Genomic DNA, 56,660 nt, shown 5'->3' on the forward strand with positions numbered 1-56,660 from the left:
CGCGTGTCGGGCGATCTGGTCCGCGAGCGCCGCCGCGTACTCCTCGTCCACCGGCGCGTCGAAGCCGGCCGGCGGCACCGGCGCGAACACCTGCCGGGGCAGCACGTCACGCCAGAGGTGGTGCATCCCGCCCTCGGGGTCGCAGACGCTCATCGGCTGGAACGTGTCACCGTGGTAGCCGCCCCGCCAGGTGGCGAGCCGGTGCCGCTCCGGTCGGCCCCGGCCGAGCTGGTACTGGAGGCACATCTTCACCGCGACCTCGACGCTCACCGACCCGGAGTCGCAGAGGAAGACGTGCTCCAGTCCGGGCGGGCTCAGCTCCACCAGGTTGCGGGTCAGTTCGATCGCGGGCTCGTGGGTCAGCCCGCCGAACATCACGTGGCTCATCCGGCCGAGCTGCCCGACCACCGCGGCGTCCAGCGTCGGATGCCGGTAACCGTGGATGGCCGCCCACCACGACGACATGCCGTCGACCAGTTCGCGCCCGTCGGCCAGGCGCAGACGTACGCCCTCGGCCTCGGCGACCAGGTAGGGCTCGGTGGTGGCCGGCATCGGCGCGTACGGGTGCCAGACGTGGGCCCGGTCGGCGGCGAGCAGTTCGGCGGGGTTCACGGCCGGGCCGCCCGCGCGATCGCTCGGGCCAGACCCGGCCCCCGATAGATGAATCCGGTGTAGAGCTGCACCAGGCTCGCTCCCGCGTCGAAGAGTCGGTTCGCGTCGTCGGGGCACATGATCCCGCCGACCCCGATCACCGGCAGCCGCCCGCCGGTCTCCCGGTGGACGAAGGAGACGACCTCCCGCGCCCGTGCGGTCAGCGGCCCACCGGAGAGCCCACCGGCCTCCGCCGATCGGGGTACGTCGGCGGCGGCCAGGCCGCCCCGACCAAGCGTGGTGTTGGTGGCGATGACGCCCGCCGCGCCCCGGTCGAGACAGACCGCCAGCAGTTCGGCGATGGCCGGTTCGGTGAGATCAGGGGCGATCTTCACCAGCACCGGCTTCTCCCCCACCAGCGCCTCCAGCAGGGCGTCAAGATGCTCCCGGTCCTGCAACGCGCGCAGGCCCGGGGTGTTGGGCGAGGAGACGTTGACCGCGAAGTAGTCACCGTGATCGCGCAGCGCCCGGTAGGAGGCGAGGTAGTCCGCCACCGCCTCGTCCAGCGGGGTGACCTTCGACTTGCCGAGCGAGATCCCGAGCGGTACGCCGAGCGGCCGGCTGCCGGCCAGCCGATCGGCGAGCGCCCGCGCCCCGGCGTTGTTGAAGCCCATCCGGTTGATCACCGCGCTGCTCTGCGGCAGCCGGAACAGCCGGGGCCGGGGATTGCCCGGCTGTGCGTGCGCGGTCACCGTGCCGACCTCGACGAAGCCGAAACCCAACGCCGGCCAGGCCGGCAGCGCCACCCCGTTCTTGTCCATGCCGGCGGCGAGCCCGACCGGGTTGGGGAAGTCGAGGCCGAAGACCCGACGTGGTGCCGCGACCGCGTACGCCGACCGGAGCGCGGCCAGCGCGGCCGGCCGCCTCGAAAGGCCGGCCAGCCGCCGCAGGGTCCACTCGTGCGCGGTCTCCGCGTCCCCGCCCCCGAGCCGGAACAGCCCGGGGCGGACCACCCGTTCGAAGATCACTCGCCAGCCCGCAGGGCGGCGTGCAACTGCTGCAACGGCCGGACGCTCATGTCGCCCCGGATCAGCGCCTCGATGCCCATCACCGCCGCCGCCGCGCCCGGCACCGTGGTGATGCACGGGATGTCCGCGTTCACCGCAGCGCTACGGATCTCGTATCCATCCGAGCGGGCACTCGCCCCGGAGCCCTGCGGGGTGTTGATCACCAGGGCCACCTCGCCCGCCGCGATCAGCGAGACCGCGTCCGGACGCGCACCGGCCTCCTCGTAGTGCTTGCCGATGAACGTGCAGGAGATGCCGTGTCGGCGCAGCACCTCGCCGGTGCCGACGGTGGCGACGATCTCGAACCCGAGGTCGGCCAGGCGCTTCACCGGGAAGATCATGGCGCGCTTGTCCCGGTTGGCGACCGAGACGAAGACCTTGCCGGTGGTGGGGAGGCTGCCGTACGCGGCGGCCTGGGACTTGGCGAAGGCGTGCCCGAAGGCGACGTCGATGCCCATCACCTCACCGGTGGACTTCATCTCCGGGCCGAGCAGTGAGTCGACGCCCTTGCCGGCCGGGGTACGGAACCGCTTGAACGGCAGCACCGCCTCCTTGACCGCGATCGGGGCGTCGACCGGCATCGCGCCCCCGTCCCCGGTCGGCGGGAGCAGCCGCTCCGCGCGCAGGTCGGCGATGGTGGCGCCGAGCATGATCCGGGCCGCCGCCTTGGCCAACGGCACCGCGGTCGCCTTGGAGACGAACGGCACCGTACGGGAGGCACGCGGGTTGGCCTCCAGCACGTACAGGACGTCGTCCTTGAGCGCGTACTGCACGTTGAGCAGTCCCCGTACGCCGACCCCTCGGGCGATCTCCTCGGTGTAGCGGCGTACCTCGGCCAGGTGCGAGCTGGCCAGGGTGATCGGCGGCAGCGCGCAGGAGGAGTCGCCGGAGTGGATGCCGGCCTCCTCGATGTGCTCCATCACGCCACCGATGTAGACCTCGCCGTCGGCGTCGCAGAGCGCGTCCACGTCGATCTCGATCGCGTCGTCGAGGAAGCGGTCGACCAGCACCGGGTGGTCCGGCGAGATGTCGGTGGCCCGGCCGATGTAGTCGCGCAGCGTCGGGTCGTCGTAGACGATCTCCATGCCCCGCCCACCGAGCACGTACGACGGGCGGACCAGCACCGGGTAACCGATCTCGTCGGCGATCGCCTTGGCCTCGTCGTACGAGGTGGCGGTGCCGTGCGCGGGGGCGCGCAGGCCGGCCCGGGCGAGGACGGCGCCGAACGCGCCCCGGTCCTCGGCCAGGTTGATCGACTCAGGCGAGGTGCCGACGATCGGCACACCGGCATCCTTGAGCCGCTGGGCCAACCCGAGCGGGGTCTGCCCGCCGAGCTGGACGACCACACCGACCACTCCGGGACCGCCGGCCGCCTTGCCCGAGCTGTCCTCGGCGTGCCAGACCTCGATCACGTCCTCGAAGGTGAGCGGTTCGAAGTAGAGCCGGTCGGCGGTGTCGTAGTCGGTGGAGACGGTCTCCGGGTTGCAGTTGACCATCACGGTCTCGTACCCGGTCCCCACCCCGACGGCGCCCGGCTCGCCCTGCAACGCCAGTACGGCGTGCACGCAGGAGTAGTCGAACTCGATCCCCTGTCCGATCCGGTTCGGTCCGGAGCCGAGGATCAGCACCTTGGGCCGGTTCGAGCCGGCGACCTCGGTCTCCTCGTCGTAGGACGAGTAGTGGTACGGCGTGCTGGCGGCGAACTCGGCCGCGCAGGTGTCCACCGTCTTGTAGACGGGGCGCAACCCCAGCCGGTGCCGGAGTACGCGTACCCCGTCCTCGGCGGAGAGTTCCGGGCGCAGCGCGGCGATCTGCCGGTCGGAGAGTCCGGCCCGCTTCGCCCGGCGCAGCAGCGCGTCGTCCAGGACCGGCGCGTCGATGATCTCCTCGCGCAGGTCGACCAGCCCGGCGATCTGGTCCAGGAACCACGGGTCGATGCCGCCGGAGGCGGCGGAGACCTGGGACACCGAGGCACCCAACCGGAGCGCTCGCTCCACTGTGTACAGTCGGCCGTCGTGCGGGGTAGCCAGTGCGGTCAGGGTGGACTCGACGGTAGCCCCGTCGGGGTCCGGTATGGTCCAGAAACCGGCCGCCTTCGTCTCCATCGAGCGCATCGCCTTGTTCAGCGCCTCGGTGAAATTGCGGCCCAGGCTCATCGCCTCGCCCACCGACTTCATCGTCGTGGTCAGCTCCGGGTCGGCGCCCGGGAACTTCTCGAACGCGAACCGGGGGATCTTCACCACCACGTAGTCCAACGTCGGCTCGAACGCGGCCGGCGTCTGGAGGGTGATGTCGTTGGGGATCTCGTCCAGGGTGTAACCGATGGCGAGCTTCGCCGCGATCTTGGCGATCGGGAAGCCGGTGGCCTTGGAGGCCAGCGCCGAGGAGCGGGAGACCCGCGGGTTCATCTCGATCACGACGATCCGACCGTCGACCGGGTTGACCGCGAACTGGATGTTGCAGCCGCCGGTGTCCACCCCGACCTCACGCAGCACCGCGATGCCGAGGTCACGGAGCTGCTGGTACTCCCGGTCGGTGAGCGTCATCGCCGGCGCCACGGTCACGCTGTCGCCGGTGTGCACACCCATCGGGTCGATGTTCTCGATCGAGCAGACCACCACGACGTTGTCGTGCTTGTCGCGCATCAGCTCAAGTTCGTACTCCTTCCAACCGAGCACGCTCTCCTCGATCAGGACCTCGTGCACCGGGCTGGCGGCGAGCCCCGCCCCGGCGATCCGGGACAGGTCCTCGTCGGTGTGCGCCATGCCGGAACCGAGGCCGCCCATGGTGAACGACGGCCGGATCACCACCGGCAGGCCCAGCTCGCCGACGGTCTGCCGGACCTCGTCCATCGAGTGGCAGACCCGGGAACGCGGCACCAGCGCGCTCGGGTCGGGCAGCCCGATCCGGGCCCCGGCCTTCGCCACGACCTCCTTGAAGAGCTGCCGGTCCTCACCGCGCCGGATCGCGTCGATGTCGGCGCCGATCAGCTCCACACCGTATTTCTCCAGTACGCCCGACTCGTGCAGCGCCACCGCCGTGTTCAGCGCGGTCTGGCCGCCGAGGGTGGGCAGCAGCGCGTCCGGCCGCTCCTTGGCGATGACCAGCTCGACGAAGTCCGGGGTGATCGGCTCGACGTAGGTGGCGTCGGCGTACTCCGGGTCGGTCATGATCGTCGCAGGGTTGGAGTTGACGAGGCTGACCCGCAGCCCCTCGCTGCGCAGCACCCGGCACGCCTGGGTGCCGGAGTAGTCGAACTCGCACGCCTGGCCGATCACGATCGGGCCGGAACCGATCACCAGAACATGCTGCAAATCGGTCCGCTTAGGCATGCTTTCCGCTCTCGTTCTTGTCGCCCTGGCTCTGTCCGCCCTGCCGTTCGCCCTCGATCAGCTCCGCGAACCGGTCGAAGAGATAGTCGGCGTCATGTGGGCCGGCGGCGGCCTCCGGGTGGTACTGCACGGTGAACGCGGGCACATCCTTGGCCCGCAGGCCCTCGACCACATTGTCGTTGAGGCAGACGTGACTGACCTCGACCGCGCCGAAGTCCGTCTCGATGTACTGGCCCGCCGGCACATCCTGACCGGGTTCACGACCCGGCCAGTCGACCGCGAAGCCATGGTTGTGGGAGGTGACCTCCACCCGACCGGTGACCCGGTCCAGCACCGGCTGGTTGATGCCTCGGTGGCCGTACCCCAGCTTGTAGGTGCCGAAGCCGAGCGCCCGGCCGAGGATCTGGCTGCCGAAGCAGATGCCGAAGAGCGGAATCCGCCGGTTCAGCACCTCCCGGGCCAGCGCGACCGGGTGGTCGGCGGTGGCCGGGTCACCCGGGCCGGGCGAGAAGAAGACCGCGTCCGCGCCGGTCGCGAGGAGATCCTCGATGCTCGACGAGGCGGGCAGGATGTGCGTGGTCACACCCCGTGCGGCGAGCCGGCGCGGCACGTTCCGCTTGATCCCCAGATCCAGCGCGGCCACCGTGAACCGGTGCGTGCCCTCCGCCGCCACGGTGTACGGCTGCGCCGTGGTCACCTCCGCCGACAGGTCGGCGCCGGTCATCTCCGGGGTGGCGCGGACCCGGGCCAGCAACGCCTTCGGGTCGTCGTCGAGGCTGGAGATGCCGACCCGCATGGCGCCGGAGTCGCGCAGGTGGCGGGTGAGCGCCCGGGTGTCGACACCCGAGATGCCGACCACGCCCTCGGCGGCCAGCCGGTCCTCCAGACCGCCGGTGGCACGCCAGTTGGAACCGATCCGGGCCGGGTCGCGGACCACGTAACCGGCCACCCAGATCCGGCCGGACTCGTCGTCGTCGTGGTTGACCCCGGTGTTGCCGATGTGCGGCGCGGTCTGCACCACCACCTGCCGGTGGTAGGACGGGTCGGTGAGCGTCTCCTGGTAGCCGGTCATGCCGGTGTTGAAGACCGCCTCACCGAAGGTCTCCCCCACACTGCCGTACGCCTCACCGTGGAACGTCCGACCATCCTCCAGTACGAGGATCGCGGGCCTGCGTCGCATTATTTAACGGCCTTTCCGTCGAGTACTGTCGGCTCGCCCCGCAGGAACGTGGCCATGATTCGGCCGGGCAGCACGGTGCCGGCGTACGGGGTGTTGCGGCTGCGGCTGGCCAGCTCAGCGGGGTCGACGGTACGGCGAGCGGCCGGGTCGACCAGGGTGAGGTTGGCCACCGCTCCGGGCACCGGATCGTGCCCGTGCTCGGTCAGCCCGGCGATCCGGGCCGGAACCCGGGACATCCGCTCGGCGATCAGGTCCCAGCGCTCGCCGAGCACCGAGAGCAGCACCGGCAGGGCGGTCTCCAGCCCGAGCATGCCCGGCCGGGCGTACGCCCACTCGCACTCCTTGTCCTCCAGGGCGTGCGGGGCGTGGTCGGTGGCGACCACGTCGATGATCCCCTCGACCAGCGCGGCGCGCAGGGCGGCCACGTCCGTGGCCGTACGCAGCGGCGGGTTGACCTTGAAGACCGGGTCGTAGCTGGCCGCCAGTTCGTCGGTGAGGAGCAGGTGGTGCGGGGTGACCTCGGCGGTTACCCGGACGCCGCGCGCCTTGGCCTGGCGGAGCACCTCCACGCTGCCGGCGGTGGAGACGTGGCAGACGTGCAACCGGCTGCCGACGTGCTCGGCCAGGAGCACGTCCCGGGCGATGATCGCCTCCTCGGCGACGGCCGGCCAACCGGTCAGCCCGAGCCGGGTGGAGACCTCGCCCTCGTGCAGTTGGGCGCCCTCGGTCAGCCGGGGCTCCTCGGCGTGCTGCGCGATCACCCCGTCGAACGCCTTGACGTATTCCAACGCCCGGCGCATCAACCGTGGGTCGGCGACGCAGTGGCCGTCGTCGGAGAAGATCCGGACCCGAGCGGCCGAGTCGGCCATCGCGCCGAGTTCGGCCAGCCGCTCCCCGCCGAGCCCGACGGTGACCGCGCCGATCGGCTGCACGTCGACCAGTCCGGCCTCCCGACCGAGCCGCCAGACCTGCTCGACCACACCCGCGGTGTCCGCGACCGGCGAGGTGTTCGCCATGGCGCAGACGGCGGTGTAGCCGCCGAGCGCGGCGGCCCGGGAGCCGGACTCGACCGTCTCGGCGTCCTCCCGGCCCGGCTCGCGCAGGTGGGTGTGGAGGTCGACCAGACCGGGCAGGGCCACCAGCCCGTCCGCGTCCACCACGCGGGCGCCGCGCGGGTCGAGGCCACGGCCGGACTCCACCACCACGCCGTCGCGCAGCAGCAGGTCGGTCGGCTCGGCGCCGACCACCCGGGCTCCCTTGATCAGGTACGTGCTCATTGCGGATCTCCCCCCGGAAGTGGACAGTTCACTGGTTCTTTCCCCCCAGGAGCAGGTACAGGACGGCCATCCGGACGGAGACGCCGTTGGCGACCTGTTCGACGATGGTGGAACGGGGTGAGTCGGCGACCTCCGGGGCGATCTCCATGCCCCGGTTCATCGGGCCGGGGTGCATGACGATCGCGTGCTCGGGCAGCCGGCGCATGCGCGGCCCGTCCAGGCCGTAGCGGCGGGCGTACTCGCGCGCGGAGGGGAAGTAGGAGTCAGCCATCCGCTCCCGCTGCACCCGGAGCATCATCACCACGTCGGCGCTGGGCAGGACGCTGTCCAGGTCGTACGAGACGTCGGTGCCGGGGGCGAGCGCGGCGGCGATGTCCACCGGGATCAGCGTCGGCGGACCGACCAGGGTGATCTTGGCCCCGAGGGTGGAGAGCAGCAGCACGTTGGAGCGGGCCACCCGGCTGTGCAGCACGTCGCCGACGACGGCGACCTGGAGGCCGGCGAGTCGGCCGAGCCGGGAGCGCATCGTGTACGCGTCCAGCAGCGCCTGGGTCGGGTGCTCGTGGGTGCCGTCGCCGGCGTTCACCACCACCCCGTCGACCCAGTTCGCCAGCCGGTGCGGGGCACCGGAGGCGGGGTGCCGGACCACCACGGCGTCGGCGCCCATCGCCTGGAGGGTCAGCGCGGTGTCCTTCAGGCTCTCGCCCTTGGAAACGCTCGAACCCTTGGCGGAGAAGTTGATCACGTCGGCGGAGAGCCGCTTCGCCGCCGCCTCGAACGAGATCCGGGTCCGGGTGGAGTCCTCGTAGAAGAGGTTGACCACGGTCCGGCCGCGCAGCGCGGGGAGCTTCTTCACCTCACGCCCGGCCACCGTCGCCATCTCGGCCGCGGTGTCCAGGATCCGGGTGGCGGTGGTGGCGTCCAGGTCGGCCCCGGAGAGCAGGTGCCTGATCACAGCGTGGGCCTCCCGAACAGTTTGACCTCGTCGGCACCGTCGACCTCGGCGAGCGTGACCTTGACGCTCTCCGACAGCGCGGTGGGGATGTTCTTGCCGACGTAGTCGGCCCGAATGGGTAGTTCGCGGTGGCCTCGGTCGACCAGCACCGCGAGCTGTACCGAACTGGGACGGCCCAGGTCGCTCAGCGCGTCCAGCGCGGCCCGGACCGAGCGGCCAGAGAAGAGGACGTCGTCGACCAGGATCACCCGCTTGCCGTCGATGCCGCCCGGCGGTACGTCGGTCGGGCCGATGGCCCGGGTCGCGTGCCGGCGAAGATCGTCCCGATAGAGCGTGATGTCGAGCACACCCACGGGTACGTCAATTCCCTCGAAGGTGCTGATCCGGGCAGCAAGCCGGCGGGCGAGCGGAACCCCTCGGGTGGGGATGCCGAGCAGCACGGTGTCGGCGGCACCCTGGGTCTTCTCCAGGATCTGGTGGGCGATCCGGTCGACCACGCGCTGCAGATCGGCGCTGGTCAGGATGACCTTCACAGACGGTGGCGATGCCACCGGAGGTTGGGCGGCCTGCGGGAAGGCCACGGCGGACCTCCTTCCCCGCCTCACGGGACGGGTCGTTAAAGGATGTCGGATCCGACCCGGACCGCATGCGGTCAGGCCGGGGGCTGATCACCACGTTACCAGCGGCCGGGCGACGAACCCGGGCGGGGCGCTGACCACCCGGTCAGCGAGGAGATTTCAGCTTCGTGACCACGATCTTGCCAACGGGAAGGTAACGAGCACTTGACCACCCGTCTCAATCCCCGTACCGTCACGCTCCGTAGCGACCGCTGGGGAGATCCCCGAGCCAGCACTGGGAGTGTCCGAATGCCCTCTGAATACGCCAAGTCGTTGGGCGCCCGCCTGCGCTCTATCCGTCAGCAGCAGGGGCTGTCCCTGCAGGGGGTGGAGGAGAAGTCGAACGGGCGTTGGAAGGCCGTCGTCGTCGGGTCGTACGAGCGTGGTGACCGTGCGGTCACCGTCTCGCGCCTCGCCGAGCTGGCGGACTTCTACCGGGTGCCCGTGGCGGAACTGCTGCCGGACGGCAGCGGGGTCCGGCACGAGCCCACGAACAAGATCGTCCTGGACCTGGAGCGCCTCTACGACGAGGCCTCCGAGGAACTCGCGTACGTCGCCCGCTATGCCCGCGCGATCCAGCAGCAGCGTGGCGACTACAACGGTCGGGTGTTGTCGATCCGCGCGGACGACCTGCGCGCGCTCGCCATCGTCTACGACTCGTCCCCCTCCGGGCTGATCGAGCGGCTCACCGAGCACGGCGTCCTTGTCGCCGATCCTCGGGCGCTCTTCGCCTCCTGAGCACGACCGCAGGAACGCACCACCGCACCACCGCACCACCGCACCACCGCACTGTGAACGACGAGAAGGGGCGCCCGTTGGGCGCCCCTTCCTCGTACGACGGTGACTGGCCCGCTCAGCGGGTGGCGTACTCGGCGATCCGGCCGAGGACCCCGTTGAGGAACCGAGGCGAGTCGTCGGTCGACATCTGCTTGGCCAACTCGACCGCCTCGCTGATCGCCACCGCGTCGTCGATCTCGTCGACGTAGAGCAACTCGTAGACCGCGATCCGGGCCAGGTTCCGGTCGACCACCGGCATCCGGTCCAGCGTCCAACCCTCGGTGTAGCTGGCGATCAGCTCGTCGATCCGGTCGAGCCGACCGGCCACCCCCTCGACCAGACCGATCGCATACTCCAGGTGGTCCGGCGGCGGCGGCGTCAGCCGCCGGAGGTACCCGGCAAGCACCTCGACCGGCGGCAGATCCCGCTGATCCGCCTCGTAAAGCACGTCCAGAGCCCGTTTGCGTGCCTTGCGGCGCGCGGGCATTGGTGACTTGGGGCCCTCGGCCATCAGCCGCGGCCGAGGTAACGGCCGTCGCGGGTGTCGACCTTGATCTTCTCACCGGTGGTGATGAAGAGCGGCACCTGCACCGTCGCACCGGTCTCCACCGTCGCCGGCTTGTTGCCGCCGGTGGAACGGTCGCCCTGCAGACCCGGCTCGGTGTACGTGACCTCAAGGATCACGCTGGTCGGCAGCTCGATGTAGAGCGGCACGGACTCGTGGGTGGCCACGATCGCCTCGGCCTCGGGCAGCAGGTAGTTCGCCGCCTCGCCCACGGTGCCGCCGGGCACCTGGATCTGGTCGAAGGTCTCCAGGTCCATGAAGACGTAGTCTTCGCCGTCGGCGTAGAGGTACTGCATGGTCCGCTTGTCGACGGTGGCCGTCTCGACCTTGGTGCCCGCGTTGAAGGTCTTGTCGACGACCTTGCCGGACAGCACGTTCTTCAATGTGGTGCGGACGAAAGCACCGCCCTTGCCGGGCTTGACGTGCTGGAACTCCACGACAGCCCAGAGTTCGCCGTCGAGGTTGAGAACCAGACCGTTCTTGAGGTCGTTGGTGGTGGCCATTTCCTGCCTTGATCTTCAATTGGCGGACAGACCCGCCAAGTCTACTTGCCGGGGACCGTTCCGCGCTGGCACGGGTACGGGCGGTTGATCGAGAGCGGACGCGCGGCGGTCACACCCCGGACAACTGACGGTCGAATCCACGACATCCTTCACTGACAACGTGCACGGGTGCCGCACCCGGTCACCCGCCTCTCCGCGCTCGCCCGTTGCCGTGCTCTGGGGGTGGCTGGGGTGCTCCTGCTGGCTCTCGGCGCCGCCGGAACCGGCGCGCTGCCCTCCCGGAACCCCATCCCCGCACTGGCCGCCCTGGACGAGCTACGCCGCCACCCCGGCCCCGCCCTGGTCTGCGCCTCCTTCGGCCTCGCGTTGCTGGTCGCGGCCTGGTGGCGGCTGGGCGGCCTGGTCCGGGGCGCCCAGCCACCGACCCCCGGCGCGCTCCTCGTCACGCTCGCCCTGTGGGCGGCGCCACTGCTGGTCGCACCGCCGATGTTCAGCCGCGACGTCTACAGCTACCTGGCCCAGGGGGCCATGGTCGGCGCCGGACTGGACGTGTACGAACAGGGCCCAGCCACGCTCGGCGGCCCGCTGGCGGCGGAGGTCCCGGCGATCTGGCAACACACCACCACCCCGTACGGCCCGGTCTTCCTGCTCCTCGCCACCATGGTCGCCGCGGTCACCGGAACCCAGCTCGCCCTCGGCGTGATCGGCCTGCGACTGGTCGCGGCGGCCGGGGTGCTCCTGCTCGCCGCCGTCCTGCCGAGCCTGGCCCGGCGCTGTGGCGTCGACCCAGCCGCCGCGCTCTGGCTCGGGGTGCTCAACCCGCTGGTGCTGATCCACCTGGTCGGAGGGGCACACAATGACGCGCTGATGGTCGGGCTGCTCGGCGCCGGACTGGCCGCGACGATGGCCCGCTACCCCGCGCTCGGCACCGCGCTGCTGACACTGGCCGCGCTGGTCAAGGCACCGGCCGTGGTCGCCCTGGTCTTCGTGGCACCGCTCTGGGCCGGGCAGCTCGCCGGACGCTGGCGAACACCGCGTGCGCTCGCCGGCACCGCCGTGGTGGCGATCGGGACCACCGTCGTGGTGACCGCCGTGGCCGGCACCGGGTACGGCTGGATCGCCGCCCTGGACACCCCGGTCTCCGCCGCGAACTGGTCCCTCAGCAGTGCGCTGGGGCGGGCCACCCGGGCGCTGCTGGAGCTGATCGGCGCGGACGTCGCCCCACACGCGGTCTCCTTCTGGCGCTGGGCCGGCCTGGCCGTGGCGCTCGCCGCCGGGCTGCTCCTCTGGTTGCGCCGCGACGAACTCGGACCGGTGTACGCCCTCGGCCTCGGCCTCGGCGCGCTGGTGCTCTTCGGCCCGGCGATCCGACCCTGGTACCTGCTCTGGGGACTGGTTCCGGTCGCCGCCGCCGCGGCCGAGGGCCGGCTGCGCCGCTGGGCGGCACTCGCCTGCGCCGGGCTGGCCGTGATCATCCTGCCGGACGGGTTCGCCCCCGGCGTCGCGGAGCTCGGTCAGGCACTCCTCGGCGGCGGGCTCGCCGCGCTGCTGGTACTCGCGGTACGGCACCGGTCCATGCTCCTGCGCCACCTGACCGACACGTACCTGCTGCTGCACCGGTTCGCCGCGGGCACCCTGCTCCCGCCAGTTCCCGGTGCCACCGACCACCGCCGCCCCGCCGAGCCGCTGCCCGTCGAGCACGACGTGGTCCACCGACCGCGACCGGCAGCCACACCGTCACCGTCGAGAGGAACCCGATGAGCCGACCGTGGACGCCCCGCCGGACCCGGGACCGGGTCCTGCTCGTCGCCGTACTGGTCGCGCTCTGCGCGCTCTTCCTGGCCACCGTCCCAGCGCACCGAGGCTTCTTCGACGTCGGGGTGTACCGGGGGGCGGTGACGTACTGGCTGCGTGACGGCGGTCAGCTCTACGACTACCTGCGCCCCGGCACCCGGTACGGTTTCACCTACCCGCCCTTCGCCGCGCTGGTGATGAGCCCGTTGTCGCTGCTGAGCTGGCCGGCGGCGATCGCGGCCAGCATCGCGGTCAACGTGGCCGCCGCCACACTCGTCATCTACTGGCTGCTCGACCCGATCGCCCGCCGCCGGGGCTGGCCCCGCTGGTACGCCTTCGCGCTCACCGGCTGCGCCGTGGCGATCTTCGAACCGGTCCGGGACACCGTCAGCTTCGGTCAGGTCAACCTGCTCCTGCTGGTGCTCGTCCTGGCCGACGTGATGGCCTCCCGCACCGGCCGGGGGCGGCTCTGCGGCATCGGCATCGGCATCGCCTCGGCCATCAAACTCACCCCCGTGGTCTTCATCGGCTACCTGGTGCTCAGCGGACGGTGGCGCGCCGCCGCGGTCGCCACCGGCACCGCCGCCACCGCCACCGGTGTCGCCGCCCTGCTCGCGCCCCACTCGTCCTACGTCTTCTGGACCGAGGCGCTGTGGCACACCGACCGGGTGGGGGACCTCGGCTACGTGTCGAACCAGTCGCTACAGGGGGTGCTGACGCGCTGGGACCCGCACCTGGGGCGGGGCGCCTGGCTCGCCGCGGTGCTCGTCGTCGTGGTGCTCTGGGCGGTCCGGGTACGCCAGGCCGCCCGTGCCGGCGACCCGCTCGCCGGTGCGGCCCTCACCGGAATCGTCGGCTGCCTGGTCAGCCCGATCACCTGGGTCCACCACCTGGTCTGGCTGCTGCCCGCGCTGGCGGTGCTCGGCGGCGCGGCGGTCGAGGCCGGACCGGGCCAGCGGCGACGACGGCTCGGCACCGCCACCGCCGTGGCGTACGTCCTGCTCTGTAGCAGCGTGGTCTGGCTCTGGTGGGCCGACGCGAGCGGGGTGGACGGGCTGATCGGCGCCAACGCCTACGTCTGGATCGGGCTGGCCCTGCTCGTCGGACTGCCGATCGGCGGTCACCCGGTCGCCGGCCTACCCCTCGCCAGCCTGCCGATCGGCCGCCAGACGGTCGGCGAGGTGGAGCAGCGCCAACCGGTAGCCGTCGACACCCAACCCGGCGATCACACCGGTGGCGACCGCGGAGACGACCGAGTGGTGCCGGAACTCCTCCCGGGTGTGGATGTTGGAGATGTGCACCTCGACCAACGGGGCGCGGAGCAGGGCGCAGGCGTCCCGGACCGCGTACGAGTAATGTGACCAGGCGGCCGGGTTGAGCACCACCGGCGCCCCCTCGTCCGCCGCCTCGTGCAGCCAGGCGATCAACTCGTGTTCCGCGTCGGTCTGCCGTACCTCGACGTCAAGACCGACCTCCCGCCCGGTCCGTTCACAGAGTTCGACCAGTCCGGCGTAACTGGTCAGGCCGTACACGTCCACCTGGCGGGTGCCGAGCCGGCCGAGGTTCGGGCCGTTGAGGACGTACACCTTCGTCACCGGGCCACCGCCTCGTCGTACGCGGCGCGGAGCAGGGCCTCATCCGGCCCTTCCAGGATGGCGGGTCGGGCCAGCCCGTCCAGGACCACGAAACGCAGCCGCGCCCCCCGGGCCTTCTTGTCCACCCGCATCGTGGCCAGCAGATCCGGCCAGGCGTCGGCCCGGTAGCCGGTCGGCAGGTCGAGCAGTTCGAGCACGCTGCGGTGCCGGTCGGCGGTGAGCGGGTCGAGCCGGCCGGTGAGCCGGGCCAGGGTGGCGGCGTAGACAAGCCCGACGGAGACCGCGTGCCCGTGCCGCCAGCGGTAGCCCTCGGCCTTCTCGATCGCGTGCGCGAGCGTGTGGCCGTAGTTGAGGATCTCGCGTACCCCGGACTCGCGCAGGTCACCGGAGACGACGTCCGCCTTCACCTGGATCGCCCGCTCGATCAGCTCCCGGACCACGGGGGCGCTGGCGCTCCTCGCCGCGACCGGGTCGGCCTCGACCAGGTCGAGAATGACCGGGTCGGCGATGAAGCCGCACTTGACCACCTCGGCCAGCCCCGCGACCAGATCGACCTGCGGCAGGGTGTCGAGCGTGGCCAGGTCGCAGAGCACCCCGGCCGGTGGGTGAAAGGCGCCGACCAGGTTCTTCCCGGCCCCGGTGTTGATCCCGGTCTTGCCGCCGACCGCCGCGTCGACCATGCCGAGCAGCGAGGTCGGCACCGCCACCCAGCGCACCCCACGCAGCCAGCAGGCGGCGACGAAGCCGGCCAGGTCGGTGACGGCGCCGCCGCCCACCCCGACCACCGCGTCGGTACGGGTGAAGCCCGCCTCCCCCAGCCGGTCCCAGCAGCGGGTGGCGACGTCGATGTTCTTGCCCGCCTCCGCGTCCGGCACCTCGACCAGCAGCGGAGTACGGCCGTCGGCGCGCACCCGTTCGGCGAGCGCGTCGGCCAACGCCTTCAGTGGTGCCGCGTAGAGCACGGCGACCCGGTCCGCGCCGGGCAGCAGGCCCGGCAACGCGTGCAGCAGGTCCCGGCCGACGAGCACGTCGTACGCCCGCTCGCCGCCGATCGATATCTTCCTCAGCTCGTCCATCGCGCCCGAGCCTAATCCGCTGCTCCGGTAACCCCTCGCAACCGCCCCGCCGGCTGTCCGCATGCCGGACGAAGGAAGGGCCTCACGGCTTGAGCAGTTGCAGGATCTCCTCGGCCACCTGTTCCGGCGTACGCCCGTCGGTGACCACGGTGAGCGTGGCGACCTCCTGATAGAGCGGTCGCCGCTGGTCGAGCAGGTACTTGAGGGTGGCACGCGGGTTGATCGCGAGCAGTGGTCGGCCCGCGCCGAGCCCGACCCGGCGGATCGCGTCGGTCAGCTCCACGGAGAGGTAGACCACGGTGTGACCGGCGAGCGCGGCCCGGTTCGACTCGGCCAGGATCGCGCCGCCACCGAGGGCAAGCACCCCGTCGAACTCACCCAACGCGGTCGCCACGGCGTCCCGTTCGAGGGTACGGAAGTGTTCCTCCCCCTCGTCCACGAAGATCTCCGGGATCGGCTTACCGGCGGCCGTCTCGATGTCGGCGTCGGTGTCCCGGAACGCGACACCGAGCGCGGCGGCGAGCGCCTGACCGGTGCTGGTCTTACCGGATCCGGGGGCGCCGACCAGAACGCAGACGGGGGCCATCAGCGGATCACCAGGTTCTCCAGGTAGCCGGCGAGGTTACGCCGGATCTCGGCGATCGAGTCGCCGCCGAACTTCTCGGTCGCCGCCTCGGCCAGCACCAGCGCCACCATCGCCTCGGCCACCACCGCCGCGGCCGGGACGGCGCAGACGTCGGAACGCTGGTTGATCGCGGTGGCGGGTTCGCCGGTGGTGACGTCGACGGTGGCGAGGGCCCGGTTCAGTGACGAGATCGGCTTCATCGCGGCGCGTACCCGAAGGGGTTCTCCGGTGGTCATGCCACCCTCCAGGCCGCCGGCCCGGTCGGTGACCCGGCGCACCCCGGTCGCGGTCGGCACGATCTCGTCGTGCGCGACGGAACCCCGGGACCGGGCCTGGAGCCAGGCGTCGCCGATCTCCACACCCTTGATCGCCTGGATCGACATCAGTGCGGTGGCGAGCCGCGCGTCGAGCTTGCGGTCCCACTGCACGTGGCTGCCGAGACCCGGCGGGACGTGGTACGCCAGCACCTCGACGATGCCGCCGAGGGTGTCGGCGTCCCTCTTCGCGGCGTCGACCTCGGCCACCATCCGGGCGCTCGCCTCCGGGTCGAGACAGCGCAACGGGTCGGCGTCGATCCGCTCGGCGTCCTCGGGGCGGGGTTGCAGGCCGGGCTTGGCCGCGACCGAGCCGAGTTCGACCACGTGCGACACGATCTCGATGCCGAGCCCCTGCCGGATCAGCGCCTTGGCGACCGTGCCGACGGCGACCCGGGCGGCGGTCTCCCGTGCGCTGGCCCGCTCCAGGATCGGCCGGGCGTCGGTGTGACCGTACTTCTGCATCCCGGCAAGATCGGCGTGACCGGGGCGGGGGCGGGTCAACGGGGCGTTTCGTGCCTGGCTGGCCAGTTCGTCCGGGTCGACCGGGTCGGCCGCCATCACGGTCTGCCACTTGGGCCACTCGGAGTTGCCGACCCGTACGGCGAACGGGCTGCCCAGGGTGAGACCGTGGCGTACGCCACCGATGATCTCGACCTCGTCCCGCTCGAACGACATCCGCGCGCCCCGGCCGTAGCCGAGCCGGCGTCGGGCCAGCTCCCGGATGATCTCCTCGCTGGTCACCTCGATCCCGGCGGGCACCCCTTCGAGGAGCGCGACCAGTGCCGGGCCGTGCGATTCACCCGCGGTCAACCAGCGCAACAAGGCAGAACCTTCCCTCCCGATGGGGTCGCCCTGGTTCTTCTCCCACCGGACGCCACCCACATGCCAGTTGCCCAGTCTGGCACGCGCCGCCACTCGCCCGGCGTACCGCACCGCCCCCGTCCCGTCGTACGGACGGCTGTGTTGCGGGGTGGCACCCGGGCCAGGGTGGGTCGGCCGCCGCGCGCAGGCGAATGAAGCGTTCACCTCGTACACGGAAGATCGTGTGGTTACACGTTCTTCCGTGTACGTCATCCCCGAGTCATTCGTCCGCCACGGCGAACCGGCGACACCCGGCGATCAAAGGGTCAGTGACCGGTGGTGTCCGAGTCGGTAGCGGCCTCTTCTCCCTGGTCCAGGGCGGAGAGCGCGGCAACCTCCGACTCGGTGAGGCGGAAGTCGAAGACCTCGATGTTGCTCCGCATCCGCCCGGGCGACGAGGTCTTCGGAATCGGGATCGACCCGAGTTCGAGGTGCCAGCGCAGCACGACCTGGGCCGGCGTGCGGTCGTACCGCTGCGCGATCTCGATGATCGTGGGGTGGGTGAGCAGGTCGGTCCCCTGGCCGATCGGTCCCCAGGACTGGGTCACGATGCCGTGCTCCCTGTCGTACGCACGGACACCGTCGCGGGTCACCCGGGGATTCAGCTCGACCTGGTTGACGTCGGGCGTGACCCCGGTCGCGGCGAGGATCCGGTCGATGTGCGCCGGCTTGAAGTTGGACAGACCGATGGCGCGTACCCGCCCGTCGGCGAGGAGCTTGGTCAGACCCTCGAACGCCTCGACGTACCGGTCCTGCCACGGCATCGGCCAGTGGATCAGGAAGAGGTCGATGTAGTCGACCCCGAGCCGCTCCGCGCTCTGCTCGAACGCCTCCTGGGCCTCGCGTACACCGTGCCACTCACCGTTGAGTTTGCTCGTGACAAAAAGATCTTCCCGGGGTACGCCGGAGGCCCGCAGCCCTCGTCCGACGCCCTGCTCGTTGCCGTACTTGTAGGCGGTGTCGACCAGGCGGTAGCCGACCTCGATCGCCTGTGCGATGGCGACCTCCGCCTCGGCGTTCGACATCGGCCACGTGCCCAGGCCGAGTTGCGGGATGCTCGCCCCGTTCACCAGTTTCCGGGTCGGTGCGATCGCTGCCGATGACGTCATGTTTCAGTCTCCTGAGGTCGGAATCCGTACGAGGCTACCCCCGCCGTCTCCCACAGCAGCCGGACAGGCGGAAACTGTGAAAGGGTCGGGCCCGCCCATCCGGTCGAACCGGATGGGCGGGCCCTCGATCGGTTACGAGTTGTCGTGCAGGGATGCGACCGCACCGTCGGACATCGCCCCGGCGAAGAGCTTCACCTGGTCGACGGCACCGCTCAGGTAACCCCCGGTCGGTCCACCCGCGCCCACGTAGAGCGGGTAACTCTCCAGGCCGGCGGCACCGGTCCCGGTAACCGCCTGCCGTACCCCGTTGACGTAGAGGCGGACGGAACCGCTCGCGGCGTCGAACACGCCGGTCAGGTGCACCCAGGCATTGGTCGCCGCGGGCGCGTCCGAGGTCGCGACCGACCACGTGCCACCCGACGAAGCGACGCCGAACCGCCACGTCCCGTCCGAAGCGGCGTAGAGCTTCATCGCCGCGTCGCCGGCCCCGTGTTGCAGCACGACCTGCTCCTGGTCGGTGAGAGCGGGCAGCCGGACCCAGGTCGACACCGTGAAGGACTGGTCCGAGGCCACGATGGCACCGGAGGTTTCGGCGTGACCGTCACCGGCGGAACCGTACCCCTGCGGTTGCGGTTCGTTGAACCACAGCGCGTCGTTGTCGTCGTGCCCCGCCGAGGTGTATCCGCTCGTCTGCTCCGTCGAGTACGGGTCGGTGCAGCCGTAGAGCCTCAGCACGGGCGACCAGTAGGTGTTGCTCGTCGCGCGAGCGCAGCCGGACGAGAGGCCACCGTTGAAGTCCCAGGAGGCGATCTCCGTCGGCGCGAGGATTCCCGTCGTGCCCTGGGTCCCCGCGGCGGAATCCGGCGCCGAGCCCCAGAGGTCGTCGTGGGTCGCCGCGCGGTTCCACAGTCGCACGTCGCGGACCTCACCGCTGTAGTAGGCCCGGTTGGCGTCGTTGGCGCGGCCACGACCGATCACCACCGGTCCGCTGGCCGCCCAGCCGTCTCCTCGGCTATCCGCCCAACCGGCCGGGGCCGTCACGATCGACGTGCTGTCGAGCACACCGTTCACCCAGAGACTGGCCTTGCCCTCGGCCTCGTCCCAGACCCCGACCAGGTGCGTCCACTTGTCGGCCGGAGTGGTCACCGCCGCCCACGCGTTGACGAAGGTCGGCTCGGCCTCGTCCTGCGCCGGGATGCGCAGGCGCCACTTGCCCGCGTCGCAGTTGTAGCTCAGCATGACCGCGCTGACGTGGGCTCCGTCGACGGAGACCGCGGTCCGGTTGCCGTCCGGGCAACTGCCCGCGGACGGCTGCCGGACCCAGGCTGCCACGCTGAACGAACCCGACGTGTCCAGGCCGGTCCCGGTCGCCGTGGCGACACCACGCGGACCGGTGCCGTCCGCGTCGAACGACGCCGTCTGCTCACCGATGATCCACTTGTCGGAGGACCAGCCGAGGTCCGGTTGCTCCACGACCAGGTCTGCGCCACTGACCTGGTCACGGAGGTAGTGGCCGTCGATGGTGTCCAGTGGCCAGTGCGCCACCGGGGCGGACGGAGCCCCGACCAGAAACCCGTACGTCTTGGTCGGGCTCTGCTGGCCGGCACGGTCCAGGCCGTACACCTGCAACGTGTTGTAGCCGTAACGCGGTGGAGTCAGAGCCGCCGTGTACGACCCACCCACTGGCACCTTGACCGTGGTCATCGGCTGCGGACCGCCGAGCCACCCGTACACGTATTTCACGACCTTCGCCCCGCCAGCGGTGAAGGCGAACTCGCCCGACACTCCCGGGCCACCGTGCGCCGCGCCGTCGGCCGGGTAGGCGAGTGACGACACCCCCGGTGCGGCCAGGGCGACCTGGTCCGCGTGGGACCCGGCAGCCAGAGCCGGGGACTGGTTGGCGATACCGGTAGCGACGAGCATTCCTGCTGTCAGCGTCAACACTGACGCCGACCGCGCCATCCTGCGGGCGGAAGGAATGTGACTGATCACAAAACCCAAGACAAGCCTCCACTGTGCTCTTCGAAGTCACCGAACCCTAGGAGAGCACGCACGCTTGGTCAAGATCTTTTCACGCTGGGAAACCGTGGGGTACCTGCACCGGAACGACAGACCCACGCAGACGCACCGCCGAACCGAACCCACGAATTCAGGGCGGGGGCAGTTTCGCAGGAATCAAGCTGTGCGGGCGCTGCGCAACGCGTCGCGCATCGCCGACACCGGTGCCGGTACGCCGGTGAACTGCTCGAACTGGCCGACCGCCTGGGCCAGCAGCAGATCGAGCCCGGAGACGATCCGGCAGCCGGCTGCCTCTGCGGCGGCGGCCAGCGGGGTCGGCCAGGGATCGTAGAGCGCGTCGAAGAGAACCGTCGACGGCGCCCAGGTGACCTGCCCGGCGAGCGGGTCGGCGACGCCCTTCGGCACGGTGGAGATCACCACGTCCGCGCTGGCATGCTCCGCTGCCCCGGCCCAGGCACCGGGCACCAGCGCGACACCGAGTGTGCGGGCCACCGGCAGCAGTTCGTCGACCGCCTCCGGCCGCCGGGCGACCACGGTCACCCGCTTCGCGTCGAGCTGGGCCGCCGCCGCCAGCGCCGCCCGAGCGGTGCCACCGGCGCCGAGCACGGTGACGGTGGCACCCGCCGACACCCCCGCCGCCCGGAGCACGGTCACCATGCCGGGGACGTCGGTGTTGTCGGCGTACCAGGAGCCGTCGGGGCGGCGTACCAGGGTGTTGGCGGCACCGACGGCGGCGGCGACCGGCGAGACCTCGCCGGCCACCGCGAGCGCCACCTCTTTCAACGGCATGGTCAGCGACAGCCCGGCCCACTCGGCGCCGAGGCCGGCCACCAGGTTCGGTAGCTCGGCCTCGGCGCACTCGATCGCCGTGTACGACCAGCCGGTCAGCCCCGCCGCCGCGTAACCCGCGTTGTGGATCACCGGGGAGAGCGAGTGCCCGATCGGCTTACCGAGCACCGCCGCCCTGCGTGCGGACTCCGTCAAGAGATGATGCCGGCCTCTCGCGACTTGTCCATGTTCTTCTCATGCTCCGCGTAGGTCTCGGCGAATTCCGAGTGTCCCTGCTTGTCGATCGCGACGAAGAAGTACCAGCCGCCCTTCGGCGGGTCCATCGCCCCCTGCAGCGCGAGCTTGCCCGGGTTGTTGATGGGCGTGGGGATGAAGCCCTTGAGCTTGCGGTTGTACGGGTTCTTCGGGTCGTCCATCTCCGCCGCGGTCATCTGATCCGACGTCTTGGTCGGCTTGCCCTGGACCTCGAGCCAGTAGTTGACCGTCACGTCCATCTCGAAGCACTCGCACGGCACCTCGGCATTGGGCTTGAACAGCCGGTTGTAGGCGACCCGGGAAACCTTGCCGAGATCGTCGGGGTTACCCGCCTCGGCCTGCGCCAGCGAGGCCACGATCAACGCCTCGTACGGGCTGATGTCACCGAGCTTCTCCGGCACCGTGTCGGCGAACTTGATCTGCCCGGTGACGGTGAGGAAGCCCTGGACCATTTCTTCGAGAATGCCTTCTGCTGTCGCATTCGGCGGCAGGTCGTAGGTGTCCGGGAAGAGGAAGCCCTCGATCGACGGGGTGACCTTCTTGTTGTCGCTGCGCTTGAACCACCAGTCCGGGACGCCGAGCTTGAGCGGGTCCTTCGCCGCCGCTTCGAAGTCCGCGACGGGAATCTTCGTCGCATCCGAGATGATCTTGTAGACCTGCTTGGCGCTCCGACCCTCCGGAATGGTGATCTTGTTCGTCACCTTGCTCTTGGGGTCGAGCAACATGCTCAGCGCGGACTCCGCCGACATTCCCTTGCGCACCTGGTAGAAGCCGGGCTGGATCTTCGTGGCGGCCTCGTTGCCGTCCGCGGCATTGACGAACGCCTTGCCGCTCTTGACCACACCGGCGCTGAGCAGGGTGTTACCAACGTCGGCGAGATACTCGCCTTCCTTGATCTCGATCATCACCTGTTCGGTGCCGGTGCCTTCGTAGTCCGGGGCGCCGAAAAGGCCCTGGACCCGGTCGAAGCCGTACCAGGCACCGCCGCCGAGCACCCCGAGCAGAACAAAGGTGAGCAGCAGGGCGACAACCGTCTTGCCCCGGCCGCCCTTGCCTTTCCGCTTCGGATCGCGCGTGCCACCGCGCCGGTGCTGTCCCTTCTCCGTCCGCTCGTCGAACGCGAGCTCCAAGTCGTCGATCATCTGGTCCGCCTCCGCTGCGCGTCTAGCCAGCTCTGCAGGATCTCCACCGCGGCCGCCTGATCGACCACGGCTCGTTGACGCTTTCCCCTGACGCCCCGCTCGGACAGCCTACGGGTAGCCACCACCGTCGACATCCTCTCGTCGGTGAAGGTCACCGGAACGGGGGCAATCACGTCGGCCAGTCGGGCCGCGTACGTCTTGGTGTGAATTGCGGCAGGGCCGTGCACACCGGCGAGGTTCACCGGAAGACCGACCACCACCTCGACACTTCGGTGCAGCTCGACGAGGCGCGCGAGTTCCGCGATGTCCGACGGAACCACCTCGTCATCCGTGGTGAGATCACGGGCCAGGGTGACCAACGGGGTCGCGAGAATGGCGTCGGGGTCACAGACCGCCACGCCTACCCGCACCTTCCCGACGTCGACGCCGAGTCGTACTCCGGGCGAAAAATGCCCCATACCGATTGACCTCCCCTCGCTGCAAACGGAAGGCAGACCGCCGCGGTTCAGAATCTGACCACGACGATCTGCCTCCGTGCAATCCATCACGCCTCGGCGATTGCCTTTTCCACGGTCCCGAGAAGCGTAGGTGCCTGCTCGGCCGGCACGCCACCACCCTGGGCGAGGTCGGCATTGCCGCCACCGCGACCGGAGAGCGCCGCCTTGACCAGGTCACCCGCGGCCAGTCCCCGACCCTTCGCCGCCGCGTTGATCGCCACCACCAACGACGCCTTGCCACCGGAGCGGGCGGTCACCGCGACCACCGCCGGACGGGCCGCGTCGATCTTGCCACGGATCTCCTGGGCCAGGGTGCGTACGTCGTTGCCGGCCGCACCCTCCGGTGCCTCGATGCCGACGTAGGCCACCCCGCGCACGTCACGGGCCCCGGCCGCGAACGCGGCGGCCCCACCGAGCACCATCTGCGCGCGGAGCTTCTCCAGCTCCTTCTCCGCGTCCCGAAGCTGGGACACCGTCTGCTCGACCCGTTCGGCCACCTGGTCGTTCGGCACCCGGTAGAGATCGGCCAACCGGGAGACGAGCAGGTGCTCCTTGGCCAGGAACTGGAACGCGTCGATGCCGACGAGGGCCTCGACCCGGCGTACGCCGGAGCCGATCGACGACTCGGAGAGGATCTTCACCAGGCCGAGCTGACCGGAGCGGGAGACGTGCGTACCGCCGCAGAGTTCGCGGGCGTAGTCACCGACCTCGACCACCCGGACCTCGTCGCCGTACTTCTCGCCGAAGAGCGCCATCGCGCCGAGCCGCCGCGCCTCCTCCTGCGAGGTGATGAACGCGTGCACCTCCAGGTCGCCCAGGAGCACCTCGTTGACCTGCTGCTCCACGTCGGCGAGGACGCTCGGCGACACCCCGGTCGGGGTGTTGAAGTCGAACCGCAGCCGCCCCGGCGCGTTGAGCGAACCCGCCTGGGTCGCCGACTCCCCGAGGAAGTGCCGCATGGTCTGGTGCACCAGGTGGGTCGCGGTGTGCGAACGGGAGATCGCCTTGCGGCGGGTCACGTCGATCTCGGCCATGCCAGCCTCGCCGGTGCGCACCTCGCCCCGGAGCACCCGGGCCCGGTGCACGATCAGGCCCGGCACCGGCTGCTGCACGTCGAGAACCTCGAGCTGGCCCCCGCCGACGGTGATCAGCCCCAGGTCGGGCTGCTGGCCACCGCCCTCGGCGTAGAACGGGGTGGTGTCGAGCACCAACTCGACGGTCTCTCCCTCGCCCGCCACCTCGACCGGGGTGCCGCCCCCGCCGAGCAGTGCCCGGACCTTGGACTCGCGGCTGACCTCGGTGTATCCGGTGAAGGTGACCGGGCCGCCCTGGTCGAGTACGCCCCGGTAGGCGGAGAGGTCGACGTGTCCGGTCTTACGCGCCTGCGCGTCGGCCTTGGCCCGGGAACGCTGGTCGGCCATCAGCCGACGGAAGCCCTCCTCGTCGACCTTCAGCCCCTGCTCCCCCGCGATCTCCAGAGTCAGATCGATCGGGAACCCGTACGTGTCGTGCAACTGGAACGCCCGCTCACCCGTCAACGCCGGCTTACCCGCCGCCTTCGACTCCGCGATCGCCGTGTCCAGGATCGTGGTGCCCGCCCGCAGAGTGGACAGGAACGCGTCCTCCTCCGCGTACGCGTACTGCGAAATCCGCTCGAAGTCACTGGCCAACTCCGGGTACGACGGCGACATGCAGTCCCGAGCCACCGGCAACAACTCCGGCAACGCCCGCTCCTGCCACCCGAGCAGCCGCACCGCCCGAATCGCCCGCCGCATGATCCGGCGCAACACGTAACCGCGACCCTCGTTCGACGGGGTCACCCCGTCACCGATCAACATCAACGCGGTCCGGACGTGGTCGGCGACCACCCGCAGCCGTACGTCATCCGGGTGCGACTCGCTCGCCGCGTGCCCCGAGTGGGCGCCGTACCGCTTACCGGTCAACTCCGCCGCCCGGTCCAGAATCGGCCGCACCTCGTCGATCTCGTACAGGTTGTCCACACCCTGCAGGATCGACGCCATCCGCTCCAGACCCATGCCGGTGTCGATGTTCTGCGCCGGCAGGTCCCCCAGAATCGGGAAATCCGCCTTACCCGTCCCCGGACCCCGCTCGAACTGCATGAACACGAGGTTCCAGAACTCCATGTACCGGTCCTCGTCGACCTCCGGACCACCCTCGGCGCCGAACTCCGGCCCCCGGTCGTAGAAGATCTCCGAACACGGCCCACACGGACCCGGAATGCCCATCGACCAGAAGTTGTCCTTCTTGCCCCGCCGGACGATCCGCTCCACCGGCACACCGATCTGCCGGTGCCACAGGTCGAACGCCTCGTCGTCGTCGAGATACACCGTCGGCCAGATCCGCTCCGGGTCCAACCCGAAACCACCGTCCGCCTGAGACTTCGTGACCAGATCCCAGGCCAGGCTGATCGCACCCGACTTGAAATAGTCACCGAACGAGAAGTTCCCGTTCATCTGAAAGAACGTGCCATGCCGACTGGTCTTACCGACCTCGTCGATGTCCGGCGTACGGATGCACTTCTGCACCGACACCGCCCGCGGATACGGCGCCGCCTGCTGCCCCAGGAAAAACGGCACGAACTGCACCATGCCCGCGTTCACGAACAACAGGTTCGGATCGTTGATGGCCGGCAGCGGAGCGGACGGCACCACGGTATGGCCATTCGCCTCAAAGTGCGCCAGATACCGCCGCTTGATCTCCGCCGTTTTCATCGGGAGCCATCCTCCGGGAAAATCTCGTGATCGCCGATCCGCGGGTCCCCGCGCAGCTCGGCGAATTGGTCGTCGAACGTCTCGCCTGCGGCGAACGCCTCGTGAATCTGCTGCTCACGCTCGGCCATTCCGGCCCGAACGTCGTCGATGAAACTACGGAACGATTCGACCGCGCCGCCGGCCGACTCCGTCAGCGACGTGGCGATGCCGCCCGGTGTGTACGACTGAGCGGTTTGGGTCACCTTTCGGACGACCAGCGCACCGACGGCAAGCCCGATGCCCAGCCAGAGCAAACGCCTCATGGCCCTATCCTCTCTCCCCGGTCCGGCGGTACCGGAACCAGGTCAGCGGCCCTCGCCGCGCTTGGCCGCCCGGCGCTGCTGCTTGAGCGTTGCCCGTACCTCGCGGTCCTCCTCGGCGTTGCGTCGGGCAGCCGCCGCCTTACGTACGCCGTAGCCGAAGGCGGCGACCTTGACCAGCGGGTTCGCCGCCGCGGCGGAGACGACGGTGGCGAGGTTGGCGACGTTCGCGGTGACGTTCTGCGCGTGGCCGGTCATGGTATCGATCTTGGCAAGCTGGATGTTGACGCCGTCCAGCGAGGTGTGCACCTGGGTCAGCGCGACGTTCACGTTCTCGATCGTGGCGTTCGCGTTGCCGAGCAGGGGCGCCGTACGGTCGTTCAGGTCGTTGATCGCCCTGGTCGCGGCGTCGACCGTGTGCCGCAGTCGCAGGATGGGCACGACCAGCGCACCCACCAGTAGCAGGAACGCCGCCGCAGAGACGAGCGCGGCGATCTGTCCAAGGGAATACACCCGTGTTCTCCTCTACCGAACCGTTTTAGCGGACCGTCTCGTCAGACGCGGCCCCATCGAACGGGCCGCACCAGCAGCAAACAAAGCGGCACCGGATACGTAACGGCGCACTCCGTACCAACAGGCAGACCCTACCGTCCGTGACGAATCCCGTCTCACGACGGTGGGGCGGTCAGGTCGGCGAGCGGATCGTCGGTAATGATCGGATCAGGGTCCTCGCCGGTGAGCGAGGGATCTGTACTCGGCTGGGGCTTGATCCGATCGTCGTCGATCGCATTCCGTACCTTGATCGAGACCACCGCTCCCTCGCACCTCGGCGGCTCTCCGCCGGGAGAGGCGGGCGCCTCCTCCTCACCGGCCGGCGGCTCCACCGTCGGACGGGCGTCAAGCGGATCGGTCTGGCAGGTTGGTGGGCGGACCCAGAGGTCGAGGGTCAACTCGTCGCGCCGCCAGCAGGTGTAGTGCCCCTCGACCGGCTGCTCCGGGCAGGGCGTGACCTGCCAACTCTTCCAACCGTCAGCGGTGAGCGCCTCCTGGTACGCCTTCGCCGTCTCGTCCGCCCCCTGCTCGGACTCGACGGTCCGTTCCCGGAACCGGCACTCGATCAGGCACCACCGGCTGCCGTACACGTCGTCCTCGACCTGCGCCGCGGCCCACTGCGGTACGGCGAGCGCGTCGAGCGCGCTGAAAACCGGGTCGCGGGTGGCCGCCCGGATGCCGAAATAGAGCGGAAGCGCACCGAGCACCAGCAGCGTGGCCAGGACCAGGGCGATCACCTTGAGGCGGCGCTTCTCCCGCATCTGCCGCATGATCTCGGACCGGGGCGTGCGGATCTCGCCGGTCCCGGTCGTCGCGGGCCCGTCGAGCGCATGGTCGTCCCCGACCGGGCCGTCGGGAAGCGAACCCCCACCGGGTACGGCAGCGGATCGGACGACCGCCGCGGTCCCCGGGGCGACGGTCGCCTTCGCCACGGCTGGCGGGGTGGCTCCGCCCACAGGGTGTCCGCCGGTCTGGTTCGGCCCGCCCGTCTGGGGCGGGGCCGGCTGGTTCGGTCCGGTCATCGGACGCGGTCCTGGCTGGTTCGGTCCGCCCATCCGCTGCTGACCCGGCTGGTTCGGCCCGCCCATCCGCTGCTGACCCGGCTGGTTCGGTCCGCCCATCGAACTCGGCCCGCCCATCGAACGCGGACCCGCCGCATCCGGTCCCGCCGGACGCGGCCCACCGGCCATGTTCAATCCACCAGCCGGATTCGGTCCGCCCACCGTGTTCGGTCCGGCGACCGTGTTCGGTCCGCCCACCATGTTCGGTCCGCCCACCGTGTTCGGTGCGGCGACCGACGCCGATCCGGCGACCGGAACAGAGGCAGCACCTCGGCCCGCCGGTGTGGCGCCCGGGTCACGCATCGGTGGACCGGCGGGTGGCATCGGACCAGTAGGCATTCCACCGGCGGGCGGCTTCGGGGCAGCGGACGCTCCACCGGCAGGCGACATCGGACCGGTGGGCATTCCACCGGCGGGCAGCCGTGGACCGGGGCCCGTGGGGCGCGCGGGCGGTGCTCCCGGACCGGATTGCGGGGCGAACGTCGGGACCGCTCGGGCGGCCACGTGTCCACTCCGGTCTGCCTGCTCGGCGACCGGTGGGACGGCAGCGCCCCGGGCGGGGACGGATCCTGGTGGCGGAGCAACCGCACCCGGGCCGCCGGGGGTTCCCGACCGGCCGGCACCACGCGGGTCACCAGTGCCGTCACCCCGGTCCGGCCCGGGGCCGGACGGCCCGACCGGGTGACCCGGCACGTAACCGGGGCCGGGTGGACCGGGCTGGGGTCGGCCGCCGACCGGCGGGGCGTCGGCCGGGGCCGAGCGACGTGGCCGCAGTTCCGGGCCGGCGGGAGCAGTTCCCGGGCCACCGGGCGGAGCACCGGGCATGGGAGCGGCGCCGCCCGGGGCACCTGTCGGACGTACGGTCCGTTCGCCACGGGTGGGCCGCCGGATCCAGTCGGCGGGGCGGGCCGGACGGTTGCCCCCCGTCGCCTGCTCCGATGCGTCCGGCGGACGGACCGCCGCCGCACCGGAGACCCCGCTCGGGGGCAGTGAGGGCGTGTTACGCGAGTCTGTGGGTTCCGGCATCGCCCGGCCGCGTGGATCCGTCGCGTCGGCGGCCCTGTGCCCACGCGCCTCGGCGCTCCTGCGCCCGCGAGGCTCGTCCGGGTCGGCGCTCCGCCGCCCACGCGCCTCGGTGTCGTCCCGGGACGGGCCGTACCTGCTGTCGGGTGCCGGGCCGGTCGGGTCGACGGCCGGTTGGCCGGATCGTCCGAGGGCGGGGCCGCCCGGGACCGGTGGCGTGGCGATCGCGCTGCGCCGCCCCGTGGGCGGCTCCTCGACACGGGGATCGACCGGTCGCCGGGACGCGTCGACCGGCGCCGCACCATGCCTCGGCTGTGGTTCACGCCCGTCGGGTGGCGCCGGCGGGCCGCTGTGGCGTCCCGCCTGACCAGGGTCGACGGGTAGCTCCGGCCGGCGGAAGCCGTCGGTGTCCCCGGGCCGGCTCTCCCCGTGTCGTCCGGGAGGCGGCGCCGAGCGCTGGTCCGGCAATTGCCGGTCGAACGGCGGCGGGACCCATCCGGCGGCGGTCGCCGGCGGTTCGGCTGGCGAAGCGGCGCGTCGGCCCGGACGCTCGCCCGCCGGGGCGACGCCCTCGGGTTCCGTCGATCGCGACCGCCGGGACGGCCCGGCCGGGTCGTGCTCCTCTGCTTGACGGACCTCGGGCGGCACGGGCGTACCCGCCACCGGGCGTTCGACCCGCGCGGAGGCGGTGCCGGTCAGCGGGTGTCCGACCGGGGGGACCACGGCGGCACGGCGTACCGGTGGTGCGGCGTCGGCGGCAGCGGGATCGACACCCTCGGCCGGGCCGAGACCGCCGGCCGGGCCAACACCGCCGGCCGGGTCGAGACCACGGCCGCCCCGACCCGCGTCGCGGCCACCGGGCGCTGGTCCGCCCGGGCCAGCGTCGGCACCGCCCGGACCCAGATCGGACTGCTGCTGCTTGGCCGTACGGAGGTCGGCGATCCAGCCGAGCTCCTCGCCGCTGACCTCCGGCTCCTCGGGCACGCTCTCGGACTTGCCCCGGCCCCAACGACGTAGCAGGGATCGAGGTTCCCGTTGCTCCTCAGTGCCGTCCTCGGGCAGGTCGGAACCGCGCGATTTCACTGGTGATCCTCCCCGGCAGGCACGCTGCCGTCGTCGTCCGCCGCCCGGTCCCGCCCGGTGCCGGTGCTGGTGGCCGTGCTCGCGCTGGCGGCCAGGTTCGTGCCGGCGCCCGCGCTGGTGGTCGTGTTCGTGGTGCTGCTGCCGGCACCCCCGCCGTTCTTCGTGGCAGGCGGGGCGGGCGTACCCCGGACGATGCCGCGCAGCAGCGGGAGCCGGGTGGCGACGGCCCGCTCCGCGCCGTGCCCGGTGGGCCGGTAGTAGTCGACCCCGACCAGGTCGTCCGGGGCGTACTGCTGGGTGACGACGCCGCGCTGGTCGTCGTGCGGGTAGCGGTAGCCGGTGCCGTGTCCGAGGCCACGCGAGCCCGCGTAGTGGGCGTCGCGCAGCGCCCGGGGAACCGAGCCGCCGCGTCCGGCCCGGACGTCGCCGCTTGCGGCACCGATCGCCGTGGTGACCGAGTTGGACTTCGGTGCGGTCGCCATGTGGATGACCGCCTGGGCCAGGTTGAGCTGCACCTCGGGCAGGCCGACGTACTCGACGGCGTGCGCGGCGGCGGTGGCCACGCTCAACGCGGTCGGGTCGGCCATGCCGATGTCCTCGCTGGCGAAGATGACGATCCGCCGGGCGATGAACCGGGCGTCCTCGCCGGCCACCAGCATCCGGGCCAGCCAGTGCAGCGCGGCGTCGACGTCCGAACCCCGCATGCTCTTGATGAAGGCGCTGGTCACGTCGTAGTGGGCGTCGCCGTCCCGGTCGTAGCGGACCGCCGCCACGTCGACCGCCTGCTCGGCGGTGGCGAGGTCGATCTCGGTGCCACCGAGGGCGGAGGCCGAACCGGCGGCTGCTTCGAGCGCGGTCAGCGCCTTGCGTACGTCGCCGCCGGCGAGGCGTACGAGATGGTCCTCGGCGTCCGGCGCGAGGGTGAGTGCCCCGCCGAGCCCGCGCTGGTCGGTCATCGCCCGGCGTAGCAACTGGCGTACGGCCGTGTCGTCCAGGGGTTGCAGGGTGAGCAGTACGCAACGCGAAAGCAGCGGCGAAATGACCGAGAAGTACGGGTTCTCGGTGGTCGCCGCGAGCAGCGTGACCGTCCGGTCCTCCACCGCGGCGAGCAGTGAGTCCTGCTGCGTCTTGCTGAACCGGTGCACCTCGTCGATGAAGAGCACGGTCGGCCGGCCACCGCTGCGCCGCTCGCGCCGAGCGGTCTCGATCACCGCCCGGACGTCCTTGACACCGGCGGAGAGCGCCGACATCGCCACGAACCGTCGCTCGGTGGCACCGGCGACCAGGTGGGCGATGGTGGTCTTGCCGCTGCCCGGTGGCCCCCAGAGGATCACCGACATCGGCGTCGTCCCGGTCACCAGTTGGCGCAGTGGCGCCCCCGGCGCGAGCAGGTGGTCCTGGCCGATCAGTTCGTCGAGGCTCGCCGGGCGCATCCGGACCGGCAGCGGCGCGTCCGCGCCGGGTGCGGTGAAGCCATCGGAGGTGCCCGATCCCATGGACGCGGAGCGCGCCCCACCGTCACCGGTGAGGGAGAACAGACCGTCGGGCTCCATCACGAAGACATTACCGGCCCGGTCCCGGACGCTCGAAATGCGCCGATCCCGGGCCGGTTCGCGTCCGTCGACGGCTCAGCCGCGACCGGGCCGCCGACCGCGCCAGCGCCCGCCGCCGCCGGGCGCCCGCCCGACCCCGGCCAGGTAGAGCGAGAGGCAGAGCAGGCCGATCAGCAGCAGCGTGTTCCAGTTGAACAGGTCCGGCGCACCAAGATCGGAATCGAAGAGGTCGAGCAGGAGCGCGAAGCCGAACACACCGGCGGCGATGTAGGCGAACATGTCGGTCCTCCGAGGGGGGTGGGGGTGGGTCGACCTGGCAATACCCCGCCGTCGCGCGCGTCAATCTCCATCGTGGAACCGGGGCCGGCAGGGCTAGAGTTGCCTTCATGATCACGAGAGCGACCCTGGTCAGGGGGCGGGCGGCGATCCTCGCCGCCGCCGGCGACCACCCCTACGCGCGGCTGTTCGCCGGGCGGGACGACGAGCTGAGCGGCTACCTGCTCGACGACGCCACGATCTGGACCGGACCCGGCCCGCACGGACTCACCGGGTACGCGAGCGGCGACGCCGGACAGGTCGCCCGACTCGCCGCCGACCTGCTCTCCGCCGGAGCCCTCGGCGACCTGCGCTGGCTGCACCTGCCCCGGCTCGACGCCGAGGTGCTGGAGACGTACCTGACGGTGACGCACCGGGACGACTGGGATTTCCGCTGGACGGTCACCCCGCCACCGGTCCAACCCGGCGAGGAACGGGTGGAGCGCCTCACCGAAGTCGACCACGACGCGATCACCGAACTCGTCGACAGCTCCTTTCCGACCAGCACCACCCGTCCGGGCGACCCCCGGGTCCGCGCCTGGTACGGCATCCGCTCGGGTGACCGGGTGCTGGCGGCTGGGGCGGACCGGGGCCGGGGCGGCACCGGCTTCCTGGCCGGGATCGCCGTCGCGGTCGACGCCCGGGGCCAGGGGCTGGGTGCCGCGCTCACCGCCGCGATGACCCGTCGCCTGCTCGACGAGGCCGAGGAGGTGACCCTCGGCGTACTCACGGACAATTTCGGCGCGATCCGGCTCTACGAGCGGCTGGGGTTCGCCGGTGCGTTGCCGCGTACCTCGGTGGCACTGGCTCCCTCGGCGCTTCTCGGCGCGGGCACCAGCGCCTGATCCGCTGCCGGCGCTGCGGCCACCGGTCGCCGGCCGGCCCGCCACGCGGGTAGGTAGAGCGGCGCGGCGACGGCCAGCACGACCGCACCGACCAGCATCGCCATGCTGACCGAGGTGGCACCGGCCACCCCGGTCAGCACCACCCCGCCGAGCGCCCCGGCGGGCTGGGCGACCATCGAGTTCAGCGAGAGCACGCTGGTCCGGTAGGGGCCGTCGACCTGCCGGTGCAGCAGCCCCATGTGCAGCGGGTTCGAGGCACCGTGCACCAGATAGCAGGCGAGGTACGCGGCGATCACCCCGATCGGCCCGGCCAGCAGCCCCATGCCGACCACCGTCGCGCCCTGGAGGATTCGCAGCAGTGCGGCGGTGGGGGCGACCCCGAGCCGCCGGGCGACCATCGGGGCGAGCGCGGCACCCCCTGCGGAGGCGAGCCAGGCGACCGAGCCGGCGGGGCCGAGCAGTGCCGCCGCCCGGTCCGGATCGCCGATCACCTCGGAGAGCCGGACCGGCAGCAGGGTCTCGAAGGTGGTCATGCCGAAGCCCCAGAAGAGTTCGACCGCGACCAGGGCGAGCAGGATCCGGGACCGGCGCAGCAGCCCGAACGCGCCGCCGATCGCGACCGGCACCCCGCGCAGCGAGTCGCGTAGCGCGGTGACGCCGCGTGCCGGGCGAACCTCCGGCAGGAGCAGGACCAGGGCGATCAGCCCGACGACCTGGAGTGCGAGGGCAACCAGCACCGGTACGGTCATCGCGCTGATCCCGCCGATGGGGCCGAGCGCGACCAGGCCACCGCTGATCAACGCTCCCGCCCCGATCGCCACGCCGACAACCGCGCCACCGCCGCCGAGCCCTCGTTCCAGGTCGGCGTCGGGGTCGGCGGCCAGCATCGCGTCGACGTACCAGGATTCGAGGGGCCCGCTGTCCAGCGCCCGGAAGAAGCCCTGCAACACGAAGACGAGCAGGAGCAGGGTGACCGTGTCGGCGAAGGTGAGCAGGGTGAGCGAGGCGAGGTTGAGCAGGCTGGCCACGATCAGGACCGGTTTGCGGCCGATCGCGTCCGCCAGCCCGCCGGTCGGCAACTCCATGACCAGGACGACCAGCCCCTGCGCCGCCGCGACCAGCCCGACCTGCGGCAGGGTGAGGCCCCGTTCGAGCAGCAGCAGGGCGAAGATCGGGATCAGCAGACCGGTCGGGAGCCAGCGCAGGCCGAGCAGGACCAGGTAGCGCAGTCGTGCCTGGCGGACGGTCAACGTGGGCATCAGGACTCTCCCATCCACGGGAAGGCGGTCAGGTAGATCAGCACCTGCTCGGCACCGGGATCGGCCGGCACGGACTCGCGCCGGTAGCGCTTGACCACCTGCCAGATCTCCTCGGTGAGCTGGCGGAGGCGGTCCGGCGGCAGGGTGACAACGGCGTCGTTGAACGCGGCAGCGCCGCGCCACGCGGCCGGGTAGTCGTGCTGGGCGCCGATCCACCGTTCGGCCTGCTCGCTGAAGAGTCGGAGTTGTTCACGTTGGATCCAGTCCGAGGCGGCACTGGCGTCGGGGTCGCCGTCGAAGTCGGTGGACTGCCACTGGCTGACCTCGTGCACCGCCCGCCACCAGCGCTGCCGGCCGGTGCCCCGCTCCGGGTCCTCGGCGACGAGACCGACCTCGGCGAGTTGACGCAGGTGGTAGCTGGTGGCCCCGGTGTTCGTGTCGAGCGCCTGGGCCAGGGCGGTCGCGGTCGCCGGGCCCCCGATTCGCAATGCGCCGAGCAGCCGTGATCGCAGCGGGTGCGCGAGGGTGCGAATCTGCCGGCTGTCCAGCTTGACGACACGGGGATCGGGCGTCACGCCCGGTTGCTCTCGCTCCACACATGCACAATAACTGTGCACAGATCTTATGCACAAGAGTTGTGCATAAGATCTGTGCACCGGTGACACGCGGCTCCGGGCGGTGGCCGGGAGAGCAGGATCAGGAGCGGTCGGAAGGAGAGGGGCCAGATTCAGGCGGCGAGCAGTTCGCGTACGCCGCGCAGCCGGATCTTGAGCAGGCCCTCGGCTCGGGAGCTGTCCAGTCGCAACTCGCCCGGCCGGGTCAGACCGGTGGACGAGATCGTGGTCTCGGCGAGCCGGTCCGGGTCGAACCCGTACCGCCGGGCGACCAGCCGACCCAGGTCGGCACGGCTCACCGCGTCCGGGCCGGCGACGTTGAGCAGGCCGGCGTAGTCCGAGTCGACCAGTTCCAGCACCGCCGACGCCAGGTCGGTCACGTCGACCGGGCAGCGGATCTCGTCGCTGAACAGGCGTACCCCCGAGGCGGGGTCGAGCGCGTCGAGGCAGAGTTGGATCTGCTTACTGCGCTCGTCGCCGACGATCAGCGACGTACGCACCAGCACCGCCGCCGGGGCGACCAGGCGTACGGCAGTCTCGGCCGCCGCCTTCGCCGCGCCGTACGGGTACACCGGAGTGGGCGCCTCGTCGTCGCCGTACGGCTGCGGCCGGCCGGCGTGCAGTGCGTCGCTGGAGAGGTGCACCAATCGAGCACCGACCTCCACCGCCGACCGGGCCAGATACCCGGCCCCGTCCGCGCAGAGCGCCCAGTCCCCGTAGACGTAGGCGGTGTTCACCACCGCATCCGGACGTACCCGCCGCACCAGGGCGTCCACCGCCGCCGGATCGCGCGCGTCCAACGGCTGCCAGTCGACGCCGTCGACCTCGGCGGGCGCCCGGTGGTAGGTGCCGACGACCCGGGTGCCAGCGGTCACCGCCCGACGGCACAGTTCGCCGCCGAGGTGACCGCTGGCACCGACGATGAGCAGGATCACCGCGCCGGGTCTGTCCGGCTCAGACCGGTTCGACCGGTGCGGCCACACCGGCGGTGCCGGCGGTGGCGGGAGTCGGCGGCTTCGGCTTGGCGTCGATGCCGGCCTCGGTCCGCTGCTGACCGGTGATCGGGGTCGGCGCACCGGTCAGCGGGTCGTACCCGCCCCGGGTCTTCGGGAAGGCGATCACCTCGCGGATCGACTCCGCACCGGCGAGCAGCATGCAGACCCGGTCCCAGCCGAACGCGATGCCGGCGTGCGGCGGCGGGCCGAACTTGAACGCCTCCAGCAGGAAGCCGAACTTGTCGGTCGCCTCCTCCGGGGAGATGCCGAGCAGGTCGAAGACCCGGCTCTGTACGTCTCCCCGGTGGATACGGACCGAGCCGCCACCGATCTCGTTGCCGTTGCAGACGATGTCGTACGCGTACGCCAGGGCCCGGTCCGGCGCCTCCTCGAAGCGCGCCTCCCAGTCGGCGTTCGGCGAGGTGAACGGGTGGTGCACGGCGGTCCAGCCGCCCTCGTCGGTGCGCTCGAACATCGGCGCGTCGACCACCCAGCAGAACGCCCAGGCGGATTCGTCGATCAGCCCCGACCGCTTGGCGATCTCGATCCGGGCCGCGCCGAGCAGTTCCTGCGCCTCGCGCTGGTTGGCGGAGGCGGCGAAGAAGACGGCGTCGCCGGGCTTGGCTCCGACGGCGTCGGCGAGCCCGCCGAGGTGCGCCTCGGAGAGGTTCTTCGCCACCGGTCCCCGGGCCTCGCCGGTCTCCGCGTCGAGCACCACGTACGCCAGGCCGCGCGCACCGCGCGACTTGGCCCAGTCCTGCCACCCGTCGAGTTCCTTGCGGGTCTGCGCGGCGCCACCGGGCATCACCACCGCACCGACGTAGCCTCCGGCGTCGATCGCGCCGGCGAAGACCCGGAACTCGGTGCCGCGCAGGTAGTCGGTGAGTTCGGTCAGCTCGACGCCGTAGCGCAGGTCGGGCTTGTCCGAGCCGTACCGGGACATCGCGTCGTGCCAGGTGATGCGCGGGATCGGCGAGCTGATCTGGTGTCCGGCCAGCTCACTCCAGAGCTTGCGGACGATCTCCTCACCGAGGTCGATCACGTCGTCCTCGGTGACGAAGGACATCTCGATGTCGAGCTGGGTGAACTCCGGCTGCCGGTCGGCGCGGAAGTCCTCGTCGCGGTAGCAGCGGGCGATCTGGTAGTAGCGCTCCATGCCGCCGACCATGAGTAGCTGCTTGAACAGCTGCGGGGACTGCGGCAGGGCGTACCAGGAACCGGGCTGGAGCCGGACCGGCACCAGGAAGTCGCGGGCACCCTCGGGGGTCGACCGGGTCAGGGTCGGGGTCTCGATCTCCAGGAAGTCGTGCCCGTGCAGCACACTCCGGGCGATCTGGTTGGCCTTGGAGCGCAGTCGCATGGCGTTCGCCGGGCCGCTGCGGCGCAGGTCGAGGTAGCGGTAGCGCAGGCGGATGTCGTCGCCGGCGACGACCTGGTCGTCCACGGGCAGCGGCAGCGGCGCGGCCTCGGAGAGGACCACCAGTTCGGTGGCGGTGACCTCGATCTCGCCGGTCGGCAACTCGGTGTTGTCGTTGCCCTCGGGGCGGCGGGTGACCTCCCCGGTGACCAGGACGCAGAACTCGTTGCGCAGCGCGTGGGCCGACTCCATGCCCTCACGGAACACCACCTGCACCACGCCGGAGGCGTCCCGCAGGTCGACGAAGATCACGCCGCCGTGGTCGCGTCGGCGGGCTACCCAGCCCGCGAGCTTCACCGTGCTGCCGGCGTGCGTCGCGCGCAGGCTGCCGGCGTCATGGGTACGGATCACGACAGGGCTCTCCTCATGGGTCCAGGATGTTGCCCCTGCATTCTGTCAGGGCAGCTCGGCGCACTCGGGGCCTCCCCCGGACCGTCCCGACCCGCCACCCCGTCCACGGGCGGCGTCCCGTCACAACGTGGTCAAGGTTACTCCGATCGGTCTGGTAGGGAATTGCGATCCGCGGGTAGGGTCGCTGCCATGAGCGTCGCGTATCCGTCCCAGTGTGCTGGGTCGATGGCCGGCGTCGCGCCGGTACGCGGCTGTTGTTGTTGTCGCTGACCGTCCCGTCGTCAGCACCATCGCCCTGCCCCGCCTGACCCGGCAAGCGGCCCTCCCGGCCAGCGCAACGCAGCGCAGCGGCGAGCGTACGACTCCCTCGCAGATCCGCCCTCCCGCGTCATCCATCGCACCCGATGTTGATCTTCGTCATCGTGGTCCGCCACTACCTGGAGCCGACAGATGCCCAGCCCCACCCCGGGACGTACGACACCCGGCCGCCATCTCCGCCGCCGACTCGGACTGCTGACCGCGGGCGCCGCGATCGGCGCCCTGCTGCTGAGCGCCTGCTCCAACGCCGGTGACACCGCGTCGGGCGGCGCCGGTGGCGCGGACCCGGACGCGACGATCACCATCGGGTCGCTGAACGAACCGACCACGCTGAACACCGTCAAGGGCGGCAACACCGGCCACGCCCAGGTGCTGCTCCGCAACGTGGTCGAGGGACTGACCGTACTCACCGACGACGGCAAGGTCGAGCCGCTGCTGGCGAAGTCGTGGGACGTCTCGCCGGAGGGCACGACCTACACGTTCCACCTCCAGCCGGGCGTCACCTTCTCCGACGGCACCCCACTCAAGGCCGCCGACGTGGTCGCCACCCTCAAGCGGGTGACCTCGGACGAGTCGACCAGCGCCCGCAAGAAGGACCTCTCGATCATGAAGACGATCGAGGCGCCGGACGACAGCACGGTGAAGATCGGGCTCAGCCAGCGGTCGCAGTCGTTCCTCTTCTACCTGACCACGACCGGGGCAGCGGTGACCAAGGCCGGTGCCGGCAACCCGGAGACGACCGTGGTCGGCACCGGGCCGTACACCGTCGGCGGCTGGAAGCAGGGCGACTCGATCACCCTGACCCGTAACGACAAGTACTGGGGCACGGCGCCGAAGAACAAGGAGGTGGTGTACCGCTTCTTCAAGGACACCACCGCCGAGAACAACGCCCTGCTCGCCGGCCAGCTCGACCTGGTGACCCAGGTGACCTCCCCGGACGTGCTCGCCCAGTTCGAGAACCGGCCCGAGTTCACCGTCGTCGAGGGCACCTCCACCACCAAGGAACTGTTCAACTTCAACGACGCGGTCGCCCCGTTCAACAACGTCGACGTACGCAAGGCGATCCGCCAGGCGACCGACCGCAAGGCGCTGCTGAACGCGGTCTGGGCCGAACGCGGGCAGATCCTCGGCTCGATGGTGCCGCCCACCGACCCCTGGTTCGAGGACCTGACCAGCATCGACGACCACAACGTCGAAAGCGCCAAGGCGCTGCTGGCCAAGGCCGGGTACGCCAACGGGCTCACCTTCACCGTCGACTACGTACCGTCCGACTCGATCAACATCGTGGCGCAGGGCCTGAAGAGCCAGCTCGCCCAGGCCGGCATCACCATCAACCTGAACCCGATCGACGACGCCACCTGGACCGACAAGGTCTACAAGAACCACAACTTCCAGGCCACGATCATGACCCACGTCAACCAACGTGACCTGATCTGGTACGGCGACCCGGACTTCTACTGGCAGTACGACAACCCGCAGGTCCAGCAGTGGGTGAAGCAGTCCGAGACCGCCGCCACCGAGGCGGAGCAGACCGAGCTGTTGAAGAAGGCGGCCCGGCAGATCTCCGAGGACGCGGCGAGCGACTGGCTCTTCCTCGACCCGGCGATCAAGGTGGCCTCCAGTGCGGTCAGCGGCTACCAGAAGAACCTCACCACGGACAGCTTCTATGTCGCCCCGATCAGCAAGCAGCGCTGAGTCACCCGTCAGCGCCTCCTGGCCGGCCGGTACCCGCTCCCCCGGGTCACCGGCCGGCCCCCGGCCGTACCCGGCTCCGGCGCGGCGCCGGTTCGGACAGCGCCGGCGGGGGTGGCGGTGACGATGCTCCGCTACCTGCTGCGCCGGCTCGGCTGGCTCGTCGGCTCGCTCTTCCTCGCCGGTTCGGCGGTCTTCTTCCTGCTCCGGGTGCTGCCCGGCGACCCAGCCGTCACCCTGCTCGCCGTCGGCTCGCCACCGGAGCAGATCGAGGCGATCCGGCACCAACTCGGCACCGACCGCCCTCTGCTCACCCAGTACGGCGACTGGTTCGGCGGGCTGTTCACCGGTGACCTCGGCGACAGCCTCTTCACCCGTACGCCGGTACTGGACCAGATCCTCGACCGGTTGCCGGTGACGCTGCCGCTGGCGCTGGGCGCGTTCGTCGCCTCGATCCTGGTCGCCGTACCGGTCGGGGTCTTCGCCGCGCTGCGCCGCCGCAACGCCAGCGGCCTCGCCGTCTCCGGGCTGGCCCAGATCGGCATCGCGCTGCCGATCTTCTGGGTCGGCATCGTGGTGGTCTGGCTCGTCGCCGTCCAGGGGCGACTGCTGCCGCCCGGCGGTTTCCCCCGCGCCGGCTGGCAGGACCCGGGCGCCGCCGTGCAGTCGCTGGTCCTGCCGGTGCTCACCCTCACCATCGCGCAGGCGTCACTGCTGGTCCGGTACGTCCGCTCGGCCACCCTCGACGTACTCGGCCAGGAATACCTGCGTACGGCCAGGTCGCTCGGGTACAGCCTGCCGAGGGCGCTGTGGCGGCACGGGTTGCGCAACGGCGCCGCACCGGTGGTGAACGTACTCGGGGTACTGCTCGCCGGTTCGCTGATCGGCACCGTCGTGATCGAGAGCGTCTTCGCCCTGCCCGGGCTCGGCAGCCTGCTGCTGACCAGTGTGAAGTCCCGGGATCTGCCCGTGGTGCAGGGCACGGTCTTCCTGATGACCGGAGCCGTGCTGCTGGTCGGACTCGCCGTCGACCTGATCCAACGGCTCATCGACCCCCGACTGCGAGGTCAGGCGTGACCGTACCGTTGCTGGAGCCCACCACCGCGCCGCCGGACGCCCCGGTCGCGGCCGGTCGTCGCACGCGCCTTCGCTGGTCGCCTTCGCTGGTCGCCGGGGCGGTGCTGCTCGGTCTGATCCTGGCACTCGCCCTGGTCAGCCTGGTGTGGACGCCGTACGCGCTGGACCAGGCGACCCCCGGCGGCCGGCTCGCCGGGCCGTCGGCGCAGCACTGGGCCGGCACCGACCGGCTCGGCCGGGACCAGTTCACCCAGCTCATGCTCGGGGCCAGGACCGCCGTCTGGGTCGGTACGGCCTCCGTCGCGGTGGCGTTCGCGCTCGGCCTGCCGCTCGGTCTGTTCGCCGCCTCCGCCGGCCGGGTCGCCGACGACGCGGTGATCGGCGTGATCGACATCCTGATCGCCTTCCCGACGCTGCTGCTGGCGATGCTGCTGGTCACCGTCTACGGCGCGTCGACCCTGGTCGCGATCATCGCGATCGGTGTCGGGGTGAGCGCCGAGGTGGCCCGGCTGACCCGGATCTCGGCCAGCCGGATCTTCACCCAGGACTACGTACTCGCCGCACGGACCTCCGGCACCGGACCGATCATGATCCTGGTCCGGCATGTGCTGCCGAACATCTGGCACACCCTGCTGGTCCAGGCCACCCTGGCGTTCGGCGTCGCGGTGATCGCCGAGGCGTCGCTGTCGTACCTCGGTCTCGGCACCCCGCCGCCCGCCCCGTCCTGGGGCCGGATGCTCCAGGAGGCCCAGCCGACGGTGAGCGTCGCCCCCTGGAACGTGCTGCTGCCCGGCATCGCGGTCGCGATCGCGGTGATCGGCGTCAACCTGCTCGGCGACGGCCTCCGCGAAACCCTCGACCCGCAGTTACGGCGTCACCGGCGAACGGGAGTGACGCGATGAGCATCCTCACCGCCGAACAGCTCACCGTCACCCTCGACGACCGCCCGCTGGTCCAGGACATCTCCCTCGAACTGGGCGCCCGCGACCGGGTCGGCCTGATCGGCGAGTCCGGCTCGGGCAAGTCGTTGACCGCGCTCGCCCTGCTCGGTCTGCTCCCCGAAGGCATGCGGGTCAGCGGCCGGATCACCGTCGACGGCCGGGACCTGGTCGGTGCACCGGACCGCGACTGGCGACGGGTACGCGGCAACACCGTCAGTCTGGTCTTCCAGGAGCCGTTGACCGCGCTCGACCCGCTGATGCCGATCGGCCGTCAGATCGCCGGACCACTCCGCCTGCACCAGGGACTCAACCGGGCCGACGCACAGACGCGGACAGTCGAATGGGTCCGCCGCGTCGGTCTGCCGGAGCCGGAACGCCTGGTCCGGGCACTGCCGCACGAGATCTCCGGCGGTCAGCGGCAGCGGGTCGCACTGGCGATGGCGCTCGCCTGCCGGCCGAGGGTGCTGATCGCCGACGAGCCGACCACCGCGCTCGACGTGACCGTGCAGGCGCAGATCCTGGCCCTGCTCGACGAACTGATCGAGGAGACCTCGGTGGCGCTGCTCTTCATCAGCCACGACCTGCCGGTGGTGGCCAAGCTGGCACAACGGCTGATCGTGATGCGCGACGGTCGGGTGGAGGAGTCCGGCGCCACCGACGACGTGCTGCGCCGCCCCCGGTCCGCGTACGCCCGGCACCTGGTCGCCAGCGCCGCCCAGGTGACCCGCCTGGTCACCGGGGCCGCCGGTGCCTCCGCGCCGCTCGCTGACGGGACGGTTCGGAAATGAGCGCCCCGCTGCTCGCCGGTCACGCGTTGACGCGTCAGTACCCCGGTCGCCCCCGGCCCGCCCTCGACCAGGTCGACGTCAGCGTCGACAGTGGTGCCAGCCTCGGCATCGTCGGTGAGTCCGGCGCGGGCAAGAGCACCCTGCTCCGCCTCCTGCTCGGCGTCGACCGACCCACGTCGGGCGCGGTGCTCTTCGGCGGCCAGCCGTTGGGCCGGGTGCCCCGGCGCGACTTCCGGCGCCAGGTGCAGGTGGTCTTCCAGGACCCGCGCTCGTCGTTGAACCCTCGGATGTCGGTCGCGTCGATCGTCGCCGAGCCACTGCGCTCACTGAAGATCGGCAAGGACCGGGCGGAACGGGCCGACCGGGTCGCCGAGGTGCTGACCGCCGTGGGGCTGAACCCCGACGACGGCCGGCGCTACCCGCACGAGTTCTCCGGTGGACAGCGGCAACGGATCGCCATCGCCCGGGCACTCGCCCCGTCACCCAAACTGCTGCTGGCCGACGAACCAGTCAGCGCCCTCGACGTCTCCGTACGTCTCCAGATCCTCGACCTGCTGCGGGGGTTGGTCGACACACTCGGCCTGACCCTGGTGCTGGTCTCGCACGACCTGGCGATCGTCAGCCAGCTCTGCCAGCAGGTGATGGTGATGCGCGACGGCCGGGTGGTCGAGGCGGGTCCGACCGCGACGGTGTTGGAGCGACCGACCCAGGACTACACCCGTGCGCTACTCGCCGCGATCCCCCAACTTCCCGCCGATCTGGCTGTTCCGCTCCCGGACGGGGCGGCGTTTTCGACCGCGTTTTCGAGTTCCCGAACCGAGGAGACGGCATGACTGTCGACATCGATGTGACCAGCGACAACTTCGCCGACGAGTGGCGAAAATGGCACGACCAGCGGGAGACGAAGGTCTCCTCCCCCGGTGGTGACCTGACCCTGACCGGCACCAACTGGATCTCCGACGGCACGGTCATCGAGGGCGTGCCGGGACGCTGGTCGGTCGAGAACGGTGTGGTCCGGGTCGACGACGCCGACGGGCTCACCGTCGACGGCGAACCGGTCACCGAGGCGGTCATCCGCGACGGCCAGTGGCTCGCCGTGGGTGACGTCGCGCTGGTCATCATCCGCCGGGGCGACGACACCGCCGTACGCACCTACGACCCGCACGCCGAGGCGGTGCGCCAGTTCGCCGGCATCGACGCGTTCGTCCCGGACCCGGCGTGGGTGGTCACCGCCGAGTTCCGCCCGGCCGAGGTGAACCGCACCGAGAACGTGGTGCACACCAACTCGGGTCGCGAGGTCGACTACCAGGTCATCGGGACGTTCTCGTTCACGGTGGACGGTCACGAGGTCGAACTGATCGGCCTGGACACCGGTCACGTCGGCGAAGCGCACATCACCTTCCGGGACGCGACCAGCGGCAAGCAGTCGTACGCCGCCTCGCGGTTCCTGTTCGTGCCGCTACCGACCGGACCGGGGCCGGTGACGCTGGACTTCAACCGGGTGGAGTTGCCGCCGTGCGCGTTCTCGGACGCCTTCATCTGCCCGCTCCCACCCCGGCAGAACATTCTTCCGTTCCCCGTCGAAGCCGGCGAGCAGCGCATCCGCAACCAGGCCTAACCACGTTAGGAACCTTGCCGGCCACGACCACGGCTCGGTCAGTTATCCTACTGTGATTCCGGCCGATTAACCTGGGATTAGCGCCGAAACCAGCACGTGCACGCCCGTTCCGGGGTTCATCGGAATTGCCTGCACATCCTCCACTGTATTGGCTTGAACAGAGGCTCGCCTGACCGCATCCCGGTAGTTGACGTACGCAAAGTCCCGCGGCAACTTCTTGTCCGCGCACCCATAGGGGCGGAGCAAGCGACGAAGTTCACTTGACTGGATGTTGACTGTCCGGTCCTTGAAGTGCCAGAGAATCCAAAGCTCGAAGCAAGGATTCGTTATAGCGATTGAAATCTTCTCTCGCCTTGCGAGAGAAATAGCATTCGACAAGGTATCGTGGCGATCAACATCAATCACACACCACGCCGAGTCGTACCCGTCATTACCTAGATCTCTGTTCTGGCCCTCTTTGCGTAAGCGCACGGCCTCCAGAACAATTCGCAAGGGGTCCCTGCCTAGGCCAACGATGTCTAGTGCCCGAATATCGACGCCTGTCGCCTTGACATACTGGGCCAGCCCCCGGAAGTATTGAGGCTCGGTAACTTTTCCCTCCGTTACCACAAGGATACGGGAGCGCTCACTTCGGGTTCCCCGTCGCCTTTCAAGGCTTCTCCCACCGACCCCATGAACCATGCGAGGACCTTAGTCGGCAAGTAGCGCCTGCTTCAACTCCTCGATAGCAATCAACGGGATTGCCCCATATCTCCCTTGTAGGTAACGACGTTCAAAATTGTCCTTTGATCGCGTCGAAAATTCCGCAAGGGAGTACAGGCGACTAACGCCTGCGGCATCCTTCTCCGTAAACCAAATCTCGTCGGCCCCGAGCAGATCTCCATGAACGCTCCCCAGCAAGGAGGTGTCATGTGACGTGAAGATCAATTGCGCACCGGTCCGGTTCAGGTCCCGGTCCCTGAAGAGGTTTATCAGGGCAGCCGAGAGCTTTGGATGAAGACTCGAATCCACCTCATCGACCACAAAAATATCTCCGGATCGTATGGATTCGACAGCCGGAACGGCGAGAGCAAGCCAAGCGACGGTCCCGCTACTCTCTTGCGATATATCGAGTGCAGGCAATGAATCTTGTTCACGAACATGCACGAACTTCAGGCTCTTACGAACCACCTCAAACAGTTGATCAACCGAAAACATGTCGGCCGGGGCATCAGAAAATTCTCTCACTGCATCAACAAACTTCGACAACCTTTCACGCATCTCATCAGACACCGCCGTGTCCTCGACCTGCAGGTTCGTGATCCCCACATCGGCGAATCGCAGAAGAGCCGTGGCTTCTCGGATTGACCTCTCATCGCTCAACATACCAATAACTCCACGAAGCCTCGTCTGCTGGTCAGACTCGTCAACCTCAGCAAAGTGGATGTTGTGTGAGATTTCGTCGTACAACCTCAGAAGAACGGGATGTTTATTTGTAGCAGCAAGCGATAAGTACAGCGTAGAATCTGTCAACGCTTTACTGATTCTAATATTGTCACCCGCGAGATGGCGCCCGAAGGAGGTCTTACCCCCGACTACCCGCTCGAAAAGCATGCGCCTTCGCCCGGACGGGTACGAATAAAGCCATTCCTCCGCAATGACAGACGTGGAACTGAAGCCATACGTGTACCGAGTTCCATCAACAGTAAGGTCTAATTCGTACAGCGAAGGCCGATTTGTCGAGCTAGCATCCAAAACAAATGGATAGTGCGGAAAAAACCCGCGCTCACTCCAGGCGGTTGCCGACCTACGCACCGCCGACACCATAAATCTGAGTCCATCTATAACAGTCGACTTACCTGAGGCATTTGCCCCGTAGATCCCGGAAGTCCGGACGGTTACGGATGTCCAGTCACCTCTGGCCGGCGCAGCCCCCTTCATCGTGCTCGCCACCAGGGATAGCTCTACTTCGTCCCGCACCGACCTGTGATTCGCTAGCCGAAATCGGAGGAGCATGATCCTCGTCCTCCTTTGCGCTTAGGGCGCACCCTGGGCCGCCTCTTGGACCTTTTCTACCACAGGGCGGCGCGAAACGGTGCGTAGGACACCGTCATGTTCGGCAATCGCTGCCCTCAGGGTCTCATCCTGACTGAGGGCCGTTGCGAAGCGCGGCAACGACCTCAAGAGAGGCACCGTCGGGCACGCTTCCACTCCCAGACACTGTCCGATTCGCCCGCCGCTCGATAACGGGAGAAGCATTCCCGAAGCACACACTGGCCGCGTGGGCGACCTTAGGTCATGTGACGGCCAGTCCAGCCGAGAAATCTGGCGAAAAGGTCCGCCGGGTCGGGACCGGGGTTCTGGGTCAGACAGTAGAGATCGACTGCCGCCTCGTGCAGGACTGTCCGAGAGGTAGATCGCGAGCGAGACGCGGTCGTGGGCGTACTCGCGCCAGAGGAGGAGGCGAACAGGCGCGCAGGGCCAGGGGGCGGCGCAGGTCCGGCAAATCCAGAGCGGGCGCAGCGGGAGGTGCTGGCGTTGCTGGAGCGGTGACGTGGTCACCAGCGACCGCCGTTGGCCCGCCAGCGCTGGGCCGGGGTGGGATAACCGGGCCGCCCGACGCGGGGGTTTGCGACGGTCAACGCGCTCCAGTTCGGGCGGTGGTCCCGGTCAGAGCGAACGACGGAACCTGCCTGCGGCTCGTACGGGACGGGCGCCCGGCGGTCGGGGCAGGAGGTCCAACGCGATCCACAGGAGCACCAACGACGGAACCGCCGCCAGGTACAGCGGTGGATGGGTGCCAGTGGGATCGGTTTAAGCGCTCTCCGCAGGGGCATACCGACGAGCTTCACAAGGGGTTGACAGGTAGTCAACCCCCCTGTTGACAACTTGCCTACCCCCGTTCGTCGGATGGTGCACCGATGCAGGTGATGGCGCTCGCTGAGGTGGCAGATCTTCTCGGGGTCAGCCGCCAACGAGCCGCGATCCTGGTCGATCGAGCCGACTTCCCCGCGCCGATCGCCAACCTCACCGTGGGACGGATCTGGTCGGCGGCGGATGTGCAGGCATACGCGGAGAAGCGCAAGCAGCGGTTGGACGGATCCGGCTCAAGCTGACCGGTTCAGGCCACCAGAACCCGGAACAGTGGGCCTCACCCGATCCGCACCCACGCCTGACGTGAGCATCCACAGGACGCCACGATCGTCAGGTGCTGTGCCGCCTGTCTCATGGCGTGTCGCGCGGCAGAGCACCTGACGATCGTGGGAGCCGAGACCAGACCTCAGGGGTTGCCGTAGAGGCCGGTGAGGGTGCCGGTACGGATGGCCGCCGCTTCGATCGCCCTGCGGGCTTCGCCGGCTTCGGTGCCGGCGAGTAGGCCGATCTTCTGCTTCAGGGCGTACACGGTGAACCGGTAGCGGTGTTCGCCGCTCGGCGGACAGGGCGGTGTCCAGTTCGCGCCACCGGCGGAGTTCGACGCCTGGAGCAGGTCCGCTGGCAGGTCACCGGCCGGGATCTCCCTGGTGGCGGCCGGGATGTCGTAGGCGATCCAGTGCACGTACGTGAAGCCCGGCGCGTGCGGGTCGTCCACGATCAACGCGAACGCGGCTGCCTCGCCGACGTCGCCGGACCCGGCCAGCGGCGGCCGCTCGCTGCCACCCTTGCAGGTGTACCGCTCGGGTATCCGCTCACCCTCGGCAAAGGCCGAACTGATGACCGTGATCGTCTTCGCCGGACTGGCCGCCGCCGTCGGACTGGCCGCCGACGTCGGACTCGCCACTATCGTCGGGTCGCCCGTCGACATGGGATAAACCGGCGATGCCTCCCCGCATCCGGTCAGCAGTGAAGCGACCGCCACCAGTACGATCAGGCTGGCCGTCCGGGTCACCGCCCGTCACCGGCCCCCATGTATGGGCTGCCCTGGTTCCACAACCGACCGCTGTCCCATCCCCCGTGTCCTCTCCCCGGCAACTCGGCAACGCTGCGTACATCGACGAAGCTACCGGGACCGACCGGCTCGCGAGGCCCCGTGAGCAGCGACCATAGGTCGTAACACCTGCGCAACGTGCGACTGGCACCATCCACAATGTTCGCTCCACTGTCCGGAGGTACGGCATTGTTCCTCACCCGACATGAGCAGGACCGGTTGCTCATCCACGTCGCCGCCGACGTCGCCTGGCGTCGCCGCGAGCGTGGGCTGCGACTGAACCTCCCCGAGGCGACGGCGGTGATCACCGCGTTCCTGCTGGAGGGGGCGCGCGACGGCCGCAGCGTCGCCGATCTGATGGACGCCGGGCGGCATGTGCTCGGCCGTGAGGACGTGCTCGACGGGGTGCCCGAGATGCTGCCGGAAGTGCAGGTGGAGGCGACCTTCCCGGACGGCACGAAGCTGGTCACCGTACACGACCCGATCTCCTAGACAGGGGTCCGTCGCGGCCCGTGGGGAAGGTGGGACCACATGATCCCGGGCGAGGTGCTTCTGGGTACGGGCGACATCGTGATCAACCCAGGCCGGACGGTGCTGACGCTGCCGGTCACCAACACGGGCGACCGACCTGTGCAGGTCGGCTCGCACTACCACTTCGCCGAGGCGAATCCGGCGCTGGAGTTCGACCGGTCGGCGGCCTGGGGGCACCGGCTCGCCGTACCGGCCGGCACCTCGGTCCGCTTCGAACCGGGCATCGACCGCGAGGTGGAGCTGATCCCACTCGGCGGCGCCCGCATCGTCCCCGGCCTCCGCGCCGCCTGCGCCGGCCCCCTGGACCCAGATCATGAGACCAGCGACCGCGCAGGAGGTGGGCGGTGAGCACGCTGGACCGCAGGCGGTACGCCGCGCTCTACGGCCCCACCACCGGGGACCGGATCCGGCTCGCGGACACGAACCTGCTGATCGAGGTCGAGCAGGACCACTGTGGGTACGGCGACGAGGCCGTCTTCGGCGGCGGCAAGGTGATCCGCGAGTCGATGGGCCAGTCGACGGCGACCCGGGCCGAAGGCTCCCCCGACACCGTCATCACCGGCGCGGTGGTGCTCGACCACTGGGGCGTCGTCAAGGCCGACGTCGGCATCCGCGACGGTCGGATCGTGGCGCTCGGCAAGGCCGGCAACCCGGACACCATGGACGGGGTCCACCCGGCGCTGGTGATCGGTCCGGGCACCGAGATCATCGCCGGCAACGGCAAGATCCTGACCGCCGGTGGGATCGACAGTCACGTACACCTGATCTGCCCGCAGATCCTGGAAACGGCACTGGCCAGCGGCATCACCACGATCATGGGTGGCGGCACCGGCCCGGCCGAGGGGACCAAGGCGACCACGGTCACCCCGAACGCCTGGTACCTCGCCCGGATGCTCGCCTCGATCGACCCGTGGCCGGTGAACGTCCTGCTGCTCGGCAAGGGCAACACGGTCCGCGAAGAGTCGATGTGGGAACAGCTGCGCGGCGGGGCGGGTGGCTTCAAGCTGCACGAGGACTGGGGCACCACACCAGCCGCGATCGACGCCTGCCTGCGGGTCGCGGACGCCTCCGGGGTGCAGGTGGCCATCCACACCGACACCCTCAACGAGGCCGGTTTCGTCGCCGACACGCTGCGCGCCATCGCCGGCCGGTCGATCCACGCGTACCACACCGAGGGGGCGGGCGGCGGGCACGCGCCGGACATCATCACCGTCGCCGCCGAACCGAACGTGCTGCCGTCGTCGACGAACCCGACCCGGCCGTACACCCGCAACACCCTCGACGAGCACCTCGACATGCTGATGGTCTGCCACCACCTGAACCCGACGGTGCCGGAGGACCTGGCCTTCGCCGAGAGCCGGATCCGGCCGAGCACCATGGCGGCCGAGGACGTGCTGCACGACCTCGGCGCGATCTCGATGATCGGGTCGGACGCGCAGGCGATGGGTCGCGCCGGTGAGGTCATCCTCCGCACCTGGCAGACCGCGCACGTGATGAAGGCGCGGCGCGGGGCGCTGGCCGGCGACGGGTCCGCGGACAACCTGCGGGCCCGGCGGTACGTCGCCAAGTACACGATCTGCCCCGCCGTCGCGCACGGCATCGACGCCGAAGTCGGCTCGGTCGAGTCGGGCAAGCTCGCCGACCTGGTGCTCTGGGACCCGGTCTTCTTCGGCGTACGCCCACACCTGGTACTCAAGGGCGGCATGATCGCCTGGGCGCAGATGGGTGACGCCAACGCCTCGATCCCGACCCCGCAGCCAGTGCTGCCCCGCCCGATGTTCGGCGCGTACGGTTCGGTGCCCGCCGCCACCAGTCTGGCGTTCGTCGCACCGGTCGCGATCGAGGAGAACCTCGGTGAGCGGATCGGCCTCAGCCGGCGCCTCGCCCCGGTGGCGGACGTACGGTCGCGCGGCAAGTCCGACATGCCGCTCAACGACACGCTCCCCCGGATCGAAGTCGACCCGGACACCTTCACCGTCCGGATCGACGGCGTGGTGATCGAACCCGAACCGGCGACCGAACTGCCGATGGCCCAACGCTACTTTCTCTTCTGACCGCCATGTCGCTGACCACCACGCCCTCCCTCGCCACCCTCCTGGTCCTCGCCGACGGTCGGCTGCCCTCGGGCGGACACGCCCACTCCGGTGGGCTGGAGTCCGCGGTGACCAGCGGCCGGTTACGGGACCTGGCCGGGCTGGCCGATTTCCTGCGCGGCCGACTCGCCACCACCGGCCGGGTCGGCGCGGCGTTCGCCGCCTGCGCCTGCGCCGGCCGGGTGCCGGTCGCCGAACTCGACCAGGGCCTCGACGCGCGTACGCCCTCGCCCGCGCTGCGTCGCGCCTCCCGGGCCCAGGGCCGGGCGCTGCTCCGCGCCGGACGGGCGATCTTCGGAAGCGTCGTGCTGCCGGCCGGGACACCACCCGCCGGACCGCACCAGCCGGTGGCGCTGGGACTGGTGAGCGCCGCCGCTGGGCTCGGACCGACCGAGGCGGCGGTGGCCAGCGCGTACGGCGCGATCAGCGGCCCGGCCAGTGCCGCCGTACGGCTGCTCGGCCTCGACCCGTACGCGGTCCACGCCCTGCTCGCCGGCCTGGCCGGCGAATGTGACCGGCTGGCGGCCGACGCGGCCGGCCGGGTCGACGATCCGGTCGACGACCTGCCCGCCGACTCCGCGCCCCTGCTGGAGATCGGTGCCGAACTGCACGCCTGCCAGGAGGTGCGTCTCTTTGCATCCTGACCAGTCCGCCCGGCCCCACGCCAACGGCGGCGCGCCACACGACCACGGTCCGGAAGAAACACCGCACACCCATCCTGATCCGGAGGTGGACCCGCACCCACCGCTGCCCGACGCCCCCACCGGCGCCCGCGCGTTGCGGGTGGGGATCGGCGGGCCGGTCGGCTCGGGCAAGACCGCGCTGGTCGCCGCGCTGTGCCGGACCCTCGCCGCCGAACTGCGGCTGGCGGTGGTGACCAACGACATCTACACCACCGAGGACGCCGATTTCCTGCTCCGCCACGGCGTGCTGCCGGCCGAACGGATCCGGGCGGTGGAAACCGGCTGCTGCCCGCACACCGCGATCCGCGACGACATCTCCGCCAACCTGGACGCGGTGGAGGAGTTGGAAACGACGCTCGGGCCGCTGGACCTGGTGCTGGTGGAGAGCGGCGGGGACAACCTCACCGCGACCTTCAGCAAAGGGCTGATCGACCAGCAGATCTTCGTGGTCGACGTGGCCGGCGGCGACAAGGTGCCACGCAAGGGCGGGCCCGGGGTCACCGGCGCCGACCTGCTGGTGATCAACAAAACGGATCTGGCACCGCTGGTCGGGGCGGACCTGTCGGTGATGGAACGGGACGCGGCGGCCCGTCGCGGCAACCTCCCGACGGTCTTCCTCTCCCTGGTACGTGACCCGGCGGCAACCCCGGTGGCGCAGTGGGTCCGTACGCTCGTCGCCGCCCACACCCGAGGCGGCGCCGCCGACGCCGGGCCCGTACACGTACCACCGCGTTGATGCGGGCGACGGCCCGGATCGTGGCCGTCGCGGACGGTGCGCGAGGCACCCGACTGGCGGAACTGCACGGCGAGGCGCCGCTGCTGATCCGGCGGACCAGGGCCGCCCCCACCGACGACGGCGAAGTCCAGGTGCACCTGGTCGGCGGGGCGGCCGGCCCACTCGGCGGCGACCGGTTACGGATCGAACTGACCGTCGGCGCCGGGGCACTGCTCTGCGTACGGACCGTGGCCGCGTCACTGGTCCTGCCCGGTGCCGGCGGGCGGCGCTCCCGACTGGAGGTGACCGCCCGGGTGGAGGCGGGCGGGCGACTGCGCTGGCTGCCCGAGCCGCTGATCGGCGCGGCCCGCTGCGACCACCTCTCCCGATCCGTCCTGGAGGTGGCCGACGGCGCGGGCCTGGTCTGGCGGGACGAACTGGTGTGCGGGCGGCACGGCGAGCCGGTCGGCGACGTACGGATCGACACGACCCTGCGCTACGCCGGACGTACGCTGCTCCGCAACGAACTCGCGGTGGGTCCGCGCGCCCCGGGCTGGGCCGGGGCGGCTCGACTCAGCGCCGCCCGGGTCACCGGCTCGCTGCTCCTGGTCGACCCGGCCTGGGCCGGGACCGGGCCACCCGGACCAGCGCCGCTGGGACCGTACGCGGCCCGGATGCCGCTGGGACCGTACGCGGCCAGGATGCCGCTGGCCGGCGGGCCGGCAGTGTTGCTCAGCGCGGCCGGCGCCGACCTGGCAACGGTCCGCGACGCCCTGGACGGGTCACGAGTCGGGGCTTCTCTTTCGTCCGGACGACAGGGGAAATAAGGTTCGCGTTTGGATGCGGGTACGGGCCGGGGTCGAGGAGTGGACGCATGGTGTGGATTCTGTTGGCCGGCGCGATCCTCAGTGAGGTGACCGCGACTATCGCCCTGCGAATCTCCCACGGGTTCTCGAAGCTGGTGCCGTCGGTGATCGTCGTCGTCGGCTACCTGATCGCGTTCGGCCTCCTCGCCGAGGTGCTGAAACGGGGCATGCCGGTGGGTGTGGCGTACGGGGTCTGGTCGGCGATCGGCGTGGCCCTGGTCGCGGCGATCGGTGCCGCGTTCCTCGGCGACAGCCTGACCTGGATCCAGGTCGGTGGACTGGTCCTGGTGATCGCCGGAGTGGCGGCGCTGGAACTGGGAGCGCGTCACTGACGGTGTCACCCCGGAGGGCTCAACGACCGTCCGCAATCGCCGGACCTGCACCAATGCTCCGCAGTACGGTGACCGAATGCGACCCGTGCCGTGGTGGGCCCTCCTCTCCGCGACCGGCGCTCCGTTCTTCCTGATCGGTGGCTGGACCGCCGGGGCGGCCCGTCAGCCGGACCACTACGACCCGGTCTTCGACACCATCAGCGTGCTGGCCGGACCCGGTGCGACCGACGCGTGGATCATGTTGCTCGGGCTGGCCGCGGCCGGCGCCTGTTACGTGGTCACCGCCATCGGGCTGACCGTGGCCGGGTTGCTGGGCCGGAGCCTGCTCGCGCTCGGCGGGATCGCGACCGGCCTGGTGGCGCTCTTCCCACAACCGGAGAACGGCGGTTCGAACGAGCACGCCTTCGTCGCCGGCACCGCCTTCGTCGCGCTCGCCCTCTGGCCGGTGGCGTCGACGCTGGCCCTGCGGGACAGGTACTGGCCAACCTGGGCGGAGACCATCTCGCCGGACACCCCCCGCCCCTGGGCGGTACGCCGCACCGCGGCGATCCTGGCGAGCCTCGTGCCGATCGGGCTCTGCGCCTGGTTCGGCGTCGAGATGTTCACCCGCGGACCCTGGATCGGGCTGACCGAGCGGTTCGCGGCCGGCGCCGAGTCACTCTGGCCGATGGTGGTCGCGATCAGCGCCCGCCTCACCCCCTTCACCCTCCCCGCCACCACCGCCACCACCGAACCTCCCTTGTAAGGAAGGGCCCCTTGTTATCGCTTTCCGTATAGGAAGGGCCCCTTCTTAACGTCGGGGGCAGCGCTGGCGGAGGGTGCCAGGGGCATCGCGGAGCATTGTTCGCAACGACGTACATCTATATGATTCGCGGACCGCACACTCCACCACCTGGCACCCGTGATCCGGAGGCCCCCATGTCCCTCACCCGGCACGCCCTGTCCCTGCTCACCGCCGCGTCCGTCCTGATCGGCTCGGTCGTCGTCGGCACCCTCCCCGCCGCCGCCGATCCCGGTCCCCCGCCGAGCGCGATGACCGGTCTCGGTGACTCGATCACCCGTGGCTTCAACGCCTGCGGCTGGTACGTCGACTGCCCGTCGCGCTCGTTCAGCACCGGAGACAACGTCTCGGTCAACGCTCACTACCTGCGGATCCGGGTCGCCAACCCGGCCATCAACGGCCGCAACCACAACGACTCGCAGACCGGGGCCGACTCCGCCGACCTGCTCGGCCAGGCCAACAGCGCGGTCTCCCGAGGCGGGCAGTACGTGACCGTGCTGATCGGCGCGAACGACGCCTGCACCGGTTCCGAGTCGAGCATGACCACGGTCGGTACGTTCCGCGCCAACATCGACGCCGGGCTCAACCGACTCAGGACCGGCCTACCGGGCGCCCGGGTCTTCGTGATCAGTGTGCCGGACATCCAGCGACTCTGGTCGGTCGGCCGGGGCAGCGGGAGCGCCCGTACCGCATGGAGTCTTTTCGGCATCTGCCAGTCGATGCTGGCCAACCCGACCTCGAACGCGCAGGCCGACGTCGATCGCCGCAACCGGGTACGGCAGCGCGTCGTCGACTACAACACGCAGCTCGCTCAGGCATGTGCCGCGTACGGGGCAAACTGCACATTCGACAACAATGCAGTGTTCAACTACCCGTTCGCCTTGAACCAGCTCTCCGGTTGGGACTACTTCCACCCGAACGCCACCGGTCAGCAGGTGTTGGCCAACGTCACCTACGCCGCCGGCTTCGGCTGGTAGAGCCGGCCCACCAAGGTTAGGAAGGGCCCCTTGTTATACAGAAAACGATAACAAGGGGCCCTTCCTTACTCCTCAATGGTCCAGGTCAGGGGGTATACATCGCGGGTATACACCTCGTGTAGAGTCTGCTCCCATGTCAATCCCGCAGACCTTCCTGGGGCTCCTCGAATCCCGCCCCCGCCACGGCTACGACCTGAAACGGGCGTACGACGAACGCTTCGGGCACGGCCGGCCGCTGCACTACGGACAGGTCTATTCGACCCTCGCCCGGCTGTTGAAGAGCGGACTGGTCGAGGTCGACGGCGTCGAACCGGGCGAGGGACCGGAACGCAAGCGGTACGCGGTCACCGCTTCCGGCGTGACCGACGTGCAGCGTTGGCTGGCCAACCCGGAAAAGCCTGACCTCTACCTGCAGAGCACGCTCTACACCAAGGTCCTGCTCGCCCTGATGACCGAGCGGAACGCGGCCGAGATCCTCGACGTCCAGCGGGCCGAACACCTACGCCTGATGCGCGAACTCACCCAGCGGAAGATCAGCGGCGACCTCGCCGACCAGCTCATCTGCGACCACGCCCTGTTCCACCTTGAGGCGGACCTGCGCTGGCTGGAACTGACCACCGCCCGGCTCGACCAACTCGCCACGGCGGTGCGCGGATGAGCGCCGACCGCGACGAACCACAGCCGACCACCGAGCCGGCCGACGCTCCCCTGCTCGTCGGCCTCGACCTGCACAAGGCGTACGGGCCGACGCCGGCACTGGACGGCGCGTCGATCAGCATCCGCAGCGGCGAGGTGGTCGCCGTGATGGGTCCCTCCGGCTCCGGCAAGTCCACCCTGCTGCACTGCCTTGCCGGCATCGTGACGCCCGACGCCGGCCAGATCCACTACCGGGACCGGGAACTGTCGGCGATGTCGGACGCCGAACGCAGCGCCCTGCGTCGGAGCGAGTTCGGGTTCGTCTTCCAGTTCGGCCAGTTGGTGCCCGAGCTGACCTGTCTGGAGAACGTCGCCCTGCCGCTGCGGCTGGACGGCGTCCGCCGCCGGGAGGCCGAACGACGGGCCGGCGAGTGGCTGGAGCGGCTGGAGGTCACCGACGTGGCCGGCAAACGGCCGGGCGAGGTCTCCGGCGGGCAGGGCCAACGGGTGGCGGTCGGCCGGGCGTTGGTCACCGATCCCCAGGTGCTCTTCGCCGACGAGCCGACCGGAGCCCTGGACTCGCTCAACGGCGAACGGGTGATGCGGCTGTTCACCGAGGCCGCCCGGCAGACCGGCGCCGCAGTGGTGCTGGTGACCCACGAACCACGGGTGGCCGCGTACTCCGACCGCGAGGTCGTGGTCCGCGACGGCCGTACCCGTGATCTGGAGATGGTGACCCCGTGAGCCGCAACCACCCCGGCCGACGGCCCGGCGTGGGCCGCTGGCGCGCCGACCTCCTCCTCGGCGCCCGGCTGGTCTTCGCCGGTGGCCGGGAGGGGATTCTGCGCACCGCACTGGCCGCGATCGGCGTCGGCCTCGGCGTGGCGCTGCTGCTGGTCGCCGTCTCGATCCCGACCATGCTCGGCGAGCAGTCCAGGCGTAGCGATGCCCGCGACGAGCAGTCGTACGGCACCGAGCAGCCCGACGCGGCCCGGAACACCCTGCTGGTGGCCCAGGCCAACACCACCTTCGGTGAACACGCGATCCGGGGACGGGTGCTGCGCCCGGAGGGCCCCGACGCACCGGTGCCGCCCGGCCTGGATCGACTGCCCGCACCGGGCGAGATCGTCGTCTCGCCGGCCCTGGCCGACCTGCTCGCCTCCCCGGCGGGCGCCCAGCTCCGACCCCGGTTCGACTACCCGGTCGGTGGGCTGATCGGCGACGACGGGCTGACCGGTCCTCACGAGTACGCCTACTACCTGGGCAGTGACCAACTGACCCCGCAACAGTCCACGGTCACCCGGATCGATCGGTTCGGCGTCCCGAACGTCAGTGACGGCCTCGACCCGGTCCTGCTGCTGCTGGTCCTCATCATCCTGGTGGTCCTGCTGCTGCCCATCGCCGTCTTCATCGGCACCGCGGTCCGGTTCGGCGGCGAGCAGCGCGACCGCCGGCTGGCCGCCCTGCGGCTGATCGGCGCGGACCGGCGGATGGCGACCCGGATCGCCGCCGGAGAGTCCCTGGTCAGCGCCGTGCTCGGGCTCGCCGCCGGGGCGGTCTTCTTCGTCGTCGGACGGCAGTTCATCGGTACGGTCTCGCTGCGGGAGATCAGCGTGTTCCCCACCGACGTACGCCCCGACCCGGCGCTGGCCGCGCTGATCCTGCT

General features: G+C 70.4%; 54 protein-coding genes and 2 pseudogenes (2 of these 56 running past the window's edge). 24 read left to right on the top strand and 32 right to left on the bottom strand.

Features of this window, described 5'->3' with window-relative positions:
* The 7 genes in view from ACIBF5_RS23575 to pyrR are tightly spaced (at most 56 nt apart) and all read right to left on the bottom strand, a layout consistent with a single transcriptional unit that may run on beyond the window.
* Positions 1-552: the 5' portion of an adenosylmethionine--8-amino-7-oxononanoate transaminase gene (locus tag ACIBF5_RS23575; protein WP_396815122.1), read on the bottom strand. 663 nt of this gene lie to the left of the window's left edge; the window shows 552 of its 1,215 coding nt (coding positions 1-552); the start codon lies at positions 550-552; its stop codon lies off the left edge, out of view.
* A gap of 56 nt (positions 553-608) precedes the next feature.
* Positions 609-1,619, bottom strand: a complete 1,011-nt coding sequence (locus ACIBF5_RS23580; protein WP_396815026.1) for a quinone-dependent dihydroorotate dehydrogenase — start codon at positions 1,617-1,619, stop codon at positions 609-611.
* Positions 1,616-4,990: a carbamoyl-phosphate synthase large subunit gene (gene carB / locus ACIBF5_RS23585; RefSeq protein ID WP_396815028.1), complete on the bottom strand. Its 3,375-nt coding sequence runs from the start codon at positions 4,988-4,990 to the stop codon at positions 1,616-1,618. The genes ACIBF5_RS23580 and carB overlap by 4 nt, the downstream gene beginning before the upstream one ends.
* Entirely contained in the window at positions 4,983-6,170 is a 1,188-nt protein-coding gene (carA, locus tag ACIBF5_RS23590; protein WP_396815030.1) for a glutamine-hydrolyzing carbamoyl-phosphate synthase small subunit, read from the bottom strand. Before carA ends, carB begins: the two co-directional genes overlap by 8 nt.
* Positions 6,170-7,447 (bottom strand): dihydroorotase, encoded by a 1,278-nt coding sequence (locus ACIBF5_RS23595; RefSeq protein WP_396815032.1) that lies wholly within the window; start codon positions 7,445-7,447, stop codon positions 6,170-6,172. Before ACIBF5_RS23595 ends, carA begins: the two co-directional genes overlap by 1 nt.
* Positions 7,448-7,475: 28 nt before the next feature.
* Complete coding sequence (locus tag ACIBF5_RS23600) at positions 7,476-8,402, bottom strand: aspartate carbamoyltransferase catalytic subunit (protein ID WP_396815033.1); 927 nt, start codon at positions 8,400-8,402, stop codon at positions 7,476-7,478.
* The gene (pyrR, locus tag ACIBF5_RS23605; RefSeq protein ID WP_396815034.1) at positions 8,399-8,983 is read right to left on the bottom strand and encodes a bifunctional pyr operon transcriptional regulator/uracil phosphoribosyltransferase PyrR; all 585 of its coding nucleotides are present in this window, start codon (positions 8,981-8,983) and stop codon (positions 8,399-8,401) included. The genes ACIBF5_RS23600 and pyrR overlap by 4 nt, the downstream gene beginning before the upstream one ends.
* A 285-nt stretch (positions 8,984-9,268) precedes the next feature.
* Here pyrR and ACIBF5_RS23610 point away from each other — a divergent pair, with 285 nt between their 5' ends.
* Positions 9,269-9,757 carry a transcriptional regulator gene (locus ACIBF5_RS23610; RefSeq protein ID WP_121159805.1) on the top strand — a complete coding sequence of 163 codons (489 nt, stop codon included), beginning with the start codon at positions 9,269-9,271 and terminating at the stop codon, positions 9,755-9,757.
* Between the two features lie 115 nt (positions 9,758-9,872).
* Here the strand turns inward: ACIBF5_RS23610 and nusB are convergent, their stop codons facing one another.
* A complete protein-coding gene (nusB, locus tag ACIBF5_RS23615; protein ID WP_396815035.1) occupies positions 9,873-10,283 on the bottom strand; it encodes a transcription antitermination factor NusB in 411 nt (136 codons plus the stop codon).
* A 23-nt stretch (positions 10,284-10,306) separates the two neighbouring features.
* Positions 10,307-10,864 (bottom strand): elongation factor P, encoded by a 558-nt coding sequence (gene efp / locus ACIBF5_RS23620; RefSeq protein WP_396815036.1) that lies wholly within the window; start codon positions 10,862-10,864, stop codon positions 10,307-10,309.
* A gap of 168 nt (positions 10,865-11,032) precedes the next feature.
* On the opposite strand from efp, the gene mptB reads away from it, so the two are divergent.
* Positions 11,033-12,625: a polyprenol phosphomannose-dependent alpha 1,6 mannosyltransferase MptB gene (gene mptB, locus ACIBF5_RS23625; protein ID WP_396815037.1), complete on the top strand. Its 1,593-nt coding sequence runs from the start codon at positions 11,033-11,035 to the stop codon at positions 12,623-12,625.
* Between the two features lie 230 nt (positions 12,626-12,855).
* Positions 12,856-13,470 (top strand): annotated as a pseudogene (locus ACIBF5_RS23630) (glycosyltransferase family 87 protein); the annotation flags it as partial.
* Positions 13,471-13,794: 324 nt separating this feature from the next.
* Here the strand turns inward: ACIBF5_RS23630 and aroQ are convergent.
* The 13 genes from aroQ to ACIBF5_RS23695 form a co-directional block, all read right to left on the bottom strand.
* Complete coding sequence (aroQ, locus tag ACIBF5_RS23635; protein WP_396815038.1) at positions 13,795-14,253, bottom strand: type II 3-dehydroquinate dehydratase; 459 nt, start codon at positions 14,251-14,253, stop codon at positions 13,795-13,797.
* Positions 14,250-15,329, bottom strand: coding sequence for a 3-dehydroquinate synthase (gene aroB, locus ACIBF5_RS23640; protein WP_396815039.1), 1,080 nt, complete (start codon positions 15,327-15,329; stop codon positions 14,250-14,252). The genes aroQ and aroB overlap by 4 nt, the downstream gene beginning before the upstream one ends.
* 82 nt (positions 15,330-15,411) lie before the next feature.
* On the bottom strand, positions 15,412-15,915 hold the full coding sequence (locus tag ACIBF5_RS23645; RefSeq protein WP_396815040.1) for a shikimate kinase: 504 nt from the start codon (positions 15,913-15,915) through the stop codon (positions 15,412-15,414).
* Positions 15,915-17,093 carry a chorismate synthase gene (aroC, locus tag ACIBF5_RS23650; protein ID WP_396815041.1) on the bottom strand — a complete coding sequence of 393 codons (1,179 nt, stop codon included), beginning with the start codon at positions 17,091-17,093 and terminating at the stop codon, positions 15,915-15,917. Before aroC ends, ACIBF5_RS23645 begins: the two co-directional genes overlap by 1 nt.
* Positions 17,094-17,398: 305 nt before the next feature.
* On the bottom strand, positions 17,399-18,241 hold the full coding sequence (locus ACIBF5_RS23655; protein ID WP_396815042.1) for an aldo/keto reductase: 843 nt from the start codon (positions 18,239-18,241) through the stop codon (positions 17,399-17,401).
* A gap of 132 nt (positions 18,242-18,373) precedes the next feature.
* Positions 18,374-20,164, bottom strand: coding sequence for a LamG domain-containing protein (locus ACIBF5_RS23660; RefSeq protein WP_396815043.1), 1,791 nt, complete (start codon positions 20,162-20,164; stop codon positions 18,374-18,376).
* Between the two features lie 252 nt (positions 20,165-20,416).
* A complete protein-coding gene (locus ACIBF5_RS23665) occupies positions 20,417-21,244 on the bottom strand; it encodes a shikimate dehydrogenase (protein WP_396815044.1) in 828 nt (275 codons plus the stop codon).
* The gene (gene mltG / locus ACIBF5_RS23670; protein WP_396815045.1) at positions 21,241-22,446 is read right to left on the bottom strand and encodes an endolytic transglycosylase MltG; all 1,206 of its coding nucleotides are present in this window, start codon (positions 22,444-22,446) and stop codon (positions 21,241-21,243) included. Before mltG ends, ACIBF5_RS23665 begins: the two co-directional genes overlap by 4 nt.
* The gene (gene ruvX, locus ACIBF5_RS23675; protein WP_396815046.1) at positions 22,443-22,904 is read right to left on the bottom strand and encodes a Holliday junction resolvase RuvX; all 462 of its coding nucleotides are present in this window, start codon (positions 22,902-22,904) and stop codon (positions 22,443-22,445) included. Before ruvX ends, mltG begins: the two co-directional genes overlap by 4 nt.
* A gap of 86 nt (positions 22,905-22,990) precedes the next feature.
* Complete coding sequence (gene alaS, locus ACIBF5_RS23680; RefSeq protein ID WP_396815047.1) at positions 22,991-25,675, bottom strand: alanine--tRNA ligase; 2,685 nt, start codon at positions 25,673-25,675, stop codon at positions 22,991-22,993.
* Positions 25,672-25,977 carry a hypothetical protein gene (locus ACIBF5_RS23685; protein ID WP_396815048.1) on the bottom strand — a complete coding sequence of 102 codons (306 nt, stop codon included), beginning with the start codon at positions 25,975-25,977 and terminating at the stop codon, positions 25,672-25,674. The genes alaS and ACIBF5_RS23685 overlap by 4 nt, the downstream gene beginning before the upstream one ends.
* A 42-nt stretch (positions 25,978-26,019) precedes the next feature.
* Entirely contained in the window at positions 26,020-26,487 is a 468-nt protein-coding gene (locus tag ACIBF5_RS23690) for a DUF948 domain-containing protein (RefSeq protein ID WP_121159787.1), read from the bottom strand.
* 155 nt (positions 26,488-26,642) lie between these two features.
* A complete protein-coding gene (locus ACIBF5_RS23695; RefSeq protein WP_396815123.1) occupies positions 26,643-27,296 on the bottom strand; it encodes a hypothetical protein in 654 nt (217 codons plus the stop codon).
* A 1,941-nt stretch (positions 27,297-29,237) separates the two neighbouring features.
* Here ACIBF5_RS23695 and ACIBF5_RS23700 point away from each other — a divergent pair.
* Positions 29,238-29,627 carry a hypothetical protein gene (locus tag ACIBF5_RS23700; protein ID WP_396815049.1) on the top strand — a complete coding sequence of 130 codons (390 nt, stop codon included), beginning with the start codon at positions 29,238-29,240 and terminating at the stop codon, positions 29,625-29,627.
* 62 nt (positions 29,628-29,689) lie between these two features.
* Here the strand turns inward: ACIBF5_RS23700 and ACIBF5_RS23705 are convergent, their stop codons facing one another.
* Both ACIBF5_RS23705 and ACIBF5_RS23710 read right to left on the bottom strand, forming a co-directional pair.
* On the bottom strand, positions 29,690-31,246 hold the full coding sequence (locus ACIBF5_RS23705; protein WP_396815050.1) for a replication-associated recombination protein A: 1,557 nt from the start codon (positions 31,244-31,246) through the stop codon (positions 29,690-29,692).
* A gap of 75 nt (positions 31,247-31,321) precedes the next feature.
* Complete coding sequence (locus ACIBF5_RS23710) at positions 31,322-31,525, bottom strand: hypothetical protein (RefSeq protein ID WP_396815051.1); 204 nt, start codon at positions 31,523-31,525, stop codon at positions 31,322-31,324.
* A 107-nt stretch (positions 31,526-31,632) separates the two neighbouring features.
* On the opposite strand from ACIBF5_RS23710, the gene ACIBF5_RS23715 reads away from it, so the two are divergent.
* On the top strand, positions 31,633-32,406 hold the full coding sequence (locus tag ACIBF5_RS23715) for a GNAT family N-acetyltransferase (protein ID WP_396815052.1): 774 nt from the start codon (positions 31,633-31,635) through the stop codon (positions 32,404-32,406).
* Here the strand turns inward: ACIBF5_RS23715 and ACIBF5_RS23720 are convergent.
* The 4 genes from ACIBF5_RS23720 to aspS form a co-directional block, all read right to left on the bottom strand.
* Complete coding sequence (locus ACIBF5_RS23720) at positions 32,316-33,665, bottom strand: MFS transporter (RefSeq protein WP_396815053.1); 1,350 nt, start codon at positions 33,663-33,665, stop codon at positions 32,316-32,318. The genes ACIBF5_RS23715 and ACIBF5_RS23720 overlap by 91 nt on opposite strands.
* Positions 33,665-34,261: a winged helix-turn-helix domain-containing protein gene (locus tag ACIBF5_RS23725; RefSeq protein WP_396815054.1), complete on the bottom strand. Its 597-nt coding sequence runs from the start codon at positions 34,259-34,261 to the stop codon at positions 33,665-33,667. The genes ACIBF5_RS23720 and ACIBF5_RS23725 overlap by 1 nt, the downstream gene beginning before the upstream one ends.
* Positions 34,262-34,392: 131 nt before the next feature.
* A complete protein-coding gene (locus ACIBF5_RS23730) occupies positions 34,393-35,214 on the bottom strand; it encodes an SDR family oxidoreductase (protein ID WP_396815055.1) in 822 nt (273 codons plus the stop codon).
* A 19-nt stretch (positions 35,215-35,233) separates the two neighbouring features.
* Complete coding sequence (aspS, locus tag ACIBF5_RS23735) at positions 35,234-37,042, bottom strand: aspartate--tRNA ligase (RefSeq protein ID WP_396815056.1); 1,809 nt, start codon at positions 37,040-37,042, stop codon at positions 35,234-35,236.
* Between the two features lie 450 nt (positions 37,043-37,492).
* On the opposite strand from aspS, the gene ACIBF5_RS23740 reads away from it, so the two are divergent.
* The 6 genes from ACIBF5_RS23740 (at position 37,493) to ACIBF5_RS23765 (ending at position 43,476) form a co-directional block, all read left to right on the top strand.
* Positions 37,493-39,055, top strand: coding sequence for an ABC transporter substrate-binding protein (locus ACIBF5_RS23740; RefSeq protein ID WP_396815057.1), 1,563 nt, complete (start codon positions 37,493-37,495; stop codon positions 39,053-39,055).
* 123 nt (positions 39,056-39,178) lie between these two features.
* Positions 39,179-40,129, top strand: a complete 951-nt coding sequence (locus ACIBF5_RS23745; protein WP_396815124.1) for an ABC transporter permease — start codon at positions 39,179-39,181, stop codon at positions 40,127-40,129.
* A complete protein-coding gene (locus ACIBF5_RS23750; RefSeq protein ID WP_396815058.1) occupies positions 40,126-41,031 on the top strand; it encodes an ABC transporter permease in 906 nt (301 codons plus the stop codon). The genes ACIBF5_RS23745 and ACIBF5_RS23750 overlap by 4 nt, the downstream gene beginning before the upstream one ends.
* On the top strand, positions 41,028-41,858 hold the full coding sequence (locus tag ACIBF5_RS23755; protein ID WP_396815059.1) for an ATP-binding cassette domain-containing protein: 831 nt from the start codon (positions 41,028-41,030) through the stop codon (positions 41,856-41,858). Before ACIBF5_RS23750 ends, ACIBF5_RS23755 begins: the two co-directional genes overlap by 4 nt.
* Positions 41,855-42,691 (top strand): ABC transporter ATP-binding protein, encoded by an 837-nt coding sequence (locus ACIBF5_RS23760; RefSeq protein WP_396815060.1) that lies wholly within the window; start codon positions 41,855-41,857, stop codon positions 42,689-42,691. The genes ACIBF5_RS23755 and ACIBF5_RS23760 overlap by 4 nt, the downstream gene beginning before the upstream one ends.
* Positions 42,688-43,476 carry a DUF1684 domain-containing protein gene (locus tag ACIBF5_RS23765; protein ID WP_396815061.1) on the top strand — a complete coding sequence of 263 codons (789 nt, stop codon included), beginning with the start codon at positions 42,688-42,690 and terminating at the stop codon, positions 43,474-43,476. The genes ACIBF5_RS23760 and ACIBF5_RS23765 overlap by 4 nt, the downstream gene beginning before the upstream one ends.
* 66 nt (positions 43,477-43,542) lie before the next feature.
* Here the strand turns inward: ACIBF5_RS23765 and ACIBF5_RS23770 are convergent, their stop codons facing one another.
* The 3 genes and pseudogenes from ACIBF5_RS23770 to ACIBF5_RS23780 form a co-directional block, all read right to left on the bottom strand.
* Positions 43,543-44,157, bottom strand: a complete 615-nt coding sequence (locus ACIBF5_RS23770; RefSeq protein WP_396815062.1) for an RloB family protein — start codon at positions 44,155-44,157, stop codon at positions 43,543-43,545.
* 9 nt (positions 44,158-44,166) lie between these two features.
* Positions 44,167-45,471 carry an ATP/GTP-binding protein gene (locus ACIBF5_RS23775; protein WP_396815063.1) on the bottom strand — a complete coding sequence of 435 codons (1,305 nt, stop codon included), beginning with the start codon at positions 45,469-45,471 and terminating at the stop codon, positions 44,167-44,169.
* Between the two features lie 275 nt (positions 45,472-45,746).
* Positions 45,747-46,041, bottom strand: a pseudogene (locus ACIBF5_RS23780) (hypothetical protein).
* A 335-nt stretch (positions 46,042-46,376) separates the two neighbouring features.
* Between ACIBF5_RS23780 and ACIBF5_RS23785 the strand changes: the two are divergent.
* Positions 46,377-46,571, top strand: a complete 195-nt coding sequence (locus tag ACIBF5_RS23785; protein WP_121159761.1) for an AlpA family transcriptional regulator — start codon at positions 46,377-46,379, stop codon at positions 46,569-46,571.
* Positions 46,572-46,735: 164 nt separating this feature from the next.
* Here the strand turns inward: ACIBF5_RS23785 and ACIBF5_RS23790 are convergent, their stop codons facing one another.
* Positions 46,736-47,233, bottom strand: coding sequence for a YbhB/YbcL family Raf kinase inhibitor-like protein (locus tag ACIBF5_RS23790; protein WP_396815064.1), 498 nt, complete (start codon positions 47,231-47,233; stop codon positions 46,736-46,738).
* Positions 47,234-47,569: 336 nt separating this feature from the next.
* Between ACIBF5_RS23790 and ACIBF5_RS23795 the strand changes: the two genes are divergently transcribed.
* The 12 genes from ACIBF5_RS23795 to ACIBF5_RS23850 form a co-directional block, all read left to right on the top strand.
* Positions 47,570-47,872, top strand: coding sequence for an urease subunit gamma (locus ACIBF5_RS23795; protein ID WP_396815125.1), 303 nt, complete (start codon positions 47,570-47,572; stop codon positions 47,870-47,872).
* A gap of 39 nt (positions 47,873-47,911) precedes the next feature.
* Positions 47,912-48,259 carry an urease subunit beta gene (locus ACIBF5_RS23800; protein WP_396815065.1) on the top strand — a complete coding sequence of 116 codons (348 nt, stop codon included), beginning with the start codon at positions 47,912-47,914 and terminating at the stop codon, positions 48,257-48,259.
* Positions 48,256-49,965: an urease subunit alpha gene (locus ACIBF5_RS23805; protein WP_396815066.1), complete on the top strand. Its 1,710-nt coding sequence runs from the start codon at positions 48,256-48,258 to the stop codon at positions 49,963-49,965. Before ACIBF5_RS23800 ends, ACIBF5_RS23805 begins: the two co-directional genes overlap by 4 nt.
* Before the next feature lie 5 nt (positions 49,966-49,970).
* Entirely contained in the window at positions 49,971-50,648 is a 678-nt protein-coding gene (locus tag ACIBF5_RS23810) for an urease accessory protein UreF (protein ID WP_396815067.1), read from the top strand.
* 85 nt (positions 50,649-50,733) lie between these two features.
* Positions 50,734-51,423 (top strand): urease accessory protein UreG, encoded by a 690-nt coding sequence (gene ureG / locus ACIBF5_RS23815; RefSeq protein WP_396815126.1) that lies wholly within the window; start codon positions 50,734-50,736, stop codon positions 51,421-51,423.
* Entirely contained in the window at positions 51,423-52,229 is an 807-nt protein-coding gene (locus ACIBF5_RS23820; protein WP_396815068.1) for an urease accessory protein UreD, read from the top strand. Before ureG ends, ACIBF5_RS23820 begins: the two co-directional genes overlap by 1 nt.
* A gap of 47 nt (positions 52,230-52,276) precedes the next feature.
* Complete coding sequence (locus tag ACIBF5_RS23825; protein ID WP_396815069.1) at positions 52,277-52,600, top strand: DMT family transporter; 324 nt, start codon at positions 52,277-52,279, stop codon at positions 52,598-52,600.
* Positions 52,601-52,676: 76 nt separating this feature from the next.
* Complete coding sequence (locus tag ACIBF5_RS23830; RefSeq protein ID WP_396815070.1) at positions 52,677-53,345, top strand: DUF998 domain-containing protein; 669 nt, start codon at positions 52,677-52,679, stop codon at positions 53,343-53,345.
* Positions 53,346-53,518: 173 nt separating this feature from the next.
* A complete protein-coding gene (locus tag ACIBF5_RS23835) occupies positions 53,519-54,358 on the top strand; it encodes an SGNH/GDSL hydrolase family protein (RefSeq protein ID WP_396815071.1) in 840 nt (279 codons plus the stop codon).
* Between the two features lie 133 nt (positions 54,359-54,491).
* Entirely contained in the window at positions 54,492-55,016 is a 525-nt protein-coding gene (locus ACIBF5_RS23840) for a PadR family transcriptional regulator (protein ID WP_396815072.1), read from the top strand.
* Complete coding sequence (locus ACIBF5_RS23845; RefSeq protein ID WP_396815073.1) at positions 55,013-55,738, top strand: ABC transporter ATP-binding protein; 726 nt, start codon at positions 55,013-55,015, stop codon at positions 55,736-55,738. The genes ACIBF5_RS23840 and ACIBF5_RS23845 overlap by 4 nt, the downstream gene beginning before the upstream one ends.
* Positions 55,735-56,660, top strand: partial view of an FtsX-like permease family protein gene (locus tag ACIBF5_RS23850; RefSeq protein ID WP_396815074.1) — the 5' end (the start) only. 1,441 nt of this gene lie beyond the right edge of the window; the window shows 926 of its 2,367 coding nt (coding positions 1-926); its start codon is at positions 55,735-55,737; its stop codon lies beyond the right edge, outside the window. Before ACIBF5_RS23845 ends, ACIBF5_RS23850 begins: the two co-directional genes overlap by 4 nt.

The organism is Micromonospora sp. NPDC050417, assembly GCF_044458865.1.
In the GTDB taxonomy this organism is placed as follows: Bacteria; Actinomycetota; Actinomycetes; order Mycobacteriales; family Micromonosporaceae; genus Micromonospora_G.

What these genes read in the sequence shown, in the direction of transcription:
- ACIBF5_RS23710 (WP_396815051.1), bottom strand. Translation starts at nt 31,525, where the DNA reads ATGTTCGCCTACATCGCCGCCGGTGTGTTCGGCTTCGCGCTCCTGCTC.
- ACIBF5_RS23825 (WP_396815069.1), top strand. Translation starts at nt 52,277, where the DNA reads ATGGTGTGGATTCTGTTGGCCGGCGCGATCCTCAGTGAGGTGACCGCG.
- ACIBF5_RS23745 (WP_396815124.1), top strand. Translation starts at nt 39,179, where the DNA reads ATGCTCCGCTACCTGCTGCGCCGGCTCGGCTGGCTCGTCGGCTCGCTC.
- ACIBF5_RS23830 (WP_396815070.1), top strand. Translation starts at nt 52,677, where the DNA reads ATGCGACCCGTGCCGTGGTGGGCCCTCCTCTCCGCGACCGGCGCTCCG.
- carB (WP_396815028.1), bottom strand. Translation starts at nt 4,990, where the DNA reads ATGCCTAAGCGGACCGATTTGCAGCATGTTCTGGTGATCGGTTCCGGC.
- ACIBF5_RS23835 (WP_396815071.1), top strand. Translation starts at nt 53,519, where the DNA reads ATGTCCCTCACCCGGCACGCCCTGTCCCTGCTCACCGCCGCGTCCGTC.
- ACIBF5_RS23715 (WP_396815052.1), top strand. Translation starts at nt 31,633, where the DNA reads ATGATCACGAGAGCGACCCTGGTCAGGGGGCGGGCGGCGATCCTCGCC.
- efp (WP_396815036.1), bottom strand. Translation starts at nt 10,864, where the DNA reads ATGGCCACCACCAACGACCTCAAGAACGGTCTGGTTCTCAACCTCGAC.
- ACIBF5_RS23775 (WP_396815063.1), bottom strand. Translation starts at nt 45,471, where the DNA reads ATGCTCCTCCGATTTCGGCTAGCGAATCACAGGTCGGTGCGGGACGAA.
- ACIBF5_RS23720 (WP_396815053.1), bottom strand. Translation starts at nt 33,665, where the DNA reads ATGCCCACGTTGACCGTCCGCCAGGCACGACTGCGCTACCTGGTCCTG.
- ACIBF5_RS23845 (WP_396815073.1), top strand. Translation starts at nt 55,013, where the DNA reads ATGAGCGCCGACCGCGACGAACCACAGCCGACCACCGAGCCGGCCGAC.
- ACIBF5_RS23660 (WP_396815043.1), bottom strand. Translation starts at nt 20,164, where the DNA reads ATGCTCGTCGCTACCGGTATCGCCAACCAGTCCCCGGCTCTGGCTGCC.
- ACIBF5_RS23610 (WP_121159805.1), top strand. Translation starts at nt 9,269, where the DNA reads ATGCCCTCTGAATACGCCAAGTCGTTGGGCGCCCGCCTGCGCTCTATC.
- ACIBF5_RS23800 (WP_396815065.1), top strand. Translation starts at nt 47,912, where the DNA reads ATGATCCCGGGCGAGGTGCTTCTGGGTACGGGCGACATCGTGATCAAC.
- ACIBF5_RS23760 (WP_396815060.1), top strand. Translation starts at nt 41,855, where the DNA reads ATGAGCGCCCCGCTGCTCGCCGGTCACGCGTTGACGCGTCAGTACCCC.
- ACIBF5_RS23645 (WP_396815040.1), bottom strand. Translation starts at nt 15,915, where the DNA reads ATGGCCCCCGTCTGCGTTCTGGTCGGCGCCCCCGGATCCGGTAAGACC.
- nusB (WP_396815035.1), bottom strand. Translation starts at nt 10,283, where the DNA reads ATGCCCGCGCGCCGCAAGGCACGCAAACGGGCTCTGGACGTGCTTTAC.
- ACIBF5_RS23765 (WP_396815061.1), top strand. Translation starts at nt 42,688, where the DNA reads ATGACTGTCGACATCGATGTGACCAGCGACAACTTCGCCGACGAGTGG.
- ACIBF5_RS23755 (WP_396815059.1), top strand. Translation starts at nt 41,028, where the DNA reads ATGAGCATCCTCACCGCCGAACAGCTCACCGTCACCCTCGACGACCGC.
- ACIBF5_RS23705 (WP_396815050.1), bottom strand. Translation starts at nt 31,246, where the DNA reads ATGGAGCCCGACGGTCTGTTCTCCCTCACCGGTGACGGTGGGGCGCGC.
- ACIBF5_RS23685 (WP_396815048.1), bottom strand. Translation starts at nt 25,977, where the DNA reads ATGAGGCGTTTGCTCTGGCTGGGCATCGGGCTTGCCGTCGGTGCGCTG.
- carA (WP_396815030.1), bottom strand. Translation starts at nt 6,170, where the DNA reads ATGCGACGCAGGCCCGCGATCCTCGTACTGGAGGATGGTCGGACGTTC.
- ACIBF5_RS23770 (WP_396815062.1), bottom strand. Translation starts at nt 44,157, where the DNA reads ATGGTTCATGGGGTCGGTGGGAGAAGCCTTGAAAGGCGACGGGGAACC.
- aroB (WP_396815039.1), bottom strand. Translation starts at nt 15,329, where the DNA reads ATGGACGAGCTGAGGAAGATATCGATCGGCGGCGAGCGGGCGTACGAC.
- ACIBF5_RS23810 (WP_396815067.1), top strand. Translation starts at nt 49,971, where the DNA reads ATGTCGCTGACCACCACGCCCTCCCTCGCCACCCTCCTGGTCCTCGCC.
- mltG (WP_396815045.1), bottom strand. Translation starts at nt 22,446, where the DNA reads ATGATCGACGACTTGGAGCTCGCGTTCGACGAGCGGACGGAGAAGGGA.
- alaS (WP_396815047.1), bottom strand. Translation starts at nt 25,675, where the DNA reads ATGAAAACGGCGGAGATCAAGCGGCGGTATCTGGCGCACTTTGAGGCG.
- ACIBF5_RS23695 (WP_396815123.1), bottom strand. Translation starts at nt 27,296, where the DNA reads ATGCGGCAGATGCGGGAGAAGCGCCGCCTCAAGGTGATCGCCCTGGTC.
- ruvX (WP_396815046.1), bottom strand. Translation starts at nt 22,904, where the DNA reads ATGGGGCATTTTTCGCCCGGAGTACGACTCGGCGTCGACGTCGGGAAG.
- ACIBF5_RS23820 (WP_396815068.1), top strand. Translation starts at nt 51,423, where the DNA reads ATGCGGGCGACGGCCCGGATCGTGGCCGTCGCGGACGGTGCGCGAGGC.
- ACIBF5_RS23785 (WP_121159761.1), top strand. Translation starts at nt 46,377, where the DNA reads ATGCAGGTGATGGCGCTCGCTGAGGTGGCAGATCTTCTCGGGGTCAGC.
- ACIBF5_RS23655 (WP_396815042.1), bottom strand. Translation starts at nt 18,241, where the DNA reads ATGACGTCATCGGCAGCGATCGCACCGACCCGGAAACTGGTGAACGGG.
- ACIBF5_RS23740 (WP_396815057.1), top strand. Translation starts at nt 37,493, where the DNA reads ATGCCCAGCCCCACCCCGGGACGTACGACACCCGGCCGCCATCTCCGC.
- ACIBF5_RS23595 (WP_396815032.1), bottom strand. Translation starts at nt 7,447, where the DNA reads ATGAGCACGTACCTGATCAAGGGAGCCCGGGTGGTCGGCGCCGAGCCG.
- ACIBF5_RS23840 (WP_396815072.1), top strand. Translation starts at nt 54,492, where the DNA reads ATGTCAATCCCGCAGACCTTCCTGGGGCTCCTCGAATCCCGCCCCCGC.